Origin of the sequence: Amylolactobacillus amylotrophicus DSM 20534, from assembly GCF_001434555.1 — a bacterium.
GTDB lineage: Bacteria > Bacillota > Bacilli > Lactobacillales > Lactobacillaceae > Amylolactobacillus > Amylolactobacillus amylophilus.
In genome coordinates this window covers 1-57671 of the sequence record NZ_AZCV01000006.1, presented here as the reverse complement: position 1 = coordinate 57671, position 57671 = coordinate 1, and the positions used below count along the sequence as shown (strand labels likewise).

General features: G+C 44.7%; 60 protein-coding genes, 3 tRNA genes, 1 riboswitch and 1 other annotated feature. Of the genes, 51 read left to right on the top strand and 12 right to left on the bottom strand.

The genetic code is table 11. The features are described 5' to 3' along the window. Positions 1 to 45: 45 nt before the first annotated feature. From FC62_RS06480 to FC62_RS06455, 6 genes are all read left to right on the top strand, one after another. Entirely contained in the window at positions 46 to 948 is a 903-nt protein-coding gene (locus FC62_RS06480; protein ID WP_236693795.1) for a metal ABC transporter solute-binding protein, Zn/Mn family, read from the top strand. Between the two features lie 41 nt (positions 949 to 989). Then, entirely contained in the window at positions 990 to 1352 is a 363-nt protein-coding gene (locus tag FC62_RS06475; RefSeq protein ID WP_236693794.1) for a DUF1093 domain-containing protein, read from the top strand. Positions 1353 to 1474: 122 nt separating this feature from the next. Further along, a tRNA-Glu gene (locus tag FC62_RS06470) sits at positions 1475 to 1546 on the top strand. Between the two features lie 10 nt (positions 1547 to 1556). Then, positions 1557 to 1629: transfer RNA gene (locus FC62_RS06465), tRNA-Val, on the top strand. 76 nt (positions 1630 to 1705) lie between these two features. Continuing rightward, a riboswitch (SMK box riboswitch) is annotated at positions 1706 to 1791 on the top strand. Next, complete coding sequence (metK, locus tag FC62_RS06460; protein WP_054746112.1) at positions 1789 to 2979, top strand: methionine adenosyltransferase; 1191 nt, start codon at positions 1789 to 1791, stop codon at positions 2977 to 2979. It overlaps the preceding riboswitch by 3 nt. Positions 2980 to 3028: 49 nt before the next feature. After that, on the top strand, positions 3029 to 4495 hold the full coding sequence (locus tag FC62_RS06455) for an MDR family MFS transporter (RefSeq protein WP_056947045.1): 1467 nt from the start codon (positions 3029 to 3031) through the stop codon (positions 4493 to 4495). Here the strand turns inward: FC62_RS06455 and FC62_RS06450 are convergent. After that, positions 4452 to 5129, bottom strand: coding sequence for a phosphatase PAP2 family protein (locus FC62_RS06450; protein WP_075362771.1), 678 nt, complete (start codon positions 5127 to 5129; stop codon positions 4452 to 4454). The two genes, FC62_RS06455 and FC62_RS06450, sit on opposite strands and share 44 nt — an antisense overlap. Positions 5130 to 5405: 276 nt before the next feature. Here FC62_RS06450 and leuS point away from each other — a divergent pair, with 276 nt between their 5' ends. Further along, on the top strand, positions 5406 to 7820 hold the full coding sequence (gene leuS / locus FC62_RS06445; RefSeq protein ID WP_056947042.1) for a leucine--tRNA ligase: 2415 nt from the start codon (positions 5406 to 5408) through the stop codon (positions 7818 to 7820). 79 nt (positions 7821 to 7899) lie between these two features. Next, positions 7900 to 9531 (top strand): putative polysaccharide biosynthesis protein, encoded by a 1632-nt coding sequence (locus FC62_RS06440; RefSeq protein ID WP_056947040.1) that lies wholly within the window; start codon positions 7900 to 7902, stop codon positions 9529 to 9531. A 91-nt stretch (positions 9532 to 9622) separates the two neighbouring features. Here FC62_RS06440 and FC62_RS06435 read toward each other — a convergent pair whose 3' ends face one another. Beyond that, complete coding sequence (locus FC62_RS06435) at positions 9623 to 10474, bottom strand: NAD(P)H-hydrate dehydratase (RefSeq protein WP_056947037.1); 852 nt, start codon at positions 10472 to 10474, stop codon at positions 9623 to 9625. A 58-nt stretch (positions 10475 to 10532) separates the two neighbouring features. Here FC62_RS06435 and FC62_RS06430 point away from each other — a divergent pair. Both FC62_RS06430 and FC62_RS06425 read left to right on the top strand, forming a co-directional pair. Beyond that, positions 10533 to 10616 (top strand) — tRNA-Leu (locus FC62_RS06430). A gap of 332 nt (positions 10617 to 10948) precedes the next feature. Further along, a complete protein-coding gene (locus FC62_RS06425; RefSeq protein WP_056947084.1) occupies positions 10949 to 12406 on the top strand; it encodes an NCS2 family permease in 1458 nt (485 codons plus the stop codon). Between the two features lie 85 nt (positions 12407 to 12491). On the opposite strand, the gene FC62_RS06420 is transcribed toward FC62_RS06425, so the two are convergent. The 4 genes from FC62_RS06420 to FC62_RS06405 all read right to left on the bottom strand — a co-directional run bounded on the left by FC62_RS06420 (position 12492) and on the right by FC62_RS06405 (position 14789). Next, entirely contained in the window at positions 12492 to 12713 is a 222-nt protein-coding gene (locus tag FC62_RS06420) for a hypothetical protein (RefSeq protein ID WP_075362770.1), read from the bottom strand. A gap of 15 nt (positions 12714 to 12728) precedes the next feature. Beyond that, on the bottom strand, positions 12729 to 13634 hold the full coding sequence (locus tag FC62_RS06415; RefSeq protein WP_082611598.1) for an SPFH domain-containing protein: 906 nt from the start codon (positions 13632 to 13634) through the stop codon (positions 12729 to 12731). 2 nt (positions 13635 to 13636) lie between these two features. Further along, complete coding sequence (locus tag FC62_RS06410; RefSeq protein WP_141322596.1) at positions 13637 to 13984, bottom strand: NfeD family protein; 348 nt, start codon at positions 13982 to 13984, stop codon at positions 13637 to 13639. Positions 13985 to 14093: 109 nt separating this feature from the next. Next, on the bottom strand, positions 14094 to 14789 hold the full coding sequence (locus FC62_RS06405; protein ID WP_054746117.1) for a YoaK family protein: 696 nt from the start codon (positions 14787 to 14789) through the stop codon (positions 14094 to 14096). Between the two features lie 139 nt (positions 14790 to 14928). Between FC62_RS06405 and FC62_RS06400 the strand changes: the two genes are divergently transcribed. Further along, on the top strand, positions 14929 to 15639 hold the full coding sequence (locus tag FC62_RS06400) for a Bax inhibitor-1/YccA family protein (protein ID WP_056947034.1): 711 nt from the start codon (positions 14929 to 14931) through the stop codon (positions 15637 to 15639). A 382-nt stretch (positions 15640 to 16021) separates the two neighbouring features. Here FC62_RS06400 and FC62_RS06395 read toward each other — a convergent pair whose 3' ends face one another. Further along, entirely contained in the window at positions 16022 to 16936 is a 915-nt protein-coding gene (locus FC62_RS06395; RefSeq protein ID WP_056947031.1) for an RluA family pseudouridine synthase, read from the bottom strand. A 127-nt stretch (positions 16937 to 17063) separates the two neighbouring features. Here FC62_RS06395 and FC62_RS06390 point away from each other — a divergent pair, with 127 nt between their 5' ends. Genes FC62_RS06390 through FC62_RS06370 form a run of 5 tightly spaced genes read left to right on the top strand, consistent with a single transcriptional unit; the run spans position 17064 to position 24255 of the window. After that, entirely contained in the window at positions 17064 to 19139 is a 2076-nt protein-coding gene (locus FC62_RS06390) for a PBP1A family penicillin-binding protein (RefSeq protein WP_371857357.1), read from the top strand. After that, a complete protein-coding gene (locus FC62_RS06385) occupies positions 19111 to 19506 on the top strand; it encodes a YlbF family regulator (RefSeq protein ID WP_054746120.1) in 396 nt (131 codons plus the stop codon). The genes FC62_RS06390 and FC62_RS06385 overlap by 29 nt, the downstream gene beginning before the upstream one ends. Positions 19507 to 19559: 53 nt before the next feature. Beyond that, positions 19560 to 20774, top strand: coding sequence for a metallophosphoesterase family protein (locus FC62_RS06380; protein WP_056947029.1), 1215 nt, complete (start codon positions 19560 to 19562; stop codon positions 20772 to 20774). After that, the gene (locus tag FC62_RS06375; protein ID WP_056947026.1) at positions 20764 to 23289 is read left to right on the top strand and encodes an ATP-binding protein; all 2526 of its coding nucleotides are present in this window, start codon (positions 20764 to 20766) and stop codon (positions 23287 to 23289) included. Before FC62_RS06380 ends, FC62_RS06375 begins: the two co-directional genes overlap by 11 nt. Before the next feature lie 15 nt (positions 23290 to 23304). After that, complete coding sequence (locus FC62_RS06370) at positions 23305 to 24255, top strand: 3'-5' exoribonuclease YhaM family protein (RefSeq protein ID WP_141322597.1); 951 nt, start codon at positions 23305 to 23307, stop codon at positions 24253 to 24255. Between the two features lie 73 nt (positions 24256 to 24328). Here the strand turns inward: FC62_RS06370 and FC62_RS06365 are convergent, their stop codons facing one another. From FC62_RS06365 to FC62_RS06355, 3 genes are all read right to left on the bottom strand, one after another. Continuing rightward, positions 24329 to 25234 carry a peptidylprolyl isomerase PrsA gene (locus FC62_RS06365; RefSeq protein ID WP_056947022.1) on the bottom strand — a complete coding sequence of 302 codons (906 nt, stop codon included), beginning with the start codon at positions 25232 to 25234 and terminating at the stop codon, positions 24329 to 24331. Positions 25235 to 25369: 135 nt separating this feature from the next. Continuing rightward, positions 25370 to 25717, bottom strand: coding sequence for a hypothetical protein (locus tag FC62_RS06360; protein WP_054746125.1), 348 nt, complete (start codon positions 25715 to 25717; stop codon positions 25370 to 25372). Beyond that, positions 25717 to 26163 (bottom strand): HIT family protein, encoded by a 447-nt coding sequence (locus FC62_RS06355; protein ID WP_054746126.1) that lies wholly within the window; start codon positions 26161 to 26163, stop codon positions 25717 to 25719. Before FC62_RS06355 ends, FC62_RS06360 begins: the two co-directional genes overlap by 1 nt. Before the next feature lie 84 nt (positions 26164 to 26247). Between FC62_RS06355 and FC62_RS06350 the strand changes: the two genes are divergently transcribed. Genes FC62_RS06350 through trmB form a run of 3 tightly spaced genes read left to right on the top strand, consistent with a single transcriptional unit; the run spans position 26248 to position 28868 of the window. Continuing rightward, positions 26248 to 26982, top strand: coding sequence for an ABC transporter ATP-binding protein (locus FC62_RS06350; RefSeq protein WP_056947019.1), 735 nt, complete (start codon positions 26248 to 26250; stop codon positions 26980 to 26982). Then, on the top strand, positions 26979 to 28214 hold the full coding sequence (locus tag FC62_RS06345) for an ABC transporter permease (protein ID WP_056947016.1): 1236 nt from the start codon (positions 26979 to 26981) through the stop codon (positions 28212 to 28214). Before FC62_RS06350 ends, FC62_RS06345 begins: the two co-directional genes overlap by 4 nt. Further along, a complete protein-coding gene (gene trmB, locus FC62_RS06340; protein WP_054746130.1) occupies positions 28215 to 28868 on the top strand; it encodes a tRNA (guanosine(46)-N7)-methyltransferase TrmB in 654 nt (217 codons plus the stop codon). Between the two features lie 4 nt (positions 28869 to 28872). Here trmB and FC62_RS06335 read toward each other — a convergent pair whose 3' ends face one another. Beyond that, positions 28873 to 29196, bottom strand: a complete 324-nt coding sequence (locus FC62_RS06335) for a hypothetical protein (protein ID WP_054746131.1) — start codon at positions 29194 to 29196, stop codon at positions 28873 to 28875. An 84-nt stretch (positions 29197 to 29280) separates the two neighbouring features. Here FC62_RS06335 and FC62_RS06330 point away from each other — a divergent pair, with 84 nt between their 5' ends. The 16 genes from FC62_RS06330 (at position 29281) to FC62_RS06260 (ending at position 44655) form a co-directional block, all read left to right on the top strand. Next, positions 29281 to 29601, top strand: a complete 321-nt coding sequence (locus FC62_RS06330; RefSeq protein WP_056947013.1) for a thioredoxin family protein — start codon at positions 29281 to 29283, stop codon at positions 29599 to 29601. Between the two features lie 12 nt (positions 29602 to 29613). Next, the gene (ytpR, locus tag FC62_RS06325; protein ID WP_056947010.1) at positions 29614 to 30258 is read left to right on the top strand and encodes a YtpR family tRNA-binding protein; all 645 of its coding nucleotides are present in this window, start codon (positions 29614 to 29616) and stop codon (positions 30256 to 30258) included. Between the two features lie 59 nt (positions 30259 to 30317). Further along, entirely contained in the window at positions 30318 to 30491 is a 174-nt protein-coding gene (locus FC62_RS08140; protein WP_156408182.1) for a hypothetical protein, read from the top strand. 2 nt (positions 30492 to 30493) lie between these two features. Beyond that, entirely contained in the window at positions 30494 to 31804 is a 1311-nt protein-coding gene (gene murC / locus FC62_RS06320; protein ID WP_056947007.1) for a UDP-N-acetylmuramate--L-alanine ligase, read from the top strand. Between the two features lie 59 nt (positions 31805 to 31863). After that, entirely contained in the window at positions 31864 to 34557 is a 2694-nt protein-coding gene (gene polA, locus FC62_RS06315; RefSeq protein WP_056947004.1) for a DNA polymerase I, read from the top strand. 9 nt (positions 34558 to 34566) lie between these two features. Further along, complete coding sequence (gene mutM, locus FC62_RS06310) at positions 34567 to 35394, top strand: bifunctional DNA-formamidopyrimidine glycosylase/DNA-(apurinic or apyrimidinic site) lyase (protein WP_054746133.1); 828 nt, start codon at positions 34567 to 34569, stop codon at positions 35392 to 35394. Next, positions 35391 to 36002 carry a dephospho-CoA kinase gene (coaE, locus tag FC62_RS06305; RefSeq protein ID WP_056947001.1) on the top strand — a complete coding sequence of 204 codons (612 nt, stop codon included), beginning with the start codon at positions 35391 to 35393 and terminating at the stop codon, positions 36000 to 36002. The genes mutM and coaE overlap by 4 nt, the downstream gene beginning before the upstream one ends. A gap of 2 nt (positions 36003 to 36004) precedes the next feature. Continuing rightward, positions 36005 to 36472: a transcriptional regulator NrdR gene (gene nrdR / locus FC62_RS06300; protein WP_054746134.1), complete on the top strand. Its 468-nt coding sequence runs from the start codon at positions 36005 to 36007 to the stop codon at positions 36470 to 36472. Positions 36473 to 36484: 12 nt separating this feature from the next. After that, complete coding sequence (locus tag FC62_RS06295) at positions 36485 to 37870, top strand: DnaD domain protein (RefSeq protein ID WP_054746135.1); 1386 nt, start codon at positions 36485 to 36487, stop codon at positions 37868 to 37870. Positions 37871 to 37880: 10 nt separating this feature from the next. Next, the gene (gene dnaI / locus FC62_RS06290) at positions 37881 to 38798 is read left to right on the top strand and encodes a primosomal protein DnaI (protein ID WP_054746136.1); all 918 of its coding nucleotides are present in this window, start codon (positions 37881 to 37883) and stop codon (positions 38796 to 38798) included. A gap of 299 nt (positions 38799 to 39097) precedes the next feature. After that, positions 39098 to 41032, top strand: coding sequence for a threonine--tRNA ligase (thrS, locus tag FC62_RS06285; protein ID WP_056946998.1), 1935 nt, complete (start codon positions 39098 to 39100; stop codon positions 41030 to 41032). A 124-nt stretch (positions 41033 to 41156) separates the two neighbouring features. Continuing rightward, positions 41157 to 41273 (top strand) — a sequence feature (ribosomal protein L20 leader region). Between the two features lie 37 nt (positions 41274 to 41310). After that, positions 41311 to 41826: a translation initiation factor IF-3 gene (gene infC, locus FC62_RS06280; protein WP_075362769.1), complete on the top strand. Its 516-nt coding sequence runs from the start codon at positions 41311 to 41313 to the stop codon at positions 41824 to 41826. Positions 41827 to 41843: 17 nt separating this feature from the next. Then, complete coding sequence (gene rpmI / locus FC62_RS06275) at positions 41844 to 42044, top strand: 50S ribosomal protein L35 (protein WP_056946993.1); 201 nt, start codon at positions 41844 to 41846, stop codon at positions 42042 to 42044. 32 nt (positions 42045 to 42076) lie between these two features. Continuing rightward, positions 42077 to 42433, top strand: coding sequence for a 50S ribosomal protein L20 (gene rplT, locus FC62_RS06270; RefSeq protein ID WP_054746137.1), 357 nt, complete (start codon positions 42077 to 42079; stop codon positions 42431 to 42433). 145 nt (positions 42434 to 42578) lie between these two features. Next, the gene (locus FC62_RS06265) at positions 42579 to 43958 is read left to right on the top strand and encodes an FAD-dependent oxidoreductase (RefSeq protein ID WP_056946990.1); all 1380 of its coding nucleotides are present in this window, start codon (positions 42579 to 42581) and stop codon (positions 43956 to 43958) included. A gap of 268 nt (positions 43959 to 44226) precedes the next feature. After that, complete coding sequence (locus tag FC62_RS06260; RefSeq protein WP_054746138.1) at positions 44227 to 44655, top strand: class A sortase; 429 nt, start codon at positions 44227 to 44229, stop codon at positions 44653 to 44655. Between the two features lie 180 nt (positions 44656 to 44835). Here the strand turns inward: FC62_RS06260 and FC62_RS06255 are convergent, their stop codons facing one another. Further along, a complete protein-coding gene (locus FC62_RS06255) occupies positions 44836 to 45735 on the bottom strand; it encodes a VOC family protein (RefSeq protein ID WP_054746140.1) in 900 nt (299 codons plus the stop codon). A gap of 193 nt (positions 45736 to 45928) precedes the next feature. Between FC62_RS06255 and FC62_RS06250 the strand changes: the two genes are divergently transcribed. The 16 genes from FC62_RS06250 (at position 45929) to FC62_RS08220 (ending at position 57510) form a co-directional block, all read left to right on the top strand. Beyond that, on the top strand, positions 45929 to 46450 hold the full coding sequence (locus tag FC62_RS06250) for a YqeG family HAD IIIA-type phosphatase (protein WP_056946988.1): 522 nt from the start codon (positions 45929 to 45931) through the stop codon (positions 46448 to 46450). After that, positions 46447 to 47598 (top strand): ribosome biogenesis GTPase YqeH, encoded by a 1152-nt coding sequence (gene yqeH / locus FC62_RS06245; RefSeq protein ID WP_056946983.1) that lies wholly within the window; start codon positions 46447 to 46449, stop codon positions 47596 to 47598. The genes FC62_RS06250 and yqeH overlap by 4 nt, the downstream gene beginning before the upstream one ends. Further along, positions 47598 to 47912 carry a YhbY family RNA-binding protein gene (locus FC62_RS06240; RefSeq protein ID WP_056946981.1) on the top strand — a complete coding sequence of 105 codons (315 nt, stop codon included), beginning with the start codon at positions 47598 to 47600 and terminating at the stop codon, positions 47910 to 47912. Before yqeH ends, FC62_RS06240 begins: the two co-directional genes overlap by 1 nt. A 12-nt stretch (positions 47913 to 47924) precedes the next feature. Then, on the top strand, positions 47925 to 48569 hold the full coding sequence (locus tag FC62_RS06235; RefSeq protein WP_056946978.1) for a nicotinate-nucleotide adenylyltransferase: 645 nt from the start codon (positions 47925 to 47927) through the stop codon (positions 48567 to 48569). Continuing rightward, a complete protein-coding gene (gene yqeK, locus FC62_RS06230; protein WP_056946975.1) occupies positions 48562 to 49185 on the top strand; it encodes a bis(5'-nucleosyl)-tetraphosphatase (symmetrical) YqeK in 624 nt (207 codons plus the stop codon). Before FC62_RS06235 ends, yqeK begins: the two co-directional genes overlap by 8 nt. Then, the gene (gene rsfS / locus FC62_RS06225) at positions 49178 to 49531 is read left to right on the top strand and encodes a ribosome silencing factor (RefSeq protein ID WP_054746142.1); all 354 of its coding nucleotides are present in this window, start codon (positions 49178 to 49180) and stop codon (positions 49529 to 49531) included. Before yqeK ends, rsfS begins: the two co-directional genes overlap by 8 nt. Then, the gene (locus FC62_RS06220) at positions 49531 to 50286 is read left to right on the top strand and encodes a class I SAM-dependent DNA methyltransferase (RefSeq protein WP_056946971.1); all 756 of its coding nucleotides are present in this window, start codon (positions 49531 to 49533) and stop codon (positions 50284 to 50286) included. Before rsfS ends, FC62_RS06220 begins: the two co-directional genes overlap by 1 nt. Further along, entirely contained in the window at positions 50286 to 51440 is a 1155-nt protein-coding gene (locus FC62_RS06215; protein WP_054746145.1) for a nucleotidyltransferase, read from the top strand. The genes FC62_RS06220 and FC62_RS06215 overlap by 1 nt, the downstream gene beginning before the upstream one ends. Next, a complete protein-coding gene (locus tag FC62_RS06210) occupies positions 51441 to 52019 on the top strand; it encodes a DUF177 domain-containing protein (protein ID WP_054746146.1) in 579 nt (192 codons plus the stop codon). It abuts the gene before it with no gap. A 114-nt stretch (positions 52020 to 52133) separates the two neighbouring features. Next, a complete protein-coding gene (gene gndA / locus FC62_RS06205) occupies positions 52134 to 53558 on the top strand; it encodes an NADP-dependent phosphogluconate dehydrogenase (protein ID WP_056946968.1) in 1425 nt (474 codons plus the stop codon). A 105-nt stretch (positions 53559 to 53663) separates the two neighbouring features. Then, positions 53664 to 54365 (top strand): response regulator transcription factor, encoded by a 702-nt coding sequence (locus FC62_RS06200; protein ID WP_056946963.1) that lies wholly within the window; start codon positions 53664 to 53666, stop codon positions 54363 to 54365. Beyond that, entirely contained in the window at positions 54366 to 55880 is a 1515-nt protein-coding gene (locus tag FC62_RS06195) for a HAMP domain-containing sensor histidine kinase (protein ID WP_082611592.1), read from the top strand. 140 nt (positions 55881 to 56020) lie between these two features. Continuing rightward, positions 56021 to 56290, top strand: coding sequence for a sortase family protein (locus FC62_RS06190; RefSeq protein ID WP_056946960.1), 270 nt, complete (start codon positions 56021 to 56023; stop codon positions 56288 to 56290). 9 nt (positions 56291 to 56299) lie between these two features. Then, positions 56300 to 56704 carry a class C sortase gene (locus tag FC62_RS06185; RefSeq protein WP_054746149.1) on the top strand — a complete coding sequence of 135 codons (405 nt, stop codon included), beginning with the start codon at positions 56300 to 56302 and terminating at the stop codon, positions 56702 to 56704. Beyond that, on the top strand, positions 56694 to 57155 hold the full coding sequence (locus tag FC62_RS06180; RefSeq protein WP_056946957.1) for a BspA family leucine-rich repeat surface protein: 462 nt from the start codon (positions 56694 to 56696) through the stop codon (positions 57153 to 57155). The genes FC62_RS06185 and FC62_RS06180 overlap by 11 nt, the downstream gene beginning before the upstream one ends. Before the next feature lie 136 nt (positions 57156 to 57291). After that, positions 57292 to 57510 carry an LPXTG cell wall anchor domain-containing protein gene (locus FC62_RS08220; RefSeq protein WP_162254395.1) on the top strand — a complete coding sequence of 73 codons (219 nt, stop codon included), beginning with the start codon at positions 57292 to 57294 and terminating at the stop codon, positions 57508 to 57510. The last annotated feature ends 161 nt before the right edge of the window (positions 57511 to 57671 follow it).

The following is a 57671-nucleotide window of genomic DNA, read 5'->3' as shown; positions in this document are numbered from 1 at the left end:
TAAAATTATACACGTCAAATGTTATTAATGAATTGGAGGGATAGAGTGAAGAAAAAATTGCTTTCTAGTTTGGTGCTGACTCTTGCGGCGCTCCTGATCCTAGTTGGTTGCAGCAATGGTGTGAAGAAAGATGACGGGGAGATTAACGTTGTTACCACAACTGATTTTTATGGTGAGGTAGCTACAGCTGTGGTGGGAACTAAAGGTAAGGTCACAGCGGTGATTAACAGTTCGAAGACTGATCCCCATGATTTTGAACCAACAACGAAAACTGCCAAGCAGGTTGATAATGCGGATTTAGTTATTCAAAATGGTTTAGGATATGACAGCTGGATGAAACAGTTAATTAAGGTTCAGAACACCGAAGCCATTGATGTGGGCGTCGACGTCGCAAAGAAGAAGACGGGAGACAATCCTCATATCTGGTACTATCCAGAGATTATGAGCAAATTGGCTGATCGAATTGCGGCAGATCTTGGTGGTAAATATCCTACGTCAAAGGATTATTTCCGCAAAAACGCTGAGAAATACAAAAAGAGTTTAAAACCAATGCAAGAATTGGTCGCCGAGATGAAGAATAAATATCTGGATAGCTCAAATAAGGTTGCTTTTGTTAGCGAACCTGTCTTTGATTATTCTATCAAGGCCCTTGGCTTTAAGATTGGTAACCCGGAATTTGAGGCAGCTATCGAGAAAGAGACCGACCCTAGTCCGCAATCAATCGAAGAGATGAGGAAACAAATTAAGCAACGCAAGGTCCGTTTTTTTGTCGTCAATGAACAAGTAGACAATCCTGTCATTAGCGAACTGGTTGAGCTGGCAGACAAGAATAATGTCCCCGTCTTAAAGGTGACTGAGACGTTACCTGAGGGTAAGACATATATTCAATGGATGACTGACACGTATAAAAACTTAGAGCGAATTCTACTCCTGAATGCTCGGAAATAAAGAAGGAAGATTGAAATTATAAAAAAATTATTGCAGCAACAGTGCTTCTTGGCACAGTCCTACTTACCCTGTCTGGTTGTAGCTATTATAACTCTACCTATAAGGGCAGTACCGCTTATGCGGTAGTTCCTGAGGGTGTCAAGACTAAGTCAAAGAATAGTGACGGATCCGACTATAAGAAGAATGGTGAGCAGTACTACTACTACAGTTATAATTTTAAATGGGTGCTTGAAGACGGCACAACGAAGGAAGTTTCATGGCACAGCCAGGAATCCGCAAATCCAACTATGCTCGAGGCAGGCAGCTATGTTAAAGGAGAGGTCTCAGATAAGCGTGTGACTAAGGGTCCAAATGCGGTTTCTGAGGGTGATATCCCTGCAAAAGTACTAGAAAAATTACGTTAGCGATAAAGTAGCCGATTGGCTTCTTTTTATTTTGACTAAAAAATTAAAAAATTAGCTAAATCTGTTGCCAAGTATATTGGCATCTGGTATATTAATACATGTTGTCAGAGAGACGGAATTATGGCCCGTTGGTCAAGTGGTTAAGACACCGCCCTTTCACGGCGGTATCATGGGTTCAAATCCCGTACGGGTCATTTACATTATGGAGGATTAGCTCAGCTGGGAGAGCGTCTGCCTTACAAGCAGAGGGTCACAGGTTCGAACCCTGTATCCTCCATCACCAAAAGCTTCATCGCTAATAGTCGATGAGGCTTTTTTATTATTTAAATTCCGGCTAGATTATGTTAATATAGACAAGTTACAATCCCGATAGGATTCAGTGGAATCGTTCCGCTGGAGATGCCTTGTAACCGATAAATAGTAGGGGGACTACATAATGGAAAAGAGATTATTTACTTCTGAATCAGTTTCGGAAGGTCATCCAGACAAGATTGCCGATCAGATTTCTGATGCCATTCTTGATGCAATGCTCACACAGGATCCGGATGCGCGCGTTGCGTGTGAGACTGTTGTGACTACCGGTCTAGTACTCGTGGTCGGAGAAATCACTACTAGTGCTGATGTCGATATTCAGGCGTTGGTACGCAAGACTATTCTGGAAATCGGCTATGACAGACCAGAATTAGGATTTGACGGTCATCACAGTGCGATTCTGATTGATATCGATGAACAATCACCCGATATTGCTGGTGGTGTTGATGATTCACTCGAAGTACGGGAGAATCAAAATGATGTCGATCAATTCGACCAAATTGGTGCCGGCGATCAGGGCTTGATGTTTGGTTTCGCTATCGACGAGACACCCGAGTTAATGCCACTACCAATCACGCTTGCTCACGGCTTGATGCGGCGTGTTGCTCATTTACGTAAAGCAAGAATTTTGCCATGGTTACGCCCTGACGCAAAAGCTCAGGTGACAGTCGAATATGATGAGCATAATCACCCTCAGCGGGTCGATACAATTGTCATTAGTACACAGCATGATGAGGACGTTGATAATGTGACTATCAGGTCTGCGATGATTGACCAGGTGATTAAGCAGGTAATTCCGGCTAATCTACTTGATCAAGACACCAGGTTCTTGATTAACCCTAGTGGCCGTTTTGTGATTGGTGGCCCACAAGGTGATGCAGGGCTGACCGGGAGGAAGGTAATCGTTGATACCTATGGTGGCTATGCTCGACATGGTGGCGGTGCTTTCTCTGGTAAAGATGCCACTAAAGTTGACCGTTCTGCTAGCTATGCTGCACGTTACATTGCTAAGAACATCGTTGCAGCCAAGATTGCTTCTAAGATTGAAGTGCAGCTAGCTTACGCGATTGGTGTGGCCCATCCGGTCAGCATCAACGTCAACACTTACGGTACCAGTAAGGTTAACGCTGAAGATTTAGTGAAGGTAATTCGCGAGGTGTTCGACCTGCGACCTGCAGGAATTATCCAGATGCTCGATTTAAAACGTCCAATTTACCAGCAGACGGCTGCATACGGCCACTTTGGCCGGCCAGACCTTGATTTGCCTTGGGAGAGAACGGATAAGGTAGACGCACTACTCAATTTATTAAAATAAAGAAGTGAACGTTTGGGACTTTTCCAAGCGTTTTTTTAAGGGAAATTTGATGGAAAAGAAAACAAATACGGTTGTAGTAACAGTTGCAATCTTTATCGCCACATTTATGACTGCAATTGAGGGCACGATTGTCTCGACGGCCATGCCAACGATTGTGTCAGATTTGCACGGCCTGAATATCATGAACTGGGTCGTCTCCATCTTCTTGCTGATGACCGCCGTTTCTACGCCGGTTTATGGCAAGCTGGCCGATTCTCTCGGACGGAAACCGATATTTATTTTCGGCTTAATCGTGTTTATTGTTGGCTCGGCTCTCTGTGGACTGGCACAGAACATGGTCAGCCTGATTATCTTTCGTGTGATTCAAGGACTGGGCGCCGGAGCAATCCAACCTGTCTCATTTACGATTATCGCAGATATCTACCCAATTGAGAAACGGGCCAAGGTGCTGGGCTTCAACGGCTCTGCTTGGGGCATTGCCTCCATTCTGGCACCGTTATTGGGTGGGTTCATTGTAGAACAATTTAGTTGGCATTGGGTGTTTTACCTCAACTTACCAATCGGATTGCTGACGATTGTGCTGATCATGGTTTTTTTGCGTGAGCCAAGACGAAAGATGAATACCATAATCGATTATAAGGGCACTAGTTTGCTCGTGATTTTCCTTGTGGTAATCATGTTACTGTTACAAGAACTGGGCCAAATACAGAATTGGTTCCTACCTGTGATTCTTGTTCTATTAGCAATTGGTAGTGGCCTGTTATTCTGGCATGTGGAACAGAATTCGCAGGATCCGATTCTTCCGGTTTCCATCTTGAAAAATAAGCAGTTTCTGGGCATTAATGTTGTCACACTATTGATTAGTGGCTTCTTAATTGGGTTCGAATTCTATTTGCCGATTTGGATGCAAGGTATTCTTGGTGAGCCGGCGACAGCCGCTGGTTTCGCAGTGACCCCAAGTTCTATTCTCTGGATTCTTGGCTCGTTCGTGACGGGGCATTTGCTCACTAAAATTAGTATTCAAAAAATTCTCTATCTTTCGCTGTCGTTCTTGCTGGTGGGTAATTTATTGCTGATTGTTGTTCCCGAATCCACACCGTTCCTCTTCTTCTTTTTGATTGCGGCGCTCTGTGGCTTTGGCTTTGGTACAGCAATCACGGCGACGGCTGTGGCATCTCAGACTGTTGTCTCAAAGGAAAATATTGGCGTGGCAACTTCCTTTAATTCACTCGTGAAGTACCTAGGTCAAACAATGATGGTCTCGATTTTCGGTATTGTATTCAACATGTACGTTGCTAAGGGCTTAGATGGTCAGCCAAACTTAACGCAGGCGATGATGAACAAGGTCGTTAATTCGGCTGATGCTAAAAAAATGGACCCAACATTGTTGGCTCCATTACAAAATATTTTGTTCTCTGCTTTGAAGGGGGTCTTCTACGCCTCAATCGTCGTGATTATCATCGCGTTCTTCGTTAATTTAATGAATCGCGCGCAAAGGGAGTCGAAGTTGGGTTAAAGGATAGCCGGTAGCGGTAGTACAGATAGAGGCTAACCATGATAAATGTTAATCCTAGTAAGAAGCCACCGAGGACGTCGCTTGGAAAGTGAACGTGCAGGTAGATGCGGCTATAGCCGATTAGGATAGGCATGCTACCAAAGATTAATGTCGCCAGAGTTTGTAGCACATGGCTTTTTACCAGAATTATCGTGACAATAATCAAAAGGCTAAAGAAGGTGATTGAGCCGATTGAATGGCCTGACGGAAACGAGTAGCCGCCAGCGTGCACCAGGTGGTGGGCAGTAGGCCGTGGTCGTTTTATAATGTGCTTGACGATTGAGTTGGTCAGATTGGCGAGGGCCATCGTGCCTGCAAAATATAGTGCTAGTGGGTAGCGTTTGATTAAAAGAAGTAGCGCAGCCGCGATAATCGTCAAAACAGTCATGGTCTTGGTATTACCAACAACGGTGATTGAACGCGCAAATATGAGGTTGGTTTCATTGTGATTAACAATTACGTTGATCAGAGTTTTGTCGAAGCTGTTGATTACCGGTTGACTAGTGGCAACCAATATTGCCCAGGTAAGGAAGAGCAGAAGTAATACTAGGCTGGCAATGCCAAATTTACGAGCACGGATTTGATTCTGATTCATGTGAGATTCATCCTTTAACTTTTCATTCTAATGTGGTAAATTATAACTATTATTGATTCAAAGATAAAGGCACAAGAGTAGTAGAGTGGAGAACTTTGCAGAGAGTGGTTGGCTGGTGTGAAACCATAAGAGGAAATTCGAACTCGCTTGAATATTGCCAAACGTCGGTCACGTTACGACCAAATGAGCGCCACATTACGTGGAACTTAGGTGGTACCGCGAATATTTCGTCCTATTGATTTTAATCAATGGGACTTTTTTATTAGGAGGAAGAAAATGGCATATAACCATAAAGTTGTTGAGGCAAAGTGGCAGAAGTATTGGGCAGAGCACAAGACTTTCAAGACTACAGAGGATAAGAACAAAAAGAATTTCTACGCATTAGATATGTTCCCATATCCATCTGGTAAGGGGCTACATGTCGGGCATCCAGAAGGCTACACCGCAACTGACATTATCAGTAGAATGCGTCGGGCACAGGGCTATAATGTATTGCACCCAATGGGTTGGGATGCATTTGGCTTGCCCGCAGAGCAGTATGCGATGGATACTGGCAACGATCCAGCAGAGTTTACCAAAGAGAATATCGCCACGTTTAAGAAGCAGATTAACATGCTCGGATTCTCGTATGACTGGGACCGCGAAGTGAATACGACTGATCCGAACTTCTATAAGTGGACCCAGTGGATTTTTGAACAAATGTACAAAAAAGGTTTGGCATACGAGGCCGAGGTACCGGTCAACTGGAGTCCTGATTTAGGTACAGTTGTGGCGAACGAAGAGGTCATTGATGGTAAAACTGAGCGTGGGGGCTATCCAGTTTACAGGAAACCGATGCGGCAGTGGATGCTGCGGATTACTGCCTATGCTGATCGCCTACTAGATGACTTAGACCTCGTTGATTGGCCGGAGAGTATCAAAGAGATGCAGCGAAACTGGATTGGGCGCTCAACTGGGGCACAGGTGACCTTTAAGGTTGCGGCGACTGATGCCCAGTTCAACGTCTTCACTACGCGGCCTGATACGCTCTTTGGGGCTAGTTACACTGTTTTGGCGCCTGAGCATGAACTTGTGAGCCAAATCACGACACCTGCTCAAAGAGAGACTGTGGATGCGTATATCAAGCAGACTGAGCAGAAGAGCGACCTCCTTAGAACTGATTTGAATCACGATAAAACGGGTGTCTTTACCGGTGCCTTCGCCATTAACCCGGTTAACGGCGAGAGATTACCAATCTGGATCAGTGACTACGTGTTGGCCAGCTATGGTACTGGCGCCGTGATGGCTGTGCCAGCCCACGATGACCGTGACTTTGAATTTGCCCAGAAATTTGACTTGCCGATTAACGAAGTAGTTGCCGGTGGTGATGTTACTAAGGAAGCCTTTACTGGTGACGGTGAGCACGTGAACTCGGACTTCTTAGACGGTCTGTACAATGAGGAAGCCATTCAGAGAATGACGGACTGGTTAGAGGAGCATCAGGTTGGTCAGAAAAAGGTTAACTACAAACTACGCGACTGGTTATTTAGCCGCCAACGTTATTGGGGTGAACCAATTCCGGTTATTCACTGGGAAGATGGCGAGACAACCCTAGTGCCTGAGGATGAGTTGCCATTACGCTTACCATTTACCAAGAACATTGCACCTTCAGGGACAACCGAGAGTCCGCTGGCGAACATCACCGACTGGGTCAATGTGGTTGATAAAAATGGCCGAAAAGGGCGCAGAGAAACCAACACAATGCCTCAATGGGCGGGTAGTTCTTGGTACTACTTAAGATATATTGATCCAAATAATGATAGAGAATTAGCCGATCCTGAGAAACTAAAAGAGTGGTTACCGGTTGACCTCTACGTGGGTGGTGCCGAGCACGCCGTGTTGCACCTCCTCTATGCCCGTTTCTGGCATAAGGTATTGTATGATTTAGGCGTTGTACCAACGAAGGAGCCATTCCAGAAGCTTTATAATCAAGGCCTTATTTTGAAAAACCACGAGAAGATGTCGAAGTCAAAGGGCAATGTTGTGAACCCAGACGATGTCATTGCCGAGTTCGGTGCCGACTCATTACGCGCATACGAGATGTTTATGGGACCGCTCGACGCCGCAATTGATTGGGCCGACGATGGTCCGGCCTCCACTAAGAAGTTCCTGGACCGGGTATGGCGGTTGTTCGTGAACGACCTCGATGTGACGCCGATTCTGACGGATAAGGTCGGTGCAAAGAACGACGGTAAGCTAGACAAGGTTTACAACGAAACGGTCAAGAAGGTAACGGAAGACTTTGAATCAATGCATTTCAACACGGCAATTAGCCAGATGATGGTCTTCATCAACGAGGCGTACAAGGTGGATATCATCCCGACGGAGTATGCTGAAGGGTTCGTGCAGCTGTTAGCACCTGTTGCACCCCACATGATGGAAGAAATTTGGCAAATTATGGGTCATGAAACAAGCATATCGTTTGCGGCTTGGCCAACATATGATGAATCAAAACTCGTTGAAGACACCGTAGAAATTATTGTTCAGGTGAACGGCAAGGTCCGCGGTAAGTTCCAGGTTGCTCGGGATACCGCAAAGGACGAGGTTGAACGTTTAGCCTTGACTGAAAAGCATGTTGTATCCTTCTTGAAGGGACAGGAGCCAAAAAGGGTGATTGTGATTCCAAACAAAATTGTCAATATCGTCTTGTAAACACTAAATTTTTCCTAAAGTCATATGAATTGTGACTGTAAATTTGTATGATAGAAATAATAGGGAATAGGAAGACTTTATGCAGAATAAAAATTCGCAGCCCACGAGCTCGCACGAAAGCTTGATTCGTGGCTCTGCCTGGATGACATTTGGCTCAATTTTTTCACGAATCTTAGGGGCAATCTATATTATTCCGTGGTACGCCTGGATGGGGGACCATGGGAACGTGGCTAATGCGTTAACTGCTAAGAGCTACAATATTTACAGCCTCTTTTTGATTATTTCAACCGCCGGAATTCCTGGTGCCGTTGCCAAGCAGGTAGCTCACTACAACGCTTTAAATGAGTATGGCGTGGGCAAGCGACTGTTCAAGAGTGGACTTGGCCTAATGGTGTTGCTGGGTATTATCTCGGCTGCGGTCATGTATTTCCTCGCCCCAATCCTTAGCGGAGGGGATCTACGGCAGGTACCGGTGTTGCAAAGCTTAGCCATCGCTGTGCTAATCATACCCGTGATGAGCCTGACTCGCGGGTTCTTTCAGGGCTACAACAACATGGCACCAAGCGCCCTATCACAGTTCGTCGAACAGCTGGCCCGTGTCATCTGGATGCTCCTAACTGCTTTTATCATTATGCAGGTACAACATGGAGACTTCCTAGATGCCGTGGTCCAATCCAACCTTGCTGCCGCTATTGGTGCGGTGTTTGGTTTGTTATTGCTGGTGTATTTCTACAAAAAAAAGCAGGCAGACATTAATGAACTTGTGTTGAATAGCAACCACGAGGTTGAGGTTTCTACTAAGAGCCTGTTGGGCGAAATAGTCCGGCAATCGATTCCGTTTATTATCCTCGATTCCGGAATTACATTCTTCCAGTTGATTGATCAGTACACGTTTCACCCACTGATTAAGTTGTTTGTGGTAGCGGACTATGACCGGATCGAAAGCTGGTATGCTTTATTTGGTCTGAACGCCAACAAGTTAATCATGATTATCGTGTCTTTAGCCACCGCGATGGCCGTGACATCTATTCCTTTACTAGCGGGTGCGCATGCCAGAAGAAATACACGAGATATTCGCGATCAGATTGAGAGTACTTTGGAACTGTTTTTGTTCGTGATGCTGCCAAGTAGCATGGGAATGGCGGCTATTGCGCAGCCAATCTACACAATCTTCTATGGTTATGACGCTACCGGAGCGAGCGTGCTCTACCTATCAGCATTTATCTCGATTCTCCTGGGCTTGTTCGCCGTCCTTGTAGCTATTATGCAGGGATTATCTGAGAATGGCCTAGCCATCAAGTATCTTGTGATCGGGATCTTGTTAAAGTTTGCACTGCAATTGCCGGCAATCTACTTCTTCAAGCTGTATGGTCCGCTGTTGGCTACTGCCGCTGGCATGGGAATTACTTGTTGGCTGGCGCTTTATCACATGAAAACGAGCTATCATTACAATCAGCCACGTCTAGAACGTAGATTCATCGGTATTGCGGCATTCTCTCTGTTAATGTTTGGCGCTGTTAGTGGTACTTTGAAGTTGCTGTACCTCTGGTTGTCTGAAACAAGCAGGTTTCATGCGGTTATTGCCATCGTCGTGGCACTAGTTGTCGGAGTGTTAGTTTACGGTTTCTGTGTGTTGAAGACCGAACTTGCACAGAAGATTCTCGGCGAGAAAATTAATGGTCTGTTGCGAAAATTACATATTAGAATTTAAATTAAAAATGCTTAGTCAGCTATACTCCTAGTTCATTGGACACGGAAATAATTAAAATTCCGGTCGAACAAACTAGGAGTATTTATTTTGACTAGGCATTTTGCTTGCTGAATTGTTGGATTACTTGGGGAAGGAGGTGAGACAGCTTGGCTGGGAGCACGACATAGTCCTGCTGTGCAATCTGGTCTCCCGTGAAACTGTGCAGATAAACTGCGGCATTAACCGTATTTGTTGTGGTACCGAACTGGGCAACGATTCCGGCAATGATACCGGTAAGTGTGTCACCCATGCCACCGGTAGCCATTCCAGGATTTCCTAACGGATTCTGCCAAACAGTAGGGGACTGATCGTATACTTTTGTCCTCTCTGATTTCAGCACGAGTGTGGCGTGGTCAGATAACTTGGCTAGTTGAGTGCTATTCTGCAAATCGGTCTGCGCGGCAATTTTCACGCCGCTGAGTCGTTGCCATTCCATTTGGTGTGGCGTCAGAATAATTTGTGCTTTACAGTCGTTAATTAATGCAGGATTTTCAGCCGAAATTGTGAGTGCGCTCGCATCGATGATACACGTCTGCTGCTCAACGAGTAGCTTGAGACACGTTTTTACTAGTTCGAGGGCAAAAGGGGTCGTACCAAGACCGGGGCCAATTACAACGATGTCTGCTGCCTTTATTGCCGGCACCAGCAACTCTTGTGCATGGTAGTCGATAAACATCGCTTCTGGAATTCGGGTATGGAGTGCGGCATTGTTGATGCTGTTGGTCGCCACAGTAATTAGGCCAGCGCCTGTATTCAGACAGGCTTCAGCCGCCATAATGATGGCGCCACCGAATTGTTCGTTTCCACCAACTAGAAGCACACGACCATAGTTGCATTTATATGATTTTGGTGCGCGTGGTGTGATTGTTTGCGCCACCTGCTCAGCTGTAATATTTTTTAGCATAATTTCCTCGTTTCTTCTTTTATTTTAGAATATTTCTGGTAAAATAAAAAGAGTACTTGCCCCAATGGCGGAATTGGCAGACGCGCAGCGTTCAGGTCGCTGTATGGGTTTCCATGTGCAGGTTCGACTCCTGTTTGGGGCATATATTAGGTTTTCTTAGTTAAACTTCGGAAAACTAAAGCACCTATCAAACGTTGATATAACAGCGTTTGTAGGTGCTTTTTGTTTTGACAGAATTTCTTCGTAAAACTATGGTTTTTCGGAGTTAGTCGGACAAATGGTGGACAAAGCTCGCACAATGTTACCCACGATATTCTTTACTGAACACATTGCCACCAAGCAGCTCGAGCTCATTCCAACAAATAAATACGTACTATTTCTATGATGATTCAAAAAATTGTTCGGAAATATCTTGTTTTACTAGCTTATTTCTGGTAATATCATGGTATAAATTGGTCAAAGGAGAACGAAATGCTGAACAATCTTTTTAAATTGCAGAAGAATCATACGAAAATATCCACGGAAATCTTGGCAGGAATCACGACATTCTTCGCCATGTCTTACATCCTGTTTGTTAATCCATCAATCCTGGCCCAAACGGGAATGCCGGCGCAGGCGGTCTTTCTTGCTACAATCATCGCCTCGTTTGTGGGTACGATGATTATGGGATTATTCGCGAACGTGCCATATGCATTGGCGCCGGGAATGGGCCTCAATGCGTTTTTCACCTACACGGTCTGCTTCGCGCTTGGTTTTAGTTGGCAACAGGGTTTGGCGTTGGTCTTCATCTGTGGTCTCATCAACATTTTGATCACGGTTACTAAAATTCGGAAGATGATTATCAGAGCAATTCCCAAATCGCTGCAACACGCTATGGGTGGTGGTATCGGTGTTTTTATCGCCTATGTGGGACTGAAAAATGCTGGCTTCCTCCAGTTTACGTCTGAGCCTGCCAATATTATTAGTGTTAATGGTGCGCCACTCGCGGCGGGCCAGGAAACCTTTAAGGGTGGCCTGCAGTCAATTGTGACCGGCGGTGGAATCGTGCCTGCCTTAACTAGTTTTGCGAAACCCGGCGCATTGCTGGCCCTCATCGGTCTGTTAATCGTGATTGTATTACTAATTAAAAAGGTCCCAGGAGCTGTGTTTATCAGCATTATCCTCACTACACTGATTGGTATTCCACTGGGTGTGACCAATTTCAATGCCGCCACAGCCACCTCTCTTGGGGAATCATTCAATCAACTCGGTACGACCTTTGGTGCGGCGTTTGGCTCTAAGGGACTCGTGACCCTGTTTAATGATCCAAGTAAGCTGGCGTTAGTTCTGATGACGATCTTCTCCTTTAGTTTCTCGGACACCTTTGATACGCTAGGTACATTCATCGGTACCGGACGCAAAACTGGAATATTTAACGAGCAGGACGAGGCAGCCCTCGAGAATGGGAATGGCTTTAGTTCTAAAATGGATCGTGCATTGTTTGCTGATTCAATCGCAACCTCGATAGGTGCAGTTTTCGGTACTAGTAACACAACGACGTATGTGGAAAGTGCTGCCGGAATCGGTGCCGGTGGTCGGACTGGCTTGACCGCCGTGACTGTTGCTATTATGTTTCTGCTCTCAACAGTATTTACGCCTTTCATTGCAGTAGTTCCAACAGAAGCTTTGGCGCCAGCACTCATTGCCGTTGGTGTGATGATGATGAGTACATTCAAGAATATTGACTGGAACGATTTGGGTGAAGCCATTCCGGCGTTCTTCACCTCGATCTTTATGGGATTAGCCTACAACATTTCCTACGGTATCGCAGCAGGTTTCATCACTTACTGCATCATCCAAACTGTTCGTGGTAATGCCAAAAAAGTGCATCCAATACTTTGGATTGTCTCTGGCTTGTTCGTGGTGAACTTCATTCTTTTAGCCAACATTTAATATCTAATAACTCCTAAAATCCAAAAAAATACTCCGTGAACAAGCAAATGCTCGTGGAGTATTTATTTTGTACTATTATTTTGTATTATTGTAGCTTTCCAATATTCTCGAAGAGTTGATCGAGAAACTTCAATACTTTGCTGTCTGAAGGGGAGTTCTCTACCATATTCGTGCGTGATGGTTTGGCCTGTGATGCTTTTCGAGCATCGCGTCGATTCTTTTTGACGTTGCCGTTTGTGAATCGTTTGCTCCCAGTCAAAACGCTGTATTCGGCGGTCGTGAGGTAATGCTTCTTATGATTAATCATTGTCTTCACCATCGACTATTCGTCGTCTTGGCTAGTTAATTCATCCATCGAGACTGAAATATCGTTCACAGCATCTGAAGTTTCGCCGTTGTTGTGCTTGTTAAATGTTGGTTTTTTAGGGTTGATCAAGTTGCCCAAAACGCCTGCTTGGCCATAAGTGCTTGAGCCGTCATTTGGTACGACAACCAGGTTTGTGTCAGAATTTGCCAATTGACGATAAGCATCGATTGATTGGTTAGCGAGGTAAGTCTCAGAAACATTGTTCAAAGCCTCTTGAACAACGTCAATTCTGTACTTTTCAGCGTCAGCAGCTGTTCTCTTTGCAGTTGCTTCGGCTTTGGCTGTGTTCACTAAAGCATCATTCTTGGCCTTAGTGGTCAATTCGATTGACTTAGATTCACCTTCAGCACGCAAAATCGCAGCAGTTTTGTTACGATCGGCAGTCAGTTGCTTGTCCATGGCTTTTTGGATTTCAAGTGAAGGCTTCAATTCGTCGATATTAATTCGGTCAACTTTGATACCGTATGTATCTGTCAAATCACCGATTGCTTCAGCCAAGTCGACGTTGATCTTCTTCGTCGAAACAAGGGCTTCGTTCAAATCGAGGTTACCCATGATATCACGCAAGTGCCCACGAACCAGCTGAGCCATTGATTCAACAGAATCGGTATTCTCATATTGGTATTTTACAGCGTTCGTTACGTGGTAGTTCAAAGTAACAGTAGCAACGATTTCGGCGTTATCCTTAGTGATGATTGAATAACCAGGCAATGAGATAGGCTCCATAGCCATTGAAACGTTAGCGATATGTTGTGCGAGTGGAATGTAGAAATTGATTCCGGCGTTCACAGTGCGTGAGTATTTACCAAAAGTTTCTACTAAACCAACGTTGTTTTGTGGGACAATTTTTATTCCGAACATAATTAATTCTCTCTTTCTTTGATAATGACGATATTTCCATTGATATTTGTGACTTCGTATTGCTTATGTGCTTTGACTGGCTCGTTGTTCTCAGTGATGTAACGGTAGACCAGACCGCGTACGGTGATGATGCCGGTAGTTTGGTCGATATCTTTTGCACCGACTATCTGACCAATGAAGTTTCTTTGTTCGAAATTGGCGAAACCAGATACTTTTAAATCTTTCTGATTCAATAACAGCTCAATCGCAGTCAGAATGGCACTATTCATACTTTGGTTATGATCGGTTGCGTAACTTTGCAACCTATCAGACAAACTTTCTGACAGGCGCAATGTCAATCTTTTATCCAATTCTTCTCCCATAAAAAAATCCTTTCTATTCACTTTGTCTGAGTGACATCATTATGTCGCCAAAAAAGATAAATAGCAAGGATTAAATTACAATTTTTGTATAAATAGATTATTTGTGCTTCTGATAAAGATCGTCTTGCGGTGGAAGGTGGAGGTGGCTAGTATAAATTGCTACCATAAGACCGATGATGGAGATTACAATCGTGTTCTGGCCCAGGTAGCCAACCAACAAACCGTTGAGAACAGCGCCTGCAAGGAAGCTCAGTAGGATGATGATAAATGTCTTGGTTTTCTTCCAAGCGGCTGGTTTGTGTATGAATAACGTGTCATACAGGCCCTCTGAGATTGTCCGGAGATTACCGGTCATCATCATCGGCGTGTAAGGACCATTATAAATCTTGCGAAATTCCTGCATTTGGGCTGCCGCCGCCATTGAAAGAATCGCCAGTATCAGCAGATTCGACAGTTTTTGGGTCAGAATTAGTGCCACGATGAGGAGGATCATTTCGTAGATAAGGACGAAGGTTGGACGCGATACCTGTTTAATATTATCGTATTTGTGTTGTACTAATCTGACGACGATGGTTCCAAGCATGAACATGGCAATTGCGAAAATATAACGGCCGATTTTGCCGAAATCACCTCTACCAAGGTTAATTCCTAACAGAATCAAATTTCCAGTCTGCATTCCAGCAAAAACTTCGCCATGAAGAAGGTATGAATAGGCATCAAGGCCACCCGCACTGGCGGCTAAGAACATTCCCGGAACAACACGTTCATAATCAGGTTTACGTATTTCTCTCATAATTACTCCAATCTTAACTTTTTCATTCTAGACAATGGCACGCTTAAATGCAAAGTCAAATACCCAATGTAGATCTTTTAAGAATTGCTTTTGGTATTTTAGTTGGTATAATTGTCTCAAAAGAAGGGGGAGATTTCCCATGGACGAAGTACAAGCTCGTCAATTAGAGATAACAAAGACGAAGAGAAGTAATCTACACAAGTTAATCAGTAAGACCTACCAAAAAGTTGCGGCTGGTATTGCGCTGACCGCAGTCGTGAGTGTTGGTACAACGATGCTTGTCGGCGATCAATTAGCACAAATTAGCGGTAATGCGTTTTTTATGGGCTGGTTGCTCTCATTTGTGTTGTTGATTGCAGCGGCGGTTCGGGTGCGAACATTCGTAAAACACCGCGAGAATACGAAGGCACAAGCGGCCTTCTACGTGATTGCCGCAATCTTCGGCCTCGTTTTGACACTGCCGTTTACATACTATACGCTCGATTCAATTGGCGCGGCATTCCTGATTTCTGGAGCAATATTCCTCGGGTTAGCGCGTTTTGGAACCACCACAAATAAGGATTTTGTCAGCTGGGGTCGCGTATTATTCGTCATGCTCCTTGGTACAGTTGTTATGACATTTATTGGCATGTTCATCGGTATGGGAACCGGTGGCATTATCATGAACATCCTTGTTATGCTGCTGTTCAGTGCGTATATCGTGTATGATTCGAACCAATTGGTAAGACGGAACCAGAATGTTGCTGCAGCCGATATTGAAGGTATTAGTACATTAATGGCTGTTGATCTTTACCTTGACTTCATCAACTTATTCCAACGTGTGCTTGCCTTAGTTGGTGATCGCCGCTAAGTATTTGAGACATAGAAGTAGTTTAGACCATGAAAATGGTCTTTTTTTTTTCAGATTATTGTTTACTATTTCACAAAATGAGGTAAAATAAATTTTGTAATGAAAATTACAACCCAACTAAAAGTGAAATTAATGATTGTAACCGCTATTATGTAGCCTTTCTTGATATTTTGTAAATTAATATCTCCTATGAATATATTAGCGAAATAAAAAACAAGCGTTCCAAAAATTCAGGAATTAAAATATTCCTGTGTCCAAAATTTTTGGGATGTACACCGAATAGTGCCAGTAACCCCACTGGCTGAATTTGGCAAGACGTCAATCATTAATTTCAACTATACTTTTTAATCGCCCGTAGCGGGCGATTTTTTTATACGTTAGCTTACTTAAGCCATAATTGCTTTGGTAGCGTCACAGTTACAAACTCATAGGACAACGGTTTTCGAAAGTGCAATTGATACGCCTGAAGTTCAATTCCGCTAGTCGACTGCGCCAAAGTGGGTGGCACCAGTGGATTGTACAACGGGTCGCGACAAACCGGGAGGCCAATACTTGCCAGATGAACTCTAATTTGGTGGGTCCGTCCGGTCGCCAGGCTCAGGTGCAGGAGTGCCGTTTGCTGTTTAGCATCAATCTTTAAGACGCGGTACGTGGTTTGAGCGCTCAGCCCAGTCTCTTTAATGGCGCGCTTTCGCTTATCGCTAATATCTTGGCCAATTGGCGTTTCGATATAGTTCGACTTATTTAAAGTCAAGTTGGCCTTGTTATTCGGTAGGAGATTGACCCGCGCGAGGTAGAAGCGTTGCATCGTCTTCTGCACCAGTTGTCTGTTAAGTAAGGGCACAACCACCGGGTTTTTACCAATTAACAATAATCCGCTGGTTAACATGTCAAGTCGGTGGGTTACATACGGTGTCTGTTCCATGGGGGCGAGATAAGTGGCGACATCATTTAGCGCCGTATTTGTCTCGTCCAATCGGTTGGGGTGCGATTTCTGTCCGTGGGGCTTGTTGATGACCACCACGTCTTCATCCTCGTAAATAATTTCAGGCAAGTGGCCGCTTGGCGTGTACTCGTGCTGGGTTGATTCAACGGCGTTGAAGTTCAATGTGAGCAGCTCACCTGGATTGACCATACTATTCACGGAACGGTAGTGCCCGTTGACCAAGATGTCTCGATTAATTCTCAGATAATGCTGCCATTTTTTCGGAATCAGGAAGTCCTGCATGACTTCTCTCACCGATTTTTGCTCTAGTTCTTTTGGGTACTGCGTGACAAACTTGTAAGATGTTTTCATTTTTGGTTAAACCATCATTCTTTTTCTAGTTTAAATTCTCTAACTAATGCAGAGTATGCTAAAATCTGTGTAGACATCGGAGGGTTATATGAACGAAAATCCGACTTTTTTGACAAAAGTAGGCCAGATAATTAAGCGCATCTTCCACTTTATTGCCCCTTACTGGGCCAAACTGTGGCGGTGGTTGAAGGCCATCAATCACCGATTCCAGATTGTGCGTTTCGTCATCCTGATTGGTTTACTACTTGTCCTTATTACTACATCTTATTACACAATTAAAGTAAAAACAGCAAATATTGGTGGGATGAAACAGTCGCTGCAGACTACGACTGCGATTTATGACGCCAATGGGCAAAAGGCCGGTTCGCTCTATTCCCAGAAGGGAAACTACGTCGAGCTCGATCAAATTTCCGATAATATTGAGAATGCCGTGATTTCTACCGAGGATCGGTCGTTCTACCAGAACTGTGGCTTCAGTATTAAGGGAATTGGGCGTGCCTTCGTCGGTAAGCTACTCAATCGGTATGCTGGTGGTGGCTCAACCATTACCCAGCAGTTGGCTAAAAATGCACTGTTAACGCAGGTTCAGACACTGAGCCGTAAAGTCGAGGAGCTATTCTACGCGATAGAAATCACAAATAAGTATTCGAAATCCGATATTTTGGCGATGTATCTCAATAATTCATACTTTGGATATGGTGTATGGGGTGTGCAGGATGCTAGTCGGCGCTACTTCGGTAAGGATGCCAGTGACGTCACACTGTCGGAGGCCGCAACCCTTGCTGCGATGCTGCGGAGTCCAAGCTTTTATAACCCGATAGATCACATGGACAACGCTATCTCTAGGAGAAATCTGGTGTTGTCGTTGATGAAAGATAACCATAAGATAACCGAGGGGCAGATGAAGCAGGCCCGAGCGACCAGCTTGGCTCTGAAGGATACCTATTACCAAGAAGATGGCTATAAGTTCCCCTACTATTTCGACGCAGTAATTTCTGAGGCCATCGATCGTTATGGCCTGAAGGAAGAGGACGTCATGAACCGCGGCCTCAAGATATACACTTCACTCGATCAGAATTATCAACAACAGATGCAGACGACGTTTAAGAACGACACCTTGTTCCCAAAGAACGCCGCAGATGGAACCATTGTCCAGGGTGCATCCGTTGCTGTTGATCCAAAAACTGGTGCGGTGCAGGCCGTGGTTGGAGGCCGTGGTGAACACGTTTTCCGTGGCTATAATCGTGCGACCCAGATTAAGCGCCAACCGGGATCCTCAATCAAGCCTCTCGCTGTGTACGCACCTGCTTTACAGGCTGGCTATCACTACGATTCACTACTCTCAGACAAGCTGCAGGACTTTGGTAGTAATAAATATCGACCGGAGAATGTGGATAACGTCTATCGAAACGAGGTTCCAATGTATGATGCACTAGCCCAGAGCATGAACGTTCCCGCTGTCTGGTTGCTCGATAAGATTGGCGTTAGTCGTGGGGTGAAGTCGGTTGAGAACTTCGGCGTAACCGTGCACAAGAATGATCAAAACTTGGCGCTTGCTCTAGGTGGCTTGAGTACCGGGGTATCGCCAATGCAAATGGCTAAGGCGTATACTACATTTGCTAATGACGGTAATATTGCGAACCAAACCTCTTTTATCACTAAAATCGTTGATGCTAGTGGTAAGGTACTGGTGAACAACACGGCAAACAAGAACCATCGCATCCTCTCTGAAAAGGTTAGTCAAGAGATGACCAGTATGCTCCTGGGCGTGTTTAGTGCCGGGAGCGGGATGTCCGCCAAACCTTATGGTTATACTGTGGCCGGTAAGACCGGATCGACCGAGGTGCCAGATAGCTACGGCTATGGTACGAAGGACCAGTGGATTGTGGGTTACACGCCGGATATCGTTGTGGCGACATGGATTGGCTTTGACAAAACAAATCAAAATCATTTTCTAGTTGGTACATCTGCCAATGGTGTCGCACCGGTGTTTAAGGCCGTGATGGAAAATATCTTGCCGTATACCGCCCGCACGGACTTCTCGGAAACTAGTGCACAGCAAATGGTGCAGCAGAATGGTCAGGAAGGCCATTCGGGCCGTTGGTTCGGTCATGTGAGTGAAAATATTCAAAATGGCTTTGAAGAAGCAGGCAAAACACTTGGTGAATGGTATAATGATGCTAAAGGGCTATTTGGCCAGTAGAAAGGAACCAGAAAATTTGATTAATATTTTTGACTCTACCAATAAAGTTGCAGAGGACTTGAAACAACTTCCAGAGTTTCAAGCTGTCCAGGAGGCAGTTGAGCAACTTAAGGGTAATGAAGAGGACCTAAAGTTATACCGAGAAGTAATGCAATTTCAAGCATCCCTGCAGAATAAGCAAATGAGCGGTCAAGAAGTAACTGCTGAGGATGACGCCAAATTCAAAGAGTACAGTGAACAGATGAACGGTAACCAGAATATTGCCAACTTGATGGAAAAAGAACAGATGATGTTCCAATTATTACAACAAATCCAGCAGGCGATGACCAGACCATTAGATCAACTGTACAGTGAATTAAATAATTAACCAAGATTGGCGACAAATTAAGTTTTGTTGCCTTTTTTTAGAATCAGGATAATATGAAATTTTTACATGTCGCAGATGCACACTTAGATAGTCCATTTGGTGGGCTTTCTTTTTTACCACAAGCAGCACACCAAGAAATACAAGAATCAACAAAGGCGGCGTTTACGAAGATGGTTGATGTGGCCATAACGCGAGACGTCGATTTCGTGTTGTTGGTCGGTGATACGTTTGATTCGAACAATCCGGTGCCGGCCACCCAGCTATTCCTCATGAGGGAGATTGAACGGCTCACTAAGGCACGAATTCACACATTTATTTCGTTTGGTAATCATGATTATATGACACCAGAGAACCTGTTGGTTCAGTCTGGGCAATTCGTACACATTTTCGACGAAAATGTTGCGACAAGTACAATTACAGCCAAAGACGGTACGGTCGTTGACGTGATTGGTTTTAGTTACGTACGGAATCATATTACTGAGGACGTGGTACAATATTTTCCGGCGAAAGTTCCAGGGCACTACACGATTGGTATGCTCCATGGCAGTGCGGCTGGTGACCAGAGTGGGGTCGACAACTATGCGCCGTTCTCGTTAACGGAACTGAATAATAAGAATTATGATTACTTTGCCCTTGGGCATATTCATCTCCGCCAAGTACTGAGTTCCAATCCATTAATTATCTATCCCGGTAATCTGCAGGGGAGGCACGTGAACGAGCCAGGTACTAAAGGATTCTACGAGTTAACTGTCGATGAAAATGGTCATACCACCAGTAAGTTTGTTGCTACCAGTATTTTTATTTGGCAAACTATCACGCTAGATTTACCCAATAATCTGACTAAGGAACTCCTTTTTGCCACAATTATTGCACAGGTAGACGATGTGCTAAAGGATGAGCCGACACGCAGCCTAATCACATTGACTATTAGAAACAGCGAGGTGCTCGAAAAGGAATTGCACGATCTGTTGCTGGACCCAGCTATTTTGAATTACCTCAGTCAGAAGATAAGCTCTGCAAGTTATCTTGTTCGGGTCCACTTTGCCGTAAAGCGGCACCTGCAACTTAATAATTTAGACCAGCAGTACCTGGAGGAAGCACGGCAGCGCACATTTACGCCGGAAGAGGTGCAAGAGCTTGCTAAGCCACTAATGAAGCACGGGTTCATCGCCGACTTCCTGGCCGATCCTACGACAATTAAACGGCTCGTTGAACAGGCCGAGCTCTTATTACAACAGGAGATGGGGGAAACGCGGGATGCAGATTAGTCAAATTAAGGTGCGTAATTTCGGTAAATTTCGTGATCAGGTATTCGATTTAACACCTGGCAGTACCGTTTTCTTTGGACTGAACGAGGCGGGTAAAAGCACACTTGTTGCATTCATCAACCAGATCATGTTTGGTTTTGCCAGGAAAAGTAGCAAGAACTTCGACTACTATCAATTTGAGACCAATCCAAACGTTTATGGCGGCCAGCTGACTTTTAGGGATGACGAGAACGAGTGGGTACTGGAACGCTTGCAGGCCAAGAATGCGCAGGCGGGTAATCTCCGAGTATTCTTCAACGGTACTGAAGTACCTAGCGCGACATTTTTTTGCCAAATTCACCAAATCGACCAGCAATTTTTTGGTGAGTCCTTTATCTTTGATCAGCATACATTAGGCCAGATTATGAGTCTTAATCAGTCTGAGATTGTGACACAGATTAATCACCTGGGTGCGAGCAATAGTGCTGAGTTGATGAAGTTAGCAGCACAATTCGCTAAAAAAGCGGATCAAATATATAAGCCACGAGGACAGAAATTACCGCTAAATCAGGAATTAACACAGTTAACGCAACTGGAGGATGCGGTTCTTTCTAACGGCAATCAGGCACAGGCGTATTTGGAATTGACGCGGCAGAAAGAGCCATTTCAGGCCAAGTTACAGGCAGCGAAGAAAAAGGATCGCGAGCTCACAGAGGCCATTCGCCAAGAACAAAAACTGGCAGACAAAATCGGCCTGCTGGGCGAGTACAAGTTATTACAGCAGTCTAGTCAAGTAGTAGAATTCGACGAAGCCAGCTTTCAAAGGGCCACGGCGTTAATTAGCGAACAAGAATCAATCAAAAATCAGGTTGCACAGCTCAAAAATCAGATTGAAGCGTTGCAAAAATCTCGGGTAGTGACTAATGAAGATACAAAGGCAGTGGTGGACGAATGGTCAGAAATAAATCACCTAGAGCAGCTTGATGGGGACTCGGCAAAGCAGATCTCAAATGAGCAAGCGTCGCTAGAACAACTTTATATTTATCAGCCGGAATTACGCCAAATTAATCAGTTGGATGCAACACAAATTGACCAGATGCGGACTGACTTCGCCGCCATTCGTAATTTACAAGAAGAGCAGCGAAAGGCGGAGGAGAAGCGACAGGCAACTGCTAATAACACTATGCAACCCAATCTGCTTCAAAATGTGACAGTTGGGGTCGCGGCCATACTACTGGTGGGCGGCTTAGCCCTGCTGTTTACTGGACACGCCATGGTTGGCCTGTTATTATTCATCGCCGCTGTGGGGGCCTCAGGTCTCGCGTTCTTCGTCCGAAACAAAAATACCACGGATATACGCTCTGACAATTCAGACAGCGATCAACATAATTTATTGACGGAGCAAATCAACCAATTTGTGACCCAGTATGGGATTGAATTGCCGCGTGACTTAAACGGCCTGCTGGTCCAGGCAAGCACGATTAACGATAAGAGTAATCACATTAAATTCCTCCAGCAGCAGGTAGCTGATAACCAGAAAAAGATTGATCAGTACTTAGACAGGCTCGCCGTCAGCATATTACCGCAAGAACTTGATTTGAACAATTGGTCGTCAATCAAACAGTATGTGCAGCAGTTAAAGGCGCGACTGGAACATGAGAACCAATTAGAAAGTAGTTTGACAGCCAACCAGAATCTACTGCGCGAATTAGGTGCCGACTTGGCCGCCAAGGAGGATGCTCTTCGAGCTATTTTGACGCAGAATAGTGAGGAGAGCTTTGACAGCTTTCAGGAGACGAGTGACAAATATCGCAAACAGCAGCAGAATAGCGAGAAGCGGGCAAACTTGAAGCATATTCTTGGTAGTGACTTTGAACGACTGACGGCACCAGATTTTGTACCCGCTGAGTTACTTTCAACACTTGAGCAGAAGAAAAGCATGCAGACCGCGGTTACCGACAATGTAAATGAGCTCCAGCAACAATTAGCGGATATCAATAGTCAACAGGCACTCCTCGGTGATGATCGGGCAGTAATCGCGGCTCAGACGGCGGTTCAAGATCAGAAAGATCAAATTCAGGAGGACGTTGTTGACTGGTTGAGTCACAAATTGGCAGCACAATGGATTAATTCAATGCTTAATTTGGCGAGTCAGAATCGATTCCCTAAAATGGCCGTAGCGAGCCAGAAGTACATGAAAATTCTGTCGGGTGGTCAATATGACGTGTTGCATATTAATGATAAAATTACCGTGCAGAATTCGGTGAGAAAGCAGAAGCTCACACCAAGTCAATTGTCAAGAGGCACAAGTGAACAACTGTACTTTGCGTTGAAGTTGGCCTTCATCGAACAGATCGAAGATGAGATTAATTTGCCAATTATTATCGATGATGCATTTGTCAATTTCGACGATCAACGGGTACAATATATGAAAGAACTGTTGGCGGAGTTGGGGCAGAAACACCAAATATTGGTGTTTACGGCACGCGCCGAGATTGTTCAATTGTTTGCGGAAAATCAAATAGTCAGGTTATAGATTGTAAGGAGTTTTATGCTGAAAAAAATTAGTGAATATAATGTCGACGAGGAAATGGATATCGTTGTCTTACTGAAACATGCAGATGTGCGGACGACGAAGACCGGGAAACAGTACCTGGCTTTAACATTCGAGGATACTTCCGGGCAAATTAGGGGTAATTTTTGGGATGCATCTTCTACCGACGTCGATAACTACCAGAGCGGTACCGTGGTCGAGCTAAGTGGGAAGAAGGAGCTTTACCAGAATACGCCACAAGTCAAAATATACGGTCTCCGGTTGGTTGGTGAGGAAGAGGGCTTTGATATGAGCCAATTTGTCAAAGCCGCGCCAATCTCGGTGGAGGATATGCAAGCAGAACTGAACAAGGACGTTTTTGAAATTACGAATCCAACTTGGAATAGAATTGTGCGTTTTCTGTTGCAGAAGTACCAGATAAATTTCTATTCCTATCCCGCTGCTAAAACTAACCATCATGCGATTAAGGGTGGGTTAGCTTTCCACACACTGAGCATGGTCCGGTTGGCCCAGTCAATTAGTGCACTATATCCGCAGCTAAATAAGCCGTTACTTTTGGCCGGTACGATTCTCCATGACTTGGGTAAGACCATCGAGTTAACGGGTCCCGTGGGAACAGAATATACAGTCACCGGGAATCTGATTGGTCATATTGTCTTGATAGACGAGGAAATCATCAAAGCGGCCACGGAGTTGAAGATAGACGAGCAGTCAGAGGACTTCTTAGTCTTGCGGCACATGGTCCTCTCGCATCACGGTCTGCAGGAGTACGGCTCGCCTGTCCGACCAGCACTCATGGAGGCAGATGTGTTACATGAGATCGATATGTTGGATGCATCCCTCTACATGATGACGGAAGCCTTAGACAAGACCACTCCAGGGCAATACACGGACCGTATTTTCGCCTTGGATAATCGGCGCTTCTATAAGCCAAAATTAAGCGAATAATTTAATGTATATAAAAGAGCAAACCCATTTAATGGATTTGCTCTTTTTGGTTGATAAATTCTTGTACTAAAACTTACTTAGAAACGCTTGATGAAGTTGTTGATGTTGCATACTGGGATAATACACTCTTCAGGTCGCTATCCTTGATGTTTGGATCAGCCTTCTTCAAGACCTTCGCAATGACACCCTGCATTACAGTAGAATCTTGGAGCCATGAATCATAGATTTGCTTATCGATTTCAGCTTTTCTTTCCTTCAAAGTTCCCTTAGCTGGGCGCTTAATCATCTTGATTACGTGGTAGCCGTATTCTGTCTTCACAGCCGTCTTCGTGTATTCGCCTTGCTTCAACTTGAATGCAGCTTCCTTAAATGTGGAGTCGAGCGTGGTATCGCTGTTGTCAAAAGCGGGTAACTTGCCTGCGTCTTCTTTTGTTGCATCATCAGTCGAATATTTCTTAGCCAACGACTTGAAACTCGTACCCTTGTCTAATTCGGCGATAATAGTCTTAGCTGTGTCTTCCTTCTCAACGAGGATATGTTGTACGGTTACTTTAGGTTCGAAGCTCTTCCAAGCCTTTTGTTCTTGTTTAGCAGTAACCTTCTTCAAGTCTTTTAAAGCAACTTCCGTCAACATGTTAGTTCTGATATTCTTCTTGAATGTTGCTTGGGTCAAACCATTCTGGGTCAGAACTGAATCGAATTGGGAACCGTATTGCTTTTTGTAGTTGTTGAATTCCTTCGTGACCTTTTTGCTTGAGACCTTGTCACCATATTGTTCATCCAAGGATTTCTCAATAATCATGTTTGCAAGAGTTGATTGGCCTGAAGATGATTTCTTCAGTTCATCGTAGAACTCACTTTGGGTGATTTTACCACCTTTATAACTAACGACTGTTTTGTCGTTTGAGCATGCAGCGAGTGTCAATGAGAGTCCGGCTACACCGAGGACCACTCCTACTTTTTTTACTAATCTGTTCATGTTTTAGTACACATCCTTAATCTATTAATTAAACATCTGTTTTTAAATATAGCACATAATCGTTCATAGCAAAAACGATTTGCGAGAAATTCACACAATCATCAATGTTTGATTACATTTTCTTAACTAGTTGAGCTAAAGTTGGTCCTCATCAGTGGTTTGTGGTAAATTATCCTGTAAGTTCTGGAGACTGTCCTCAATTCCCTTGAGGTTTGGTGCGATCTGCTGGTTGAAACCATCAATGCGGTCCGTGATGGATGACAGAGTGTTCTCAATTAGCTTCGCACCGTCATTTTTCAAGTATGCAGAACTTTCATCAAAGCGTACTTTAGCTTCTTTAATATTGTTGCTATCCGCAATTGTTTCATCTATTTGTTGCTTGAAGTCATGTTTAATAGTGTTCCCGGTTTGTGGATTCTTGACAAATCCGATAACTGCGCCGAGTAGCGCACCGCTTAGTAAGCCTAGGCCAAAACTTTTCATTATTCTACCTCGAATTGTTGTTTGATTTTGTCGGCGATTGCTTGATACTGCTCGTTGTCGTATTGGGCACTATTGTCTGTCCACACCATCTTGAAGCCGTCGTGGTCAGAATAACGAGGCACGAAGTGGATGTGTGCGTGAAAGACTGATTGATAGGCAACAGCACCATTGTTATTGGCAATGTTCATTCCTTTGATTTCAGGGTCAAAACCCTTGACTGCTCGCGCGATTTCGGGAATATACTTGAGGTATTTTGCGGCGTCTTCCTTTGAAAATTCAAACATGTTTGCAATGTGCTTCTTCGGGATCATCAGGGTGTGACCCGGTGTTACCTGAGAGATATCGAGGAATGCTTTCACATCGTCGTTTTCAAAGACGGTGTAGCTCGGAATCTCTCCTTGGATAATTTTGCAGAAGATACAGTCATCATTCATTGTCTTTTCCATCCTTTTTGGTAGTGTTAGGTATGTATATTTCACTTTTCATGCTATCATAATGAAGTAATTTTTTCATGAAAATGAGGGGCCAAAATGGGATTAATAATTAAGAATCTGGTCGGCGGGTATCAGAATGTGCCGGTTATCAAGGGAATTAACCTTGAAATACAGCCAGGTGAGGCGGTTGGACTGATTGGTCTGAATGGGGCCGGCAAGTCGACCACGATTAAGCATGTGTTGGGTTTGCTGCGGCCAATTAGTGGCGAAATCAGTCTGAATGAATTGACGCTAAAGGAGCAGCCGACGCAATTTAAGCAGCAGGTAGCCGTGATTCCGGAAACGCCAGTCCTTTATCCGGAATTGACGCTTAAGGAGCACCTTGAGCTAACCATTCTGGCATACGGGTTAGACAGAGGACATGTCTGGCCGCATGCGTTAGAATTATTAAAGCTGTTTAGATTAGACGACAAGCTGGGCTGGCTGCCAATCCACTTCTCTAAGGGTATGAAGCAAAAGGTCATGATTGTGAATGCTTTCCTGACAGATGCACAGCTCTTGATTATTGACGAGCCATTTACCGGATTAGACCCCTTGGCCGTGGCGAATCTGATTGATTTAATCAATTCTGCTAAGAGGGCCGGTAAAATGGTGTTACTAACAACTCATGTCCTTCAGACCGCGAGAAGGGCTTTGGAAAGGTACGTGGTCTTGAACAACGGACTCATCGTGCTTGATGGCTCACTCGACTCCATTAAACAGCATTATGAAATTGCAGACGATAATTTCGGTGAGTTGTACCAGAAGCTCGCAGTGGAGCAGTCAAAATGAGTGAATTATTTCAGAAACGACTACAGAAAAACCTGCAACAGAACATTAAGTATCTCACACTAGTTTTCAACGACTTCTTTGTACTTGCGTTGATCTTTCTCCTAGGTGGTTTCTTATTCTGGTATGCGCAGATTTTACGCCAAATCCCGGATAATCAGTGGTACTACCAACCGCTCCTAGCGCTGATCCTGTTTATCCCGCTCACGGTGGGCAAGCTGGCCACGCTATTTAAGTCGGCCGATAGCCAGTTTATCTGGACCAATGACGATGCGATTGCCCCTTACATGAGACGTGCACGCAATTACAGCATGGTTGTTCCGACAATCATCATTCTCCTAGTGACCGGGTTGGCTTTCCCTTTTGCAACGGTGAAAGCTGGCGTCAGCTTACCGGGATTTTTAATGCTCTTGCTCGGTTTAATCCTTGCAAAGTATAATCATCTGACGTTATTAAGCACCAATTTCTTTGAAAATAATCAGCAAGGATTATCGAACTGGCTGGTAGCACTTGATTTGGTCGGCGTCGTAGCGGGAATATATCTTCCTGGTGTGAGCCTCGCGGTTGAACTCGGCGAGTGGTTATTCATTAGGTTAACCAGAGGCTGGTCCGGTCTGTTTGATTGGACCAAGGCCATCGAGTATGAGCAGCGGAGAATGGAGGTTGTGCAGGGTTTCTATAGCCTATTTACGGATATTCCGGAACGACCAATCAAAATCAAGCGGCGTAAGTACCTGGATTTTGTACTCACCAAGATTGAGCACAAGCCAACGCCAGACTTTTATCTATTTCAAAGAACTTTGTTGCGTAACCCAGAATTTCTGAATTTGGTTGTGCGCATGACGGTATTTGCGCTGTTAATTGCATTCATGGTTCAAGATATACGCTTTGTCGTGGGCTTGAATTTCTTGATTGTCTTCCTGACACTCTACCAGTTATTGCCACTCTATTCGCAGTTTGAGCGTAATTCAATGTACCGCTCTTTACCGATTAACCCCAAGGGTAAGCAAAAGGCATTTCAAAGAGTAATTGGAGGTGTGATCTTGGCTCAAACCCTGGTCATTGCCCTCTGGTGGCTAATTGTCCTCCCAAATAAATTACCGGTTTTACTTGGCGTAATTGTGCTGGTTGCCCTGAACATATTGAGTTTAGTGGTTTATTTACCGGGTAGAACGAAGAAGTTGGCATCACAGTCTGTATATCGGACCCCAATAAAGAATAAAAGGAAGAACTAAATGAGATTGAAGAACAAACCGTGGGCACATGAATTAGTGGAGGCCCACCCAGAAAAAGTTTTAATTCGGCCTGAAGGCAAGATTGATTGGCAGAAACGTTTTACAAATCCTGACTTACCTCTGCGCATCGAGGTTGGTTCCGGGAAGGGCCAATTTATTATTAGACAAGCTCAAGCACACCCGAAGATTAATTTTGTAGCAATTGAATTACAGACAAGCGCGGCGGGCGTTATTTTAAGAGATGAGCTCAAGTTAGCCCTCCCAAACCTACAGATACTGTTGGGAGATGGTAAGATGGTTGACACTTACTTTGCACGAGAGAGCGTTGACCTAGTCTACTTGAACTTCTCTGATCCTTGGCCAAAAACACGCCACGAGAAGAGAAGACTGACCTACCGTGACTTTCTAAGGTCATATGAGAACATCCTACAAATAGATGGCCACATTGAGTTTAAGACCGACAACCGTGGGCTGTTCGAATATTCGCTAGTGAGTATGAATAACTACGCCATGAAGTTTGACTACGTTAATTTGGACCTCCATAACTCGGATGACGAGGTGGTGGCGCAGAACATCCAGACTGAATACGAGGAGAAGTTCTCACGGCGGGGCCACCCAATCTATGCACTCCACGCTCATTTCCAAAAAAAATAACCGCCTAAGCGATTAATTTGAGGTCGAGCAGGGCGTAGCTCTTAGCGCTCAGCACGAATTCATACTCTAATAATTGGCCGTGACTCTTCCGAATTAAACCACCAAAGTATGCTTTGGTCTTGAAATCTTCGTGCTGGTAAATCCGTGGTTCATCCTCGAGCCATGAGCCGGTGATGTCGTTTTGGTCAGAGAATAGTTGTTTCACCCGCTCTAACGATCTTCTTAGCCGGACCTTCTTATTGTACTGCTTAATAAGTGAATAGCTGGTACCAATAGCTATGGCAGTCATACCTGCTGTGAATATTAACTTAGTCGTTTTAGAATTCAATAGCTGTGCTCCTTTATTAAGAAAGATTGTTTGACAAATATTTGTTTATATTTAATATTATGCTACGAAAGGTTGGAAAATACGATGAAAAAAATTGAAGAATTAACAATTAGCGAATTACCTGAACTAGTGAAAGAGGGTAGAACGGTGCTCTTCTTTACTGCTAGCTGGTGTGGGGACTGCAAGTTCCTGAAACCATTCATGCCTGCGGTCGAGAGTGACTTTGCCGACATTAAGTTCATCGAAGTGGACACTGATGCTTCAATGGACTTGGCCCAAGAGCTAAATATCTTTGGGATACCAAGCATGGTTGTTTTCCAGGATGGGCAAGAAGTCGGTCGCTTGGTGAACAAAGACAGAAAGACCAAACAAGAAGTGGAAGACTTCTTGAATTCAGTTGCCTAAGGAGAAAAATTTGTGATAACTAGCATTAATCAAACAGCATTTCCCAATACATTGATTGCAATTCTTGGCCCAGATCAGGGAGAACAGTCTTCAGAACAGAAGCAAAATGTTGTTCGGATTTTCAACCAGGACAATCAGACAATCGGCTTCAACTTTTTTCAAATTGATTCGGTGCTAGACTTAACGAACGCAACAAACGGTCGGATTAAGCTGACCAGCGCCCAGATTAATAAATTGAACGAGTACTTAATCAGTGTGGGCTTTAAGGCCGAGTTGCCGACTGTGGAGAAGAAGACTCTAGTCTACGGCTACGTTAAGACATCTGAGCCGCACCCGGATTCTGATCACCTGCATGTGACAACTGTAGACGTTGGTGACGAGACAGATTATCAGATTGTCTGTGGTGCGCCGAACATCGCTGCCGGGCAGAAAGTTGTTGTGGCGCTACCGGAAACCATGATGCCAGATGGTGCCATTATTTGGCCCGGAGCATTGCGTGGTGTGGAGAGCTATGGCATGATCACGAGTGCTCGTGAGCTTGGACTAAAGCACGCACCTGACAAGCGTGGGATTCTGGTACTGCCAAATGATTTCCCGGTTGGCCATGAGTTTGAACCAGAGAAAGTTGATCGATTATTAGCAAAAGGAGCCATTTAGGCCTCTTTTTTTTGCACAAAATGGTAAAATGAGATAAGTAAAACTAGTGGGAGGGTGTCATGACAAAGGGTACGGCAGCTTTAAATGATGATGAACTATATTACTTAGATGTCTCTAAGACGTTAGACGAATATCAGACCACCGAGTTGTATCTTTTCGACCTGGTTGCCATGCGCCGCCATGAACAATCGAATGAGTCCCCACAAAAAATTGAACAGACGGAGTTGGTGTAATCGTGCTAAAAAAAGACGCAAATTATTATTTTATTGGAATTAAGGGAACCGGGATGGCCGGTCTCGCATTGGTCATGCATGACCTGGGTTACAAAGTTTCCGGCAGTGACATTGAACAGCACACATTTACACAGGAACCCTTGCTTGCAGCAGGAATTGAGGTATTACCTTTTGCGGCAAAGAACATTAATGCAGGGCTCACCATCGTGAAGGGAAATGCCTTTAAGGAAGATCATCCTGAGGTTAAGCGTGCGCTCGAGCTGAACCTAAAAATTATGAGTTATCCCGATACGTTGGCTGAACTACTGCCACAGTACACGAGTATTGGCGTTGCCGGTGCACATGGTAAAACGAGCACAACGGGTCTAATGGCACACGTCCTTGGCGGTGTTCTGCCTACCAGCTACTTAGTGGGGGATGGAACCGGTCGTGGTATTGCCAATTCGCGGTTCTTCGTCTATGAGGCTGATGAGTATCGGCGGCATTTTCTGGCTTACCACCCCGATTACATGGTGATGACGAATATTGACTTTGATCACCCTGATTACTTTAAAGATATTGATGACGTAACGGCGGCGTTCCAAACGGCGGCAGACCAGACCAGAAAGGGCTTGTTTGTTTGGGGCGATGATGAGCGATTAGCTAATTTAAAGACTGACATTCAAAAGTTCACATATGGTCTGAAAGAAACCGATGACTATCGCGCGGTTAATATCAAAAGAGACGAACTTGGTGCGCAGTTTGATGTGCTCTATCACGGGGATTCTTTGGGACGGTTTACTATCCGCCTGTTCGGTGAACACAATATCATGAACAGCTTGGCCGTGATTGGTGTCGCACACCAAGAGGGCCTAAATATGGTTGATGTTGCCAATGAGTTGGTCAGCTATCAGGGTACGAAGCGCCGTTTTGCTGAGACCGATTACAAAGACGTGGTCGTCATTGACGATTACGCGCACCACCCAACGGAGATGAAGGCCACGCTGCAGGCTGCAAGACAGAAGTTTCCGGATATGAAGCTGGTAGCAATTTTCCAACCACACACGTACAGCAGAACGAAACAGTTTGCTGCTGAGTTCGCTGAAATTCTCCGTACCGCGGATAAAGCCTACGTGACGCCAATCTTCGGTTCAGCCAGAGAGTCTACCGGAGATATTTCGAGCGAGATGCTGGTGGATCAAATTGGCAAGGATTCAGAGGTAATCAAGTTAGAGAATATTTCAGATTTGACCGAGAACAAGAATTCTGTCATGGTATTCATGGGTGCAGGTGATATTCAGAAATATGAGACTGCGTACGAGAAATTACTATAAGCAACCTAGTGGTTGCTTTTTTACTAACGGAATAGGCAAATAACTACAAAGGAGCAGCAATGGCAGCTAAAAAGCTTTTACTAATTGACGGAAATTCTGTGGCGTTCCGAGCATTCTTTGCACTATACAATCAGGTGGAGCGCTTCACTAATGGTGACGGGCTGCATACAAGTGCGATTTTTGCATTCAAAAACATGCTGGACGTCGTGTTGAAGAGAGAACAACCTGATAATGTGCTCGTGGCATTCGATGCTGGTAAGACGACGTTTCGGACCAAAATGTTCGACGACTATAAAGGGAGTCGCGCGAAGACACCGGTCGAATTACTCGAGCAGTTACCGTATTTGCGGGAGATGCTTACTTACCTCGGAATCAAGAGTTACGAGTTAGCTGAGTATGAGGCTGATGATATCATTGGCACGCTAGCCTTAGCTGGCGAGAAAGCGGGTTACGACGTGGTTGTGGTGACGGGCGACCGTGACCTCACACAGCTTAGTACGGATAAGGTACGGGTCGATGTGACCGTGAAGGGTGTGAATGAGATTGAGCAGTATACCCCGGCTCATGTGCTAGAAAAACTAGGTGTGACGCCGCGCCAAATTATCGATTTGAAGGCATTGACGGGCGATACTAGTGACAACTACCCAGGCGTGACCAAGGTCGGTAAGGTGACCGCAGAGAAATTGGTTAAAGAGTATGGTTCAGTCGAGGGAATCTACGAGCAGATTGACTCGATGAAGCAGAGCAAGATGAAAGAAAATCTGCTCAATGACCGTGAACAGGCGTTTTTGAGCAAGCAACTGGCGACAATCAAGCAGGATGCGCCGCTAGAGATTACCCTGGCTGAGACAGTGCTAAAAGAGCCTGACTTGATAAAGCTACGGCAGTTCTACCAGCAGATGAACTTCCAGAGTTTTCTAGCGAAGCTTGATCAGAATAATGCCATTAACCTAGATTTGGGTGCTGATGAGGGAGCCGCTACTGTGCCTGTCCAACCGGAGATTCAGTATGTGACTCTGACTAGGGAGATGCTGAAAGCTAATATCTTTGGTAACCAGTCTGAAGTAACGTTCTATCTGGAGCTGCTAGGTGAAAATTACCACTTGGCCGACCTAATTGGTTTTGGATTGCTGGTCGCAGACCAGATTTACGTCAGTGATGACGTGACACTTTTGCAAGAACCGGCTGTGAAAAGCATGCTAATGGACGAAAGCATCAAGAAAAATGTCTTTGACTTGAAGAGAACCACGGTCGCGTTGAATAGATTAGGTATCACGGCCGCTGGATTAAATTATGATATGTTGTTGGCTAGTTATCTGATTAATAATGAGAACAACAGTAACGACGTGAGCACAGTGGCTGCTCAATACGATTACACTAGTGTATTGAGCGATGAGGCTGTGTTCGGTAAGGGTGTAAAAACCGCTGTACCGACCGAAGTAGCCGAATTACTACAACATATCGCTAACAAATTAATGGCGATTAGTGACTTGAAGCCAACGCTACTGAAGAAGCTGGCGGAGCATGAACAAGACTCGTTGTATGATGAGATTGAAATTCCTCTGGCCAAAGTTCTAGCCCAAATGGAGATAACGGGTATCACGGTAAAAGCGCCGACGTTGACTACAATGCAAAATGATTTGGCGTTGCGGTTACAAGAGCTGGAGCAGAAAATTTACGCGGAAGTGGGGGAAGAATTCAACCTGAATTCACCAAAACAACTGGGTACAATTCTATTCGATAAATTGGGTCTACCACCAATTAAGAAGACTAAGACTGGTTACTCAACCTCGGTTGAGGTACTGGAAGAGCTAAAGAGTCAGAGTCCTGTGGTGCAGGAGATCCTTGATTATCGGCAAATCAATAAGATTCAATCGACCTATGTAACCGGGCTGTTGAAGGTCATTATGGGTGACGGAAAGGTACATACCCGTTACCTCCAGACCTTGACCGCAACGGGTCGCCTCTCGTCAGTCGATCCTAACCTGCAAAATATTCCCATTAGAATAGACGAAGGAAAACAAATCAGGAAAGCGTTTGTTGCCAGCAAACCGGGTTGGCAAATCTTCTCGAGTGATTATTCGCAGATTGAACTGCGGGTCCTGGCGCATGTTTCCGGTGATCAGACGATGCAACAGGCATTTATGGATGGAATTGATATTCACGCAAACACGGCCATACGCATTTTCAACTTGAGTAGTCCTCATGAGGTGACCAGTCTGATGCGTCGCCAGGCCAAAGCCGTTAACTTCGGGATTGTCTATGGCATCTCGGACTTCGGCCTAGCTAAGAATATTGGCATTGCCAGAAGCCAGGCTAAGCAATTTATCGAAGGTTATTTCGCTACTTATCCGCAGGTACACGAGTTTATGCAACAATCTGTCAAAAGTGCGCGTGAAAATGGGTTCGTCGAGACGATCATGCACAGAAGACGTTATCTCCCAGACATTCATTCGAAGAACTTTAACCTCCGATCTTTCGCAGAACGAACAGCGATGAACTCACCGATTCAGGGTGGGGCAGCCGATATTATCAAGATTGCGATGATTAATATGAATAAAGCATTGGCTGAGAATAAGTTACAGACGCGCATGCTTTTGCAAGTTCACGATGAATTGATTTTTGAAGTGCCAGATGAAGAACTAGAAACAATTAAAAAATTAGTACCAAGTGTGATGGATTCGGCCGTGAAGTTGGATGTGCCACTAAAGGTGGAGTATGGCTACGGTCCAACTTGGTATGATGTAAAGTGAGGATGAATCATGCCTGAGTTACCAGAAGTTGAGACAGTACGGAAGAGTCTAATTCCCCAGATTAAGAATAAGACCATTAAAGATATAAAGATTCCCTATGAAGCAATTGTTGTGGGGGATGCCCAGGAATTTATTAATAGTCTTCGGGGGGAGACCTTCATTGATGTGGACCGGTTTGGTAAATACCTGGTCTTTAGATTAACCAATGACAAGTCGGTGGTCTCGCACTTGCGGATGGAGGGTAAATACCACATTGTTCCCCAAAAGACACCGCTTGATAAACATGAACACTTGGTATATGAGTTAACCGATGGCACCGACTTGCGCTATGCAGATGTCCGGAAGTTTGGGCGGCTCCAACTGGTTGAGACTGGCACGGAAGCCGTGGTTACCGGAATTAGTAAGCTTGGACCAGAGCCCAATTCTGCTGCTTTCACGCTTGATTACTTTGAAGCAGGGCTAAAGACCAGGAAGAAGAATATCAAGAATGTGTTATTGGATCAGGGGATAGTGACCGGTCTTGGTAATATTTATGTTGATGAGGTTCTTTGGCTGAGCAAGATTCATCCGTTGACTCCGGCCAATAAGTTAGAACACGCAGAAATCGCCGAGTTATTTACGGCCATTAATGAGGAGATAACTTTAGCCATTCAGAATCACGGTACGACGGTCTTTACCTACCTCGATGCCAGCGGTCATGCCGGTAGCATGCAGAATCATCTCCACGCATATTCGCACGGAAATGAACCGTGTGAACGTTGCGGTACGATTATGGAGAAAATCAAAGTTAGCGGTAGGGGAACGGTCTTTTGTCCCCATTGTCAGGTTGTAAAATGACGTATTATTTAGGTTTAACTGGCGGGATAGCGAGCGGCAAAAGTACGGTCTCTGATCTCTTTCGCCACAAGAATATACCGGTGATTGATGCAGACGAGGTGGCTCACGCGCTAATGGAGCCCGGTGCGGCTAACTGGCAAAAGATAGTAGCTAAGTTCGGTCCGCAGTTCTTAAATGCCGATCAAACAATCAACCGGCAGAAGCTCGCTCAGCTAGTTTTCAGTGATCAAAATGCCCTCAGTAAGCTTAATCATCTTTCACATCCGACTATTAAGACCAGTCTGCTGAATAAGATGCAGGAGTATGCAATACAGAATGCCAGGGTCGTCGTCGTGGATATTCCGTTATTATATGAGGGTAAATTTGATACCCACCTCGACGATGTGCTTCTGGTCTACGTGGATAACAAGACGCAACTTGAGCGTTTGATGGCCCGCGATGCGATTACTGTAAAAGAAGCCAAGAGGAAGATTGCCGCCCAAATGCCACTAGCAAAAAAGAAATTACTGGCCGATTATTTAATTGACAATACTGGTACAATAGAAGAAACTACCAGCTCATTTGAAGCTTTTTTTCGGGCGAATATTAGCCCGAAGTTGGAGGAATAACTATGGAATGTCCAAATTGTCATCAAAACTCATCCCGTGTTGTCGATAGCAGACCAAGTGACGAGAATAGAGCGATTAGAAGGCGACGCGAATGTGAGAACTGTGGTTACAGATTTACAACCTTTGAAAGAATCGAGCTCTCACCACTCCTGGTAATTAAGAGTGATGGTAATCGTGAAGCCTTTAACCGTGAGAAGATCTTTAACGGGCTTGTTCATGCTGCCGAGAAACGGCCAATTACGAGTGATGAGCTGAGTGATCTGGTCGATCGGGTAGAGAACAGTATCCGCAAAAAGGGTTTAAATGAAATTTCCTCAAAGCAAATTGGTGAAATTGTCATGGACGAACTTGCGGAATTGGACGACGTCGCGTATATCCGCTTCGCCAGTGTGTACCGTCAATTCAAGGATATGAGCGGCTTCATGAAGGCGCTCGAAGAAATGATGTCTAAGGATAAGAAGTCTAGCTAGGTCAGGTATTCGATGTATTTTTCAACTAATCCTAAATTACCCTTCTACGTCGCTAATCAATTAACAATTGATACTGAGCAACAGAAGGTGATCATGAAACTTTATCAACCACTTGTTGGAGCCGTGGCAACAAGTGTTTATTTGACGCTCTGCCAACAGTTTAATCGGGTACCGATTCGCTCGGAATTTCTCCGCCTTGCTCAGCTCCAAGAGCAACTGGATATCGATTTAAAATCTCTTTTTAATGCGTTCCACAAGCTTGAGGCAGTCTCTTTGTTAAAGACGAGTACCAGTCAAAATGATATTCTCGGTGAAGCGCTGATTTTCGAGCTGAAAGCTCCCCTTGCTGCCAAGGATTTCTTTGGTACCTTTTTACTCTCTAGCTTACTGCTGGAGAAGATTGGTGAACCTTTGTTTAAGTCACTGCAGCAGAGTTTTACACCACAGACATTTCCCGATAGTGAAAATGCCCGTGATGTCTCGGCTGGCTTCTTCGAAGTTTTTCACATGGCGGATGAGACCGCAATTAATCCACCGGCTGTTGTTCAAGAGGCGGCAGAGTCTTTTGCCAAAAACAAGCAATTAGGGCAGGAAGATGCTATTGCGGAGACACGAGAGAATGAGCTTACAAAGTTAATAGATTGGCAGTTTTTGATCGATCAGTTTAATGCTTACCACATCGATGAGGCAGAAGTTAATAAATACAGGAAGCAAATCAGCGACATGATTAACTTCTACCAGCTATCCGAGTTGGAGTTTGTTCAGTTAGCGACTTTAACATTGACGAGCGGTGACCATAAGCTGAATATTAAGCGAATCGAAGCTAACCTAACTGAGAACTATGAGAGCCTGACGGACCATGCCTCGGTGCGTCACAGTGGGCGGGCAACCACAAAAGAAGCACTGGTGAACAAGGTATCAGCCATGATCAACAACCTCAGTGAAGCGGATCAACGTGTCTTAACAAGTGTGAACAAATATCGGCCACTTGACTACCTCTACCGAATAAAGAAAGAGAAGGGTGGCTACGTCACCACAAGTGAGAAGCAGATTGTCTACCAGCTGAAACAGAAAAATGGCTTGAAAGATGATCTAATTAACATGCTGATTTACGTCACCCTTGGTATGGCACCTACACTCTCTAAGGCCTTGGTTGACCGAATTGCTAATGACTGGTTCCAAAATGGCGTGGTAACGGCTGTGCAGGCGTTAAGCTATGTGAAGAACCGTGAGAATAAGAGACAACAGCAAGGGCAGAATACGAAGCACAGATATTATCAAGGACAGGGCAAGAAGAAAGAGGTTGCCACTGATTGGTCTAAGAAGAAGGCCACTGTAGATCCGAAGATTACGGATGAGTATTTGGATAAGCTACTTGATAAAATAGACGGAAAATAAGGAGCCTAATATGCAAAACATTGGCAAAGTTTTACAGAAGATATTGGATGAACGCGCAATCAAGTATGATTTCGACGAAATGATTAAAGCAGCGCTCAAGGATCCTGAAGTTCAAGCTTTTATCAAGGAACATCATGCAGAACTAACTCCCGATGCCCTAAACAAAAGTGCGGCAAACGTCTATGAATTTGTGACGCAGCGCGATAAGGTTCAACAAGAAAGCGACAGTACTGTGAGCGGCTTCGCCCCAAAACTAATTGTCAATAACGGCCTGATTGACGTGGAATATGGTCCGACTGAGCAAACTAGAACTGCAGTAGAGAGGACTACCCAGGCCCACAAGATGCGTCTAATTGACCTGCCGATTACGCTTAGGGAGGCCGCCATTACAGAGTTTGAACGTACAGAAGGAAGAATTCGTGCACTGGCACTAGCAACCGAATTCGTTGCGCAGTTAAGTGCTGGTCAGAATCCGAAGGGCGTCTACTTTAGCGGTAATTTTGGTGTTGGTAAGACTTACCTGATGGCGGCGATGGCGAATAAGCTGGTCACTTTTGGCAAAAGTGTGACGTTAATTCATGTACCAACCTTTATTGCTGGTCTTTCGAGTCACTTTGGCGACAACTCGCTTAATGATGAGGTCCAAAAACTAAAGTCTGTTGACGTATTGATGCTTGATGATATTGGGGCAGAGAGCCTGAGTCAGTGGTCAAGGGATGATGTGCTGGGCGTAATCTTGCAATATCGGATGGAGAATCAGTTGCCCACTGTTTTCAGTTCAAACTTCAGTTTTCCAGAGCTCGAGGAGCATTTTGCCGAGACCAAAACGGGCTCGGAGCCGGTGAAGGCCGCTCGTTTAATGGAGCGGATTAAGTTTCTGGCGACCGAGGTCGTCATGGAGGGTGCTAACCGACGCAACCGCGGTTAATTTGATTAAGTGGTCAGAAAGAACTTGAAAAATTAATTTAAATTAGTATAATTGAGTTCATTAAGAAAGACATATCAAACTTCACTAACAGGGAGTAGCTGCAGTAACTGGAAGCACTACAAGGAGTTTGACACCACTTTCGAAGTACAACCCATAATTTAATCGTTTGGTCGGTTACCATTATCAGCCATAAGAGTAGAATCACTTCGTGTGATTTTAAATTTGGGTGGAACCACGAAAATTTTCGTCCCAGTGTGAATATGTCGCACTGGGACTTTTTTTATTTAGGAGGAGCAGTAATGAGTTTTGAATTAACATTTCCAGATGGCAATAAGAAGAGCATCGATGAGGGTCAGTCAGTCTTAGACGTAGCCAAGTCTATCAGTTCGTCATTAGCTAAGAAGGCAGTCGGGGCAACCTTAAACGATGAGCTGTTATCGGTTGATAGTACAGTTAATCAAGCGGGCCACTTTGCCATTCTAACTGATGCAGATGAGCTGGGTCTGCGGATCCTCCGTGACACGGTTGCTTTCTTGTTCAAGTACGTTGCAAAGCAGAAATATCCACGCATCGCACTCGGTGAATCAAAGTCGGACGAAGATGGTTTTTTCGTTGATACTGATCAAGATAATCAAATTGCTGTTGGTGAATTGCCAGAGTTTGAAGCAGAGATGAAGAAGATTATCAAGAACGGTCTCCCAATTACCCGGGAATTTGTCGACAAATCTAAGTTAGTAGAGGCTTTCAAAGACGATCCTTACAAGACTTCCATGCTGAAGGACATTGATGCCGTACAGATACTGGCATACCGACTTGGTGATTTCGTTGATTTTGGCTACAAGGCGCTCCTGCCTAACACGGGCAAAATCAAAGAATTCGCACTCCTGTCAGTGGCCGGTGCATATTGGCAAGGTAAGAGTAGCAACAGAATGTTGCAACGGATTTACGGGACAGCATTCTTTAAAGCAAGCGATTTAGAGGCTGACTTGAAACGCAGAGAGGACATTAAGGAACGCGATCACCGCACACTAGGACGTGACCTTGATTTGTTCTTCGTCGATCCTAAAGTGGGTGCCGGTTTACCGTACTGGATGCCAAAAGGAGCAACAATTCGGCGAATTATCGAACGCTACATCATCGATAAAGAAGTTGCAGATGACTACGAGCACGTTTACACACCTGTACTCGCTAACCTGGACCTCTACAAAACCTCTGGTCACTGGGCACATTACAGGGAAGACATGTTCCCACCAATGGACATGGGAGATGACGAATTACTTGAGTTGCGGCCGATGAACTGCCCGTCACACATTCAGATCTACAAGCATCACGTCCGCTCATACCGTGAGTTACCAATTCGAATTGCCGAGTTAGGCATGATGCACCGTTATGAGAAGTCTGGTGCACTTTCCGGCCTCCAACGTGTGCGTGAAATGACCCTAAATGATGGGCACACTTTTGTCGCTTTGGACCAGATTCAAGAGGAATTTGGTAAGGTCCTTCAGCTGATGATGGACGTCTACCATGACTTCAATATCACCGATTACACATTCCGATTGAGCCTGCGTGACCCGAACAACACAGATAAGTATTTTGAAAACGACGAGATGTGGGAAAACGCACAGTCAATGTTGAAGAAAGCCCTCGATGAACTGGGTCTTGATTACTACGAGGCAGAAGGTGAGGCTGCATTCTACGGACCAAAGCTTGACGTTCAGACGAAGACAGCCCTAGGTAATGAGGAAACACTGTCAACAATCCAACTCGACTTCATGTTGCCAGAGAAGTTTGAACTGGCATACGTGGGTAACGATGGTGAAGAGCACCGTCCAGTGATGATTCACCGTGGAATCATCGGAACACTTGAGCGGTTTATCGCATACCTAACTGAGATTTATAAAGGTGCATTCCCAACTTGGATTGCTCCAGTACAAGTTAACATGATTCCGGTTAACCTTGATTTACACACTGATTACGTGAAGGAAATCAAACATGCATTGGCCCAAAAGGGAATTCGGGTGCAGCTTGATTTACGAAACGAAAAAATGGGTTATAAGATCCGCGAATCACAAACTCAAAAAGTTCCTTACACCTTAGTTATTGGGGATCAAGAGCTGGCAGATCAAACTGTAACGGTGAGAAAATATGGTGAACAAGACACCACAACCGTTTCTGTTCAAGAGTTTACCGACCAGATTTTAGCAGACGTGGCCAGCTACTCGCGTGATGAATAATTAACGATGATGGCAATTGAGTGCCATTTGTGTTAAAGTATTGCAGTTGGTGTATTATAGGACGAGGCTGCAGGTATCAAAAACGTTTGACACTCAGCCCAACTGTATGTATAATTGAATAGTTGAGAACAAGAAGAAGCTCCCGCTTCTCGCCTATGTTAACTAAGTACCTCTAGGCTAATCGATATAATCTGTTGATTAAGAGCGGGAAAAATTATTTTTCCCGCTTTTTACTTGTCCTCAAATTTATTTGGAGGTGAATACTCATAGCAAAAGATTTGATGTTAAATGAAAATATTCGTGAACGTGAACTTCGTGTGATTTCTGACTCTGGTGAGCAACTGGGAATTATCAGTAAAGCAGAAGCTTTGAAGAAGGCTGAAGATGCTAATTTAGACTTAGTATTAATTTCGCCAAACGCAAAGCCACCTGTAGCGAAGATTATGGATTACGGAAAATTCCGTTTCGAACAACAAAAAAAGCTCAAGGAAAACAAGAAAAATCAAAAGATTGTTAGTCTGAAGGAAGTTCGGCTTAGCCCAACTATCGAAGACAATGACTTTAAGACAAAGCTCAATAATGCTCGTAAGTTCCTTAGTAAAGGTGATAAAGTTCGGGTCTCTATTCGTTTTAAGGGACGTGCAATCACGCATAAGGAACTTGGACAAAGGGTTTTGGAAAAGATGGCTAAGGAAGCTGCCGACATCGCTAATGTCGAGGCTCGTCCTAAGATGGAAGGCCGTAGTATGTTTTTAATCTTGTCGCCAAGTGCTGACAAAGATAAAAAGAAATAAATTCTGGAGGAAGAATCATGCCTAAACAAAAAACACATCGTGCTTCAGCAAAACGTTTTAAGAGAACTGGAAATGGTGGCTTGAAGCGTCACCATGCATACACTGGTCACCGTTTCCACGGTAAGACAAAGAAACAACGTCGTCATTTAAGTAAAGCTGCTATGGTTTCTGCCAGCGATATCAAACGTATCAAACAAATGCTTTCACAAATGCGTTAATTGAGAAATATTATTTTAGGAGGAATTTAAAGATGCCAAGAGTTAAAGGTGGAACTGTAACACGTAAACGTCGTAAAAAGGTTTTAAAGCTTGCAAAGGGTTATAGAGGAGCTAAGCATTTACTGTTTAAATCAGCCAATGCCCAAGTAATGAACTCATACCGTTATGCATTCCGTGATCGTCGCCAGGTTAAGCGCGACTTCAGAAAGCTTTGGATTGCCCGGATCAACGCTGCTGCAAGAATGAACGATATTTCATACAGCAAGTTAATGCACGGCTTAAAGTTGGCTGAGGTAGACATCAACCGTAAGATGCTCGCTGACCTTGCTTATAACGATGCTGCTGCATTCACAGCATTAGTTGAGACAGCTAAGAAAGCTTTAAACTAGTTTTTGACAAATCAAGTAACTAGCTACTTAAGGAACAGATTAATTTCTGTTCCTTTTTTGATTCATCTTTTTGGGCGAACACTTCTTGTTTAGTAATCGCTTTCGTGATAATGTGAAGTTATAAAACTAAAGGAGGCAATAATTGATGGTTCAAAAAAAAGTAGCAATAATTGGTGCATCACATGGTGGACATCAATCCATTCTAGAATTACTGACTAGATACGGTAAAGATGTTGATATCACACTATTTGAGGCTGGTGATTTCATCTCATTTATGTCTTGTGGAATGGAATTATACTTGCAAGATAAGGTAACTGACGTCACGGATGTCCGTAATTTTAGACCGGAGAATTTCCCACAAGAAAATGTACATATTCTGGCTAACCATGAAGTAACGCAGATTGATGCAGATAATAAGAAATTGACGGTCGTGGATCACATAAAAGAGGCAACGAATGAATTTACCTACGATAAATTAATTCTTAGTTCTGGTGTCACGCCAAATGCTTTGCCACTTCCTGGTAAAGAACTTGAGAATATTTTCTTGATGCGTGGCTACGATTGGGCACGTAAGATTAAGGCAAAGCTTGAGGACGATTCTGTCCAGAACGTAACTGTGATTGGTACGGGCTATATTGGCATTGAGGCGGCACAGGTATTTGCGGAAGCTGGTCGTAATGTAACAATCATCGATGTCATTGACCGACCACTCGGTACCTATCTCGATCAGGAAATGACGGATATTCTGCGCGCCGAATTAGAAGAACATGGCGTTCACGTGGTTACTGGTGCCAAAATATCGGAATTCAGTGGTTCAACAAGCGTTACTGCTGTGAAGACTGATCAGGGTGATTTTCCAAGTGATTTGGTGATTGAGGCTGCCGGGGTGAAGCCAAATACTGCATGGCTCACTGGTACAGTTGAATTAGACCAACGTGGGTGGATTGTGACCGATGAGTACCTACGTACCAATCTGCCAGATGTGTCGGCAGTTGGTGACGCGACCTTGGCACTTTCCATTCCTGCAGGCAAGAAGATGCCGATTGCTCTAGCAACGGTGGCTCGGCGTGAGGCGCGCTATGTTGTAGAACACCTCTTTGAGGAGAAGCCGAATGTGCCATTTAAAGGTGTTGTGGGTTCATCAGCGCTTTCGGTCTTTGATTATCAATTTGCAGCGACCGGTTTGAACGAATTTAGCGCTGGTCGAGCGGGTATCCCACTCAAAACAGATTTCTATCAAGATACGCTAAGACCAAAGTATGTGCCGGTAGAACAGGGTAACTCAGATGTGTATGTCAAGCTGGCTTATGACGAGCAGACTCACCAACTATTAGGTGGAGCTGTGCTGTCGAAGGCGGCAATTACCGCACAGGGCAATACTCTTGCATTGGCAGTGGCACAGCAGCTCACGCTTGAGGATCTTGCTGATAGTGATTTCTTCTTCCAACCCGGCTTCGACCGACAATGGAGTTTGCTGAACCTTGCAGCTCAACACGCGCTAGGTGAGGAACCATTTGTTGAATAGAATAGCTTAGGTATGAAAGACCATTTCAATTGGAAATGGTCTTTTTTTGCTTCAATTAGATTAACTAATTGTCCCTTAATCCTTGTGCAGGTGATAAGATTACATGATAGAAGTTTTTTAGACGAGCTCAGCCGCTAAAGAGGTTGCTGTAGCTAGGAAGCGGTCTAAAGCTCTTTTCGCCGCTCAATTAGACTCCGTTGATGCGCAGTTTCTTCTGCAAAGTAAACAGCAGCAGGACCAAATTATTAAGCAGTCAGGAATTGGCCGTTTGGCGATTCCATGTCAAAAAGTTAGCCTACCCATCCTGGCTGAGCGTACAGATGCCAACTTATCAGTCGGTGCTGCCGAATATACCCCGCACCAGAAGATGGGTCATGGCAATTATGTCTTGGCTAGTCATAACTATGCTGGCGCCGATGTCTTGTTGAATCGTATTAAGAATTTGGCGGCTGGCCAGAAGATTTATCTGACAGACTTCAGCCAGATATTCATGTATCAGGTTACGCTGCTGCGAGTCATCAATGAACGTGAAATTCACTATCTTGCGCAAACGGAAAATCCTACTTTAACTTTGATTCGTTGTGAGGAGCCGGTTGGCACGGATCAACGGCTGATTGTCCAAGCTAAGCTGGTCTCTCTCTGTCGTGGCATACAAAAAAGCCCAACCAGCTGTGGTACAGCGATTGGGGATAGTTAAACAGAGCCAAGAAAATTGGTTTGCAAAATTAGGTCAGGCGATGATGCCCTTTACTGTTCAAATTGAACATGACCAGAGGTTAAGACGATTATCCCACCTTAGTTTGATGCTACTTGGTGGCTTAATAGTGACATTTGCCACAGCCACCGCGCTCATCTTTAGACCAGAACGTAACTAATTCTAGCTTTTGAAATTGACCCCTTCATTGGCATAGAAATCGATTAGTTCCTCACGAAGCGGTTCGAGATTATCCGGTAAGCCAAGTTTTTCGCCCAAAGAATCAAGGTCTTCATCGACAGTAAAACCAGGTGCCAGGGTGGCAAATTCTATCCGATTACGGTTCGGATCTCTGAAGTAGACGGAGTAGAAATACTTGCGGTCAATTTCCTTTTCGAAGTGGAAGTTCCGCTCGTTACCACTGTTTCGAATGGCAGCAATTTCATTTTTATCAACCGCGCTTAAGGCAACATGGTCGATGCTACCGCGACCGAAACGTTTGGTCCCTGGCTGCTCGGCTGGCATAAGTGTGATCGATTGACCAAGGTCTAAATTAAGCAAGTGGTTTACCGTTTCGATACCAGTCATTTCGGTGAAAAAGTGTTCTTCGGCGTCCAAATCCGTCACATAGATATTTGTGTTTTTGAGGCGCAGAAGCTGGTACTGTGGCGGAATTGTGCTATTACGAATTACACTTGCTGCAGCAGGCTCCTCAGCGATAAAGCAAATTCTTATCGGCGTGCCTTGCGGGTCAGTAAAGCTCAAAATATCATTCTGATTGGAAAATGTGATATTATTGGTCGTCAAATGTTGCTGCCAGAATTTGCTGCCTTTAGCGGGAGCGTAGTAATCGAGTCCCTGAATGTAGCTATCCTCGTCATAGCGAGTGCCAAGACGCGGTACCTCGATAAATGTGGTCACCGTGCCGGGCTGCCCATTGTAATTACCGAAATAAATATGTCGTCTAGTGGGATTCTCCTGGTTGACGGAGTTCTTGATAAAGCGAAAACCCAAAATTTGTGTATAAAAATGGCTTGTTGAATCGATATCGCCGGTCAACAACGTGATATGATGTAATTGCATTTTATTTTTCCCCATTTAACTCAAATTATTGCAAATAAAAACAGATATTAGAGTAGTAAAATTGCTTTTCAGCACTCTATTATCTATATTATATTAAAAATAGTCATTAATTACATGTTTTTCGACTTCCTGAACAATGAAAAATTGTGAGGTTTCAAGTATAATGGGAAAGTAATTCTAAAGGAGATTTTGCATGACTATTTTTCGACCAGCACTCACGATCGATTCGATTTATAATTTAAACGTCGCAGATTTGAAACGGCGCGGCATAAATGCCGTTTTCAGTGATCTAGATAATACGCTTTTGGCATGGAATATTGAGGAATCAGTGGAGGCGATGGACGAGCTCAATGAACGCCTGTTAGCTGGTGGAATCACGCTTGTGGTCATCTCAAATAATAATCATGCCAGAATCCAAAAGGTGTTGGCGCCGTACGGTATCAAGTTTGTGGCGCGGGCGAAGAAGCCACTGCCAGGGGGCATCAATAAGGCGCTGCGGCAGTTTGGGTTTAGGCGTGAACAGACGCTCATGGTTGGGGACCAGTTGCTGACAGACATGATTGCTGGCAACCTAGCTTTAACCAAGACAGTTTTGGTAAAACCGTTAGTTGAAACGGATGCTTGGAATACAAGTATCAATCGTTTCTTTGAAAAGTTTATTTTCTTCTTTTTAAATATGAAGCGGAAAATCACCTTTAAGGAGTATCTAAATTGAGTTTAGAACAAAATAACAGCACGAGCAAAACAGAAGAGATTAGATGCATTGGCTGTGGAGCCGTGTTGCAGAGTACAGATGAGCACGAACCGGGCTATCTACCTGCTAGCGCCTTACAGAAAATCCTTAGTGGCGAAACAGAAAATATCTACTGCCAAAGGTGTTTTAGACTCCGGCACTACAATGAAATCATGCCGGTTCAGACTGACAATGATGATTTCTTGAAGTTGCTTAGCACGATTGGGAATACGAACCACGCACTCGTCGTTAACGTAGTCGACCTGTTCGACTTCGATGGCAGTGTGATTCCTTCGCTACCACGTTTTATCGGGGATAATAAATTCATCCTTGTGGGTAATAAGATTGACCTCTTTCCAAAGAACACGAATCAGCGAAAGGTCAAGGATTGGTTACGCCAACAAGCCAACAAGGTGGGTCTTTTTCCAGAGGATATTTTCTTAGTGAGCGCTAAGAGAAGGACAAATATTACTGAATTTCTGAGCTTCCTAGCACAACGTGCGGGTAAGAAAAACGACGTTTACTTCGTCGGTACAACGAATGTCGGGAAGTCGACCTTGGTGAACGCGATCATCGCAGCCATGGGGGATATCAAAGACCTAATCACCACATCCAGGTTCCCCGGCACCACGCTTGATCGAATCGAAATCCCGCTTGCCGAGGGCAACATGTTAATCGACACACCGGGAATTATCTCGCCTAATCAGCTGGCGCACTTCCTGGCCCCAGACCAGCTGGACTTAATCTCACCGCAGAAACGTTTGAAGCCGGTCACCTTCCAGTTGACGCCCGGTCAGACCGTTTTCCTAGCTGGAATTGGCCGCGTGGACTTCATTTCGGGTCCGGCAAGTAGCTTCGTCGTATATGCTGATCAGAAACTCTATCTGCACCGCACTAAAACGGTGAATGCCGATGCGTTTTACGAGAAACACGTTGGTGAGCTATTAGTACCACCAAGCACGGACCAGCTAGCGGAGATCCCAAGCCTCGTAGGTAAAATATTCAAACCACAGGATAAGAGTGATTTGATTTTCGGCGGCGTGGGCTTCATAACGGTCCCGGGCGGAATCACAGTTAAAACATACACACCGAACCAAATTGGTTTGGGCATGAGAAGGGCAATAATCTAATGTTAAATGGTAAGCAAAAAAGATATCTAAGAAGTTTAGCAATGAAACAAAGAGCAACAATGCAGGTTGGTAAGGCCGGCATCACAGAGGCTGTGATTAAGCAGTTGCAAAATGAGATTGAGAAGAACGAACTTTTGAAAATCTCTTTGTTGCAAAATACGGTTGTGGAACCGGCGGAAGTCCAAGTGGAGATTCAGGCTACGGATGCAACTATCGAATTCGTGCAGAAGATTGGCCGCAACATGGTGTTCTACAAACGCGCAACTGAGCCTAAGAACCGGAATATTTCCGCGCATGTAGGTAAACTCAAGTAAGAGGGTAGATCCATGAATTCAGTGAGTACGATGAAACACGTTGTTGTAGAACCGAAGGTACAGGTAGCTCTTCAGGAGCAAAATACCAAGAAGGCTGTGGGTATCTTAGGCGGCACCTTCAATCCGATTCATATCGCACACTTGATTTTGGCCGAACAGGTGTACAGTAAGTTAAACCTCGACGAAATCTGGTTTATCCCTGATAATATTCCACCTCATGTGAATAAAAAAGGCGCCATTGCACCACGACACCGGGTTGAAATGATTCGGTTGGCAATTCGCGATAACCCACACTTTAAGGTGGATCTGACCGAGATCATGCGTGGCGGCATCAGTTATACAATCGACACGGTAAAGGAACTACGACGACGCCACCCAGAGAATGATTTCTACCTGATTATGGGTGGAGACATGATTAGTGACTTTAAAAATTGGAAGAATCCGCATGAGCTCGCGAGCCTAATCAAGCTGGTGGGCGTGAAACGACCTGGTTACGTCCAGCTGTGTGATTTTCCAATCATCTGGGTTGACGCACCGTTCATGTCGGTTAGTTCGACTCAGATTAGGGAGTTACTACAGGCTGGCAACTCCGTGAAATACCTTGTTCCACAGGGTGTGAGCGAGTACATTACTAAAGAAGGTTTATACAATGGATAATAGTACCAATTTATTTTTTACTAACACTTTTTCTGACCTCAGCAGTGACGAACTAGTTCAACGTGTACGCAACAAACTGAGTGACTTTCGGTTTGCTCATTGCGTGCGGACGAGCTACATGGCAAAAGAACTAGCCGCCACGAACCACGTGGACCAAGAACGCGCAGCGGTGGCCGGTTTCGTGCATGATTATGCCAAGGAAGTTGCACCGGAGGATTATCGGAGAGCGATTATTGAAGAAGGACTCGATCGTAATCTACTGGAATGGAATCGCAGCATCTGGCACGGTATCGTTGGTGCCAACTACGTAGAGCAGGAATTGCACATCCATGACCAAGCCATCCTAGATGCAATCAGACACCACACAACGGGTAGCCCAGATATGAGCGAGCTCGACAAGGTCATCTTCATGGCCGACTACATCGAACCGGGACGTAAATTCCCGGGGGTTGAGGTTGCGAGAGAGAGGACAGCACTAAATCTGGACGCAGGTGTCGCCTACGAACTTCAACAGACATTATTATACTTAATCGAAGGACGAGAGCGGGTTTTTCCCCTAACCGTAGCGGCTTATAATAAATTAGGAATCAAGACAGAGGAGAATTTTTTTGAATAGCAAAGACTTATTAAAACTCATTGTGGGCGCGGTTGACGAGAAACACGGCGAGGAGATAATCGTGTATGACATGCGGGGAATTAGTATTCTGTCCGACTATGTGGTCATCACAAACGGTAACTCGAACAGACAGGCACACGCGATCACGGAGAACGTCTCAGAGAAGCTGAAAGAGGTAAATTATTACGATTTCAATATCGAAGGAAATAAGGACTCTAATTGGCTGCTGATTGATGCCAAGGAAGTCCTCGTGAACGTCTTCACCGACGAGGCAAGGGAATTCTATGGCTTGGAGAAGCTCTGGTCAGATGCGAAGGAAATCCCAGTGGCAGAGTTAGTCGACTAATGGATAACTATCAAGTTTTTGCCGCGGTTTACGATGACCTGATGGACAAATCATTATACGCTGAGTGGTTGAAGTATGTGCAAAAGCGCGTGCCAACTGGTCAGCGCATTTTGGAACTAGCGAGTGGGGCTGGCGACCTGGCCCAGAGGCTGGTGGCAGAGAAGTATGATTTAACCGTTTCTGATCTATCCGAATCCATGCTGGAATTAGCTGCCTCAAAAGTGGGCGGAGATTCGGACACGGATTTTTTGCTGCTTGATATGCTGAATTTTGACTTTGCAGCGGAGTATGATGCGGTAATTTGTTTCGATGACTCCATCTGCTACCTGAAGGACGAAGAGCAATTACGGCAAACCTTTCAGAACGTTTGGCGTGCGCTGAAGCCGGGCGGGCAGTTTCTGTTCGATAGTCATTCCTTATTTCAGATGGACCATGTCTTCCCTGAGTACATGTTTAATGAGATTAATGAGGACTACACATTTGTCTGGAAGAGCTTTATTGGGGAACAGCCACACAGTATTGTACATGACCTCCAGATTTTCATTCCAACAGACGTGACCGAATCAGAAGCGACCGCCAGCAAATTTGAGTGTTTCGAAGAAATGCACCACGAGAGAACGTACCCCATCGCCACGTACCGTAAGTTACTACAGGAAGCACAATTTGAACTTACTGAGCTGACGACGGATTTCACCGATGGCTTCGATGGTGCCACCGGGCGTCGGTGGTTCTTTCAGTGTAGGAAGGTGGTTTAATGAGCGTAGTAGGTGTCATCGCAGAATTTAATCCTTTTCATAGCGGTCACGAATTTCTCCTCAATCAGGCCCGTCTGGTCGCAAAAAGCGACCCGATTATTGTGATCATGTCTGGTAATTATGTGCAAAGAGGTGACGTAGCGCTGCTAGATAAATGGGAGCGTGCGAAGGTAGCACTAGCTAGTGGTGCTGATCTCGTCTTTGAGCTACCGTTTAACTATGCTGTGCAACCTGCCGATATTTTCGCTTCCGGTGGTATCAAGCTACTTGCAAGTCTTGGCGTTACCGACCTGGTTTTCGGTGCGGAGGACGAGAATCTGAATTTCCAAGAACTTGGTGATAAAATCGCGAATATCACAGAGCATAATATTGACTTCAGCGACTACACAAAGACTTATGCCACGCAATACAACCAAATGGTCACGGACGAAGTCGGCTACGAGGTTAATCAACCGAACTTGATGCTCGCGGTAGCATACGCCGTAGCTAACACCAAGTTAGGTCATCCACTGCAGCTACATCCTATTCGCAGAATTGGGCAGGCCCATGAGGCTGAACTTGTCGATGATGAGTTAGTGATGAGCTCAACCTCAATCAGAAACTTTATCCTTCACGTTGGGGCAACGGAGCGGTTGAATGATTGGCTGCCACCGGTCGAGGTACTGGCCGTGAATAACGCCAAGTCGTTTCCTACCTGGCTCATGATGTTTGACTATCTCAGATACCGCTTAGATTCTAGCACGCCAAAGGAGTTGGCTAGAATCTACCAAATGAGCGAGGGACTCCAGTACAAGATGAAGGCGGAGATCATCGATCATCACGATTTCACCAGCTTTCTGCGGGCAATCAAATCGAAACGATACACATATTCACGCTTACGTAGAACTTGTCTTTACACATTGTTGAACGTGGCGGAAGAGGAGATGGCTACGGCTCAGAGTACTCCATACCTATTCTTACTCGGCTACACTAACCTGGGGAGTAAATATCTTAAACGCCAGCGTAAGGAGTTCACGTTACCAATATACAGCAGAGTAGATGCGAAGCTCGCCAACGGTGGTCCGATGGACCTGCAGGTCCGCGTTGACCGTTTTTATGAACAATTAACTATGTCAAATCAAAACTTTGGTCGCAGACCAAACGAGGTGAAATAAATGTTGAAATATAATTTTAGCCAAGTGGCAGACCAGAAGAATCCGCTGATTCAAGTAGATGAAGCAATTAGCTTCGGCCCCGATTTCTTCGAGCGGGCTAAAGAGCTGATTATCTCAGTGGAAAAAGCTAATGTGACGGGGCAAATCTTCTATGACGAACCATTTGTGTTCGCACAGATGCATGTGGTTGCGGACATTACAGTGCCCTCATCCAGAAGCCTGAATTCCGTTCCATTGAAGCTCGACTTCAAGTTCCTGGAGGCCTACACAAAGGAGACACCAAGCCAGGAAGACTTAGAAGCAATTGATACGATTATCGAGCTGGAAGATGATCTGATCGACCTCCAGACGGCCGTTGAGGATCACCTATTGTTGCACATTCCACTGCAAAATCTGACTAAAGAGGAACTAGAACAAGACCTGATGCCAAAGGGTGATGACTGGGAGGTCGTCAGTGAGTCGAAGTTCTTAGAGCAGCAGAAACAGGAGCAAGTGACGAAGATTAACCCCGCTTTTGAGAAGCTGAAGGGATTGTTTCCTGCAAGTGAAGATTCGGCTACAGATGACGAAAATAATTAATCTGAGTATTTTGGCTTTAATCTAGTGGGAAACTCTGCTAGGATTGTTTTGTGAGTAAGTGTGTGCAGATACACGATACTAATCTGATACATTTGGGATGCAATGGAGGAAATTATGCAAAAACCTGAAATTGGTGTTATTGGAATGGCTGTAATGGGAAAGAGCCTTGCCCTAAACATTGAAAGCCGTGGCTATACAGTGGGCATTTACAACCGGACTGGTTCCAAAACTGAAAAAGTAATGGAGGACCACGCGGATAAGAATCTAGTACCAAGCTACACGATTGAGGACTTCGTTAATTCATTAGAGAAGCCCCGCAGAATTATCATGATGGTGCAGGCCGGCAAGGGTACAGATGCTGTCATTGAACAACTTCTGGCACTACTAGACAAAGGCGACGTCTTAATTGATGGTGGTAATACATACTTTGAAGATACGGTTCGGCGCAACAAAATGTTGGACGAATCAGGTATCAACTTTATCGGGATGGGCGTTTCCGGTGGTGAATTAGGCGCACTTGAAGGACCTTCAATGATGCCCGGCGGTCAAAAGGAAGCGTATGATCTCGTTGCACCAATCCTCGAGAAGATGTCGGCTAAAGCACCAGCTGATGGCGCTCCTTGTGTCACCTACATCGGACCAAACGGTGCAGGTCACTACGTAAAGATGGTCCACAACGGTATCGAATATGGTGATATGGAGCTCATTGCTGAGAGCTACAATATCTTACGTAACGTACTGGGATTATCAACGGATCAAATCGCCGAGATTTTTAGCGAGTGGAATAAGGGCGAACTGGAAAGCTACCTCATCGAGATTACGGCAGATATTCTGACCAGAAAAGACGATCTGGGCAGTGATGAACCCATCGTCGATAAAATCCTCGATAAAGCCGGGAACAAGGGAACTGGTAAGTGGAGTTCACAGAACGCCCTCGAAATTGGTGTCTCTCAGTCACTAATTACAGAAGCCGTTTATGCACGTTACATTTCCACATTCAAAGATGAGCGTGTGGCTGCAAGTGAGGTGTTGAAGGATCCAGCTAACAAACCAACTAATTTGAACGTTGATGAGGTTGTTGATAAGGTTAAGAAAGCCCTTTACTTCAGTAAAATCATGAGTTACGCTCAAGGATTTGAGCAAATGAAATTGGCATCTGCTAACTATGATTGGAACCTCAATTTCGGTGAGATTGCTAAGATTTGGCGTGCTGGTTGTATTATTCGCGCTCAGTTCTTACAGAAGATTACTGATGCCTATAATCAAAATGCTAACCTCGCCAACCTGCTGTTGGACGATTACTTTGCGGACATCGCTAATAACTACCAAGATGCCGTTCGTGACGTGACTAGCCTCGCAGTGCAGGCAGGCATTCCTGCTCCAGCACTATCTGCCTCTGTGTCATACTTTGATTCTTACCGGGCAGCAGTTGTGCCCGCAAACATCATTCAAGCGCAACGTGACTATTTCGGTGCACATACTTACGAAAGAACAGATCGTCCGGGAATTTTCCATTATTCGTGGTATAATGAACAATAGATTTAAGAAAAGCTGCAAAACAGCTTTTTTTTGTGTGATTATAGAGCAAATAGCTCTAATCTATGTTAGAATCAATTAAAGAATAATAAGAAAGACTGAGAGCATATGGCAAAAATTTTAATTATTGAAGATGAAAAAAATCTTTCACGCTTTGTAGAACTCGAATTACAACATGAAAGTTATGAAACAGTTGTTGAGAATAACGGTCGTCGCGGTCTAGAAATTGCACTAAGTCAGAACTTTGATGTAATTCTCCTAGACTTGATGCTGCCAGAACTCAATGGTTTAGAAGTTGCGCGCCGGGTTCGTCAGGCGAAGACGACACCAATTATTATGATGACGGCCCGTGATTCTGTGATTGACCGTGTTTCTGGACTTGATCATGGTGCAGATGACTATATCGTCAAGCCGTTCGCGATTGAGGAATTATTGGCGCGGATTCGGGCCGTATTACGCCGGGTGGAGATTGAAGATACACATAATTCACCGAAGATTACGAGCCGCGAAGTAGTTAAATTTAAGGATCTTGTGATTGAAACCAACAATCGCATGGTTCGGCGTGGGGATAAGTCGGTTGACTTAACCAAACGCGAATACAACCTGCTGATGACGTTGGTCGATAATGAGAATAACGTTGTAAGTCGTGAACAACTACTCGACAAGATTTGGGGTCCAGAATCGAAGATTGAAACGAACGTTGTGGAAGTTTATATCAGATACCTCCGGAATAAGATTGATGTTGAAGGACAACCTTCATACATTAAGACAATTCGCGGTACAGGGTATGTAATGAGGACTGACGACTAGATGAAAAAAAGAACTAACCAGTCGGAAAAAATTGCTGCGGAAGATAAAAAACCGCGGCATTTTTCAATTACGACAAAATGGGTCAGTTTAGTTGGACTGACAATTGCCTTTACCTTCATGGTCTTCTCTGTGACCATTTATACTCTGATTCAAACTAAACTGATGCAGCAGGAGCGCGCCATCGCTGCTGATACCATTAATATTGTTGAAAATCGGCTGGTGGAGATTCCGGATAATTTGATGATTTCAAATGTGGTGACAAATCTTTCGCCGGAAACTAAGCGAGTGATTGAGGGCAAGCCCGCTATCTCGGGTAGCAATCAAAGAAATGTCTTTGATGATTCGGTCCTCAGTAGTCTGTCGAAGCCAGACCTGACGCTTGTGGTGTTTAACAAGGCCAAGGAAGTAGTTTTCTCAAGTAAAGAGATTAATGTTAAAGAACGTCCTAGTGCCCACTTCGGCTATCGTATAAACAATAGACGGGGCAGGAATGTGCTCACAGGTATCCGTCCGGTAGTTTCCGCTCAGACCGGCAAATTAACTGGTTATATCATGGCTCAAAACGAGATGAATAATGCGAACAGCATCCTCGCGGAGCTGCGATTATGGACGATTGTTCTCTCGGTTTCGGCTATTCTGGTGACCATCGTCCTAAGTTACCTGGTGGTGCGTGGTATTCTCCGGCCAATCAAGCTGATGTCCAAGGTTGCAAAGACTTTGGATGATGCACCTGAGTCTGACGCCCGGATTCCGGACTTGAAACGCAATGATGAATTAGGCGAACTAACATTAACCTTCAACCAGATGCTTGACCGAATGCAAAGCTATACCGAGCAGCAGAAGAACTTCGTGGGGGACGTCTCACACGAACTCCGTACGCCCGTAGCGGTCATTGAGGGTCACCTTAACTTGTTGAACCGCTGGGGTAAAGACGACCCTGAGGTGTTGGATGAGTCGATTAAGGCCTCCATCCAAGAAGTCTCCCGCATGAAGCATTTGATCCAAGAGATGCTCGATTTAACGCGTGCAGAACAGATTGACATCTTGTATCCAGATGAGGTAACAAAGGTGGAAGAAGTGGTTCATCAGGTCGTCGATAATATTCGTCTGGTGCACCCGGACTTTGAGATTCAGCTCGACGACGACTTGGAGCCGAATACCAATATGAAAATCTACCGGAATCACCTTGAGCAAATTCTGATTATTCTGATGGACAATGCCATTAAGTACTCAACTACGAGAAATGAAATCATTATTTCTGCAGCATCAAATGAGAGCACCGTGAACTTGGTCGTGCAGGATTTCGGTGAAGGAATCAGCCGTGAGGATAAGGAGAAAATCTTTGGGAGATTCTACCGGGTTGATAAGGCTCGTACAAGGGAAAAGGGCGGCAATGGTCTAGGCTTGCCGATTGCCAAAAAGCTGGTGGAGAGTTACCACGGCACGATTACGGTCGATTCGCTTGAGGGTAGCGGGAGTCAGTTCAAGATAAGTTTTCCAAGAAATACTAAGTAAAAGAATTGAATAATGACCTCTGGTTCGGCTATACTTAGCGGTAAATGAGGTTGAATCATGGGTAAAATTAGTAGCAAGCAAACAACGAAGAAGAATCTCTGGCTTTATTTAAGCCTGTTGTTTGGCTTGGTACTTTTTTATTGCCATTTATTTATGTCGCTTATACGCAACAGAAGCAAGATTACGCAAAAGTGGTTTACCAAAAGGCGACTAAACATGTCGATTCGAAGCAGTTAGAAGCTGCAAGAAACTATAACAGGCAAATCTTCACACAGCAACAGGTGAACGCGTGGGCAGCTGGCGAAAAATACATTAATTCTGTCTTCACGAGAGAGCAGCTGAAGCAGCCCATTGGGTACATCAGTATTCCGGCCATTCACCTGGATCCGATGGTGATTTACTATGGCTAAAGCGATGCGGTGTTAGAGAAGGGAATTGGCAATTTAGCTTGGAGTAGTTTACCCACGGGTGGGAAGAATACACTCAGCGTCTTGACCGGGCATTCTGGCTTAGCCAACCAGATTTATTTCGATAACATCAAGCACCTGAAGAAGGGTGATATCATCTATCTCAATGTATTTGGCGATAAATTGTCGTATAAGGTCATTGGGCAGCAGGTTATCGACCCAAACAATCATGCTGAGTATGATCACCTGTACGTCAAGCCAGGTCAGGATCGGATTACATTGATGACGTGTACGCCGATCTTTATCAACAGTCACCGCCTCCTGATTTTTGCCAAGCGGGTACCAACTAAAGTGGCACAAAAGACACAAATCAAGCATCGGAACATATGGTACGACCGGACTCAAATTGAAGATTAACCCGCAGGAGCCTTTTGGTACCGGTGATTTACTCGAAACTCCGGTGACTGAAGATGTTTTAGCCAAAGGAATCTTCGGTACGGCGAAGTGGTATATCGACACTAACGGGACAATGCATATTGGACCAGGAAACTTTGGAAGATTAAAGCAAAGTACATTGTCACCTTGGGACGTATACAAAGACAAAATTAAAAAAATTATTTTTCCAGTAACAGAGAAAATAATTGCAAATACGGACTCAGGATATCTATTTGCTAATTTAACTAATCTAGAAAAAATCGAAAATATCAATAATTGGGACACCAGTAACGTGACTAATATGCGGTATATGTTTGCGGATGCGTCTGGTATAACCAATCTGGCTTTAAGTAATTTTGATACAGCAAAAGTTATCGATATGACTAACATTTTTGGAGGGATGACATCTCTCCAAACAGATAACATTTGGTGATGGTTTTTGGACTAATCAAGTAACAAGTTCGCAGCCAATTCTACCTAACGCAACTGCTACCACAAAGTGGACTGCAGTAGATTCAACTAACGGTGGGACAATTGCTGCACCAGCAGGACAACGCCTCGCGGATGATGTGTTCAATCTTGATCAAGGCGACCTGCCTGATACTTACGTCCTGAAAGAATATGAGACGATTCCAAACACGCTACCTATAACAGGCTCTAACACCCGGGCGCTGCTCCTTTCAGGGTTAACGTTAGTGCTCATCTCCGGAATATCCATCTTTGGCTTCAGGTTACACCGGCGCAATAAGCAGGACCTTGCAGCGCTCGAACAAGTCTTGAAGAAGTAAGATAAATCAACTTACGAACTGGGAACAATTCACCTCCGAATTGTTCCTTTTTTGCGCCAAAAAAATAACCCCAAAGGATATACTCCTAGTTAGTTGGACACGGAAATAATTAAAATTCCGGTCTCACGAACTAGGAGTATTTATTTTGGCTAAACATTATA

Excerpts from the sequence above, each read along its gene's own strand:
- metK (WP_054746112.1), top strand. The coding sequence starts at position 1,789 with ATGGAAAAGAGATTATTTACTTCTGAATCAGTTTCGGAAGGTCATCCA.
- FC62_RS06455 (WP_056947045.1), top strand. The coding sequence starts at position 3,029 with ATGGAAAAGAAAACAAATACGGTTGTAGTAACAGTTGCAATCTTTATC.
- FC62_RS06450 (WP_075362771.1), bottom strand. The coding sequence starts at position 5,129 with ATGAATCAGAATCAAATCCGTGCTCGTAAATTTGGCATTGCCAGCCTA.
- leuS (WP_056947042.1), top strand. The coding sequence starts at position 5,406 with ATGGCATATAACCATAAAGTTGTTGAGGCAAAGTGGCAGAAGTATTGG.
- FC62_RS06440 (WP_056947040.1), top strand. The coding sequence starts at position 7,900 with ATGCAGAATAAAAATTCGCAGCCCACGAGCTCGCACGAAAGCTTGATT.
- FC62_RS06435 (WP_056947037.1), bottom strand. The coding sequence starts at position 10,474 with ATGCTAAAAAATATTACAGCTGAGCAGGTGGCGCAAACAATCACACCA.
- FC62_RS06420 (WP_075362770.1), bottom strand. The coding sequence starts at position 12,713 with ATGATTAATCATAAGAAGCATTACCTCACGACCGCCGAATACAGCGTT.
- FC62_RS06415 (WP_082611598.1), bottom strand. The coding sequence starts at position 13,634 with ATGTTCGGAATAAAAATTGTCCCACAAAACAACGTTGGTTTAGTAGAA.
- FC62_RS06405 (WP_054746117.1), bottom strand. The coding sequence starts at position 14,789 with ATGAGAGAAATACGTAAACCTGATTATGAACGTGTTGTTCCGGGAATG.
- FC62_RS06400 (WP_056947034.1), top strand. The coding sequence starts at position 14,929 with ATGGACGAAGTACAAGCTCGTCAATTAGAGATAACAAAGACGAAGAGA.
- FC62_RS06395 (WP_056947031.1), bottom strand. The coding sequence starts at position 16,936 with ATGAAAACATCTTACAAGTTTGTCACGCAGTACCCAAAAGAACTAGAG.
- FC62_RS06385 (WP_054746120.1), top strand. The coding sequence starts at position 19,111 with ATGATGCTAAAGGGCTATTTGGCCAGTAGAAAGGAACCAGAAAATTTG.
- FC62_RS06380 (WP_056947029.1), top strand. The coding sequence starts at position 19,560 with ATGAAATTTTTACATGTCGCAGATGCACACTTAGATAGTCCATTTGGT.
- FC62_RS06375 (WP_056947026.1), top strand. The coding sequence starts at position 20,764 with ATGCAGATTAGTCAAATTAAGGTGCGTAATTTCGGTAAATTTCGTGAT.
- FC62_RS06370 (WP_141322597.1), top strand. The coding sequence starts at position 23,305 with ATGCTGAAAAAAATTAGTGAATATAATGTCGACGAGGAAATGGATATC.
- FC62_RS06365 (WP_056947022.1), bottom strand. The coding sequence starts at position 25,234 with ATGAACAGATTAGTAAAAAAAGTAGGAGTGGTCCTCGGTGTAGCCGGA.
- FC62_RS06360 (WP_054746125.1), bottom strand. The coding sequence starts at position 25,717 with ATGAAAAGTTTTGGCCTAGGCTTACTAAGCGGTGCGCTACTCGGCGCA.
- FC62_RS06355 (WP_054746126.1), bottom strand. The coding sequence starts at position 26,163 with ATGGAAAAGACAATGAATGATGACTGTATCTTCTGCAAAATTATCCAA.
- FC62_RS06350 (WP_056947019.1), top strand. The coding sequence starts at position 26,248 with ATGGGATTAATAATTAAGAATCTGGTCGGCGGGTATCAGAATGTGCCG.
- FC62_RS06345 (WP_056947016.1), top strand. The coding sequence starts at position 26,979 with ATGAGTGAATTATTTCAGAAACGACTACAGAAAAACCTGCAACAGAAC.
- trmB (WP_054746130.1), top strand. The coding sequence starts at position 28,215 with ATGAGATTGAAGAACAAACCGTGGGCACATGAATTAGTGGAGGCCCAC.
- FC62_RS06330 (WP_056947013.1), top strand. The coding sequence starts at position 29,281 with ATGAAAAAAATTGAAGAATTAACAATTAGCGAATTACCTGAACTAGTG.
- FC62_RS08140 (WP_156408182.1), top strand. The coding sequence starts at position 30,318 with ATGACAAAGGGTACGGCAGCTTTAAATGATGATGAACTATATTACTTA.
- polA (WP_056947004.1), top strand. The coding sequence starts at position 31,864 with ATGGCAGCTAAAAAGCTTTTACTAATTGACGGAAATTCTGTGGCGTTC.
- mutM (WP_054746133.1), top strand. The coding sequence starts at position 34,567 with ATGCCTGAGTTACCAGAAGTTGAGACAGTACGGAAGAGTCTAATTCCC.
- coaE (WP_056947001.1), top strand. The coding sequence starts at position 35,391 with ATGACGTATTATTTAGGTTTAACTGGCGGGATAGCGAGCGGCAAAAGT.
- nrdR (WP_054746134.1), top strand. The coding sequence starts at position 36,005 with ATGGAATGTCCAAATTGTCATCAAAACTCATCCCGTGTTGTCGATAGC.
- FC62_RS06295 (WP_054746135.1), top strand. The coding sequence starts at position 36,485 with ATGTATTTTTCAACTAATCCTAAATTACCCTTCTACGTCGCTAATCAA.
- dnaI (WP_054746136.1), top strand. The coding sequence starts at position 37,881 with ATGCAAAACATTGGCAAAGTTTTACAGAAGATATTGGATGAACGCGCA.
- thrS (WP_056946998.1), top strand. The coding sequence starts at position 39,098 with ATGAGTTTTGAATTAACATTTCCAGATGGCAATAAGAAGAGCATCGAT.
- rpmI (WP_056946993.1), top strand. The coding sequence starts at position 41,844 with ATGCCTAAACAAAAAACACATCGTGCTTCAGCAAAACGTTTTAAGAGA.
- rplT (WP_054746137.1), top strand. The coding sequence starts at position 42,077 with ATGCCAAGAGTTAAAGGTGGAACTGTAACACGTAAACGTCGTAAAAAG.
- FC62_RS06265 (WP_056946990.1), top strand. The coding sequence starts at position 42,579 with ATGGTTCAAAAAAAAGTAGCAATAATTGGTGCATCACATGGTGGACAT.
- FC62_RS06255 (WP_054746140.1), bottom strand. The coding sequence starts at position 45,735 with ATGCAATTACATCATATCACGTTGTTGACCGGCGATATCGATTCAACA.
- FC62_RS06250 (WP_056946988.1), top strand. The coding sequence starts at position 45,929 with ATGACTATTTTTCGACCAGCACTCACGATCGATTCGATTTATAATTTA.
- FC62_RS06240 (WP_056946981.1), top strand. The coding sequence starts at position 47,598 with ATGTTAAATGGTAAGCAAAAAAGATATCTAAGAAGTTTAGCAATGAAA.
- FC62_RS06235 (WP_056946978.1), top strand. The coding sequence starts at position 47,925 with ATGAATTCAGTGAGTACGATGAAACACGTTGTTGTAGAACCGAAGGTA.
- yqeK (WP_056946975.1), top strand. The coding sequence starts at position 48,562 with ATGGATAATAGTACCAATTTATTTTTTACTAACACTTTTTCTGACCTC.
- FC62_RS06220 (WP_056946971.1), top strand. The coding sequence starts at position 49,531 with ATGGATAACTATCAAGTTTTTGCCGCGGTTTACGATGACCTGATGGAC.
- FC62_RS06215 (WP_054746145.1), top strand. The coding sequence starts at position 50,286 with ATGAGCGTAGTAGGTGTCATCGCAGAATTTAATCCTTTTCATAGCGGT.
- FC62_RS06210 (WP_054746146.1), top strand. The coding sequence starts at position 51,441 with ATGTTGAAATATAATTTTAGCCAAGTGGCAGACCAGAAGAATCCGCTG.
- gndA (WP_056946968.1), top strand. The coding sequence starts at position 52,134 with ATGCAAAAACCTGAAATTGGTGTTATTGGAATGGCTGTAATGGGAAAG.
- FC62_RS06200 (WP_056946963.1), top strand. The coding sequence starts at position 53,664 with ATGGCAAAAATTTTAATTATTGAAGATGAAAAAAATCTTTCACGCTTT.
- FC62_RS06195 (WP_082611592.1), top strand. The coding sequence starts at position 54,366 with ATGAAAAAAAGAACTAACCAGTCGGAAAAAATTGCTGCGGAAGATAAA.